This is a genomic window from Aminobacter sp. SR38, assembly GCF_014843375.1.
GTDB lineage: Bacteria > Pseudomonadota > Alphaproteobacteria > Rhizobiales > Rhizobiaceae > Aminobacter > Aminobacter ciceronei.
On the sequence record NZ_CP062113.1, the window covers coordinates 460,195 to 517,254 of the forward strand.

The window sequence follows — 57,060 nt, forward strand, 5'->3', positions numbered from 1 at the left end:
GGCCGACGGCACCCCTGACGTGGTCTATGTCCAGGACCTGCTCGACGAGTGGCTCGGCAAGGACGCAGCGCGCGTCATCCTGCCGATCACCGATCCTTATGTCGTCCATCACGGCGCGCTCGGCTCGTTTGCCACCGCCTACCTGCCCGAGGGTGCAGACCAGGCCGGCATCATGAAGCGCCTCGCCGCCATCGAAGGCATCGACGTCGTCATCGACAACGCCACGGCCTGCGAACGCTTCGAACTGCCATCCGACCGCATCGGCGACATCGTTCTGGTGTCCACCGAGAACAAGACGATCGGCACCAGCGAACATCGCCACGACCTCGCAGCCCTCAACGAGCCGCTGCGATCGCATGGCGGCCTGACCGAGCAGGCAGTGCCGTTCATCGTCAACCGCAAGCTTGAGACGCTGCCCAACGAGCCGGTTCTGCGCAACTTCGATGCGTTCTACTATGCCGCGCTTGCCGCAGCACAGGCCTGAGGGAGGACCAACAATGGTCAAGGCTGAAACGACGTTCAAGGTGCGCCACGAGCCGATGCGCATCGCCGGACGCAAGGTCGATGCCGATGGCGTCGTCAACGTCCACTATCCCTACACCGATGCGGTGATCGGCACGGTGCCGGCGGGGCGTGCCGAGCACGCCCGCCAGGCCTTCGAGATCGCGGCCAACTACAAGCCGAAGCTGACGCGCTACGAGCGTCAGCAGATCCTGTTCCGCACGGCGGAAGCCCTTGCCGCGCGCAAGGAAGAGATCTCCGACATCATCACGCTGGAGCTCGGCATCTCCAAGGCCGACTCCCTCTATGAAGTCGGCCGCGCCTATGACGTGTTCACGCTGTCGGCGCAGATGTGCATCCAGGACGACGGCCAGATCTTCTCCTGCGATCTCACTCCTCATGGCAAGGCGCGGAAAATCTTCACCACCCGTGAGCCGCTGAAGGCGATCTCGGCAATCACCCCGTTCAACCATCCGCTCAACATGGTGTCGCACAAGGTGGCGCCGGCGATCGCCACCAACAACTGCGTCGTGGTCAAGCCGACCGAACTCACCCCGATGACGGCGCTGATCCTCGCCGACATTCTCTATGAAGCCGGCCTGCCGCCAGAGATGCTGTCTGTCGTGACGGGCATGCCCGCCGACATCGGCGCCGAGATGATCACCAATGAGAATATCGAGCTGATCACCTTCACCGGCGGCGTGCCTGTGGGCAAGCTGATCGCTCGCACCGCTGGCTACAAGCGTCAGGTGCTGGAGCTCGGCGGCAACGATCCGCTGATCATCCTCAACGACCTCTCCGACGACGATCTCGCCAAGGCGGCCGATCTAGCGGTCGCTGGCGCCACCAAGAACTCGGGCCAGCGCTGCACCGCGGTCAAGCGCATCCTGTGCCAGGAAAGCGTCGCCGACCGTTTCGTGCCGATGGTGCTGGAGCGGGCCAAGAAGATCAGGTTCGGCGACCCGATGGACCGCTCGACCGATCTCGGCACCGTGGTGCACGAGAAGGCTGCCGCACTCTTTGAAAAGCGCGTCTACATGGCCGCCGAACAGGGTGCGGAAGTGCTCTACGACCCCGGCCGCAAGGGCGCACTGTTGCCGCCGATCGTCGTCGACCGCGTGCCGCACAAGTCGGAACTGGTGATGGAAGAGACCTTCGGGCCGATCATCCCGATCGTGCGCGCACCTGACAATGACGACGAGCTGATCGCGCTGTCCAACTCCACCGCCTTTGGCCTCTCGTCGGGCGTCTGCACCAACGACTTCCGGCGCATGCAGAAATACATCGCCGGCCTGCAGGTCGGCACGGTGAATATCTGGGAAGTCCCGGGATACCGCATCGAGATGTCGCCATTTGGCGGGATCAAGGACTCGGGCAACGGCTACAAGGAAGGCGTCATCGAAGCGATGAAGAGCTTCACCAACGTCAAGACCTTCTCTTTGCCGTGGTAGCCTGAAATGCGGCCGCCGGTGCAGCCACCGGCGGCCGCATGCAAGGATGGATGTTCGCCGTTTTGCCGGTCTACGAAGACCCGATCAGGTGCCCGGAATGATTGCCAGCCCCCGCCGCCGACATCTGTCGCGAACGCTGGCGCTGACGCAGCTTTCTTGCGGACTTGTCAGCGCCGCAACGAGCTTTGCCCTCTAGAGGCTTTGTCAACGCCGCCATCGCCAATCAGCACCTCACGGCTTTGACGCCATAAGGTGTACATTCTTGCCGCTACGCATCATAACGGCAACGTTGGTTGATGCTGGGTGCTGGCAGGAATGGTGGCGTTGTCGCCCGAACACTTCTCTGAAGGCGGCGCCGATGCGCGCATGGCGCAGGTCAGGCGCGTTCGCGCGCTGCGGCTGCTAGACGATGCCGGTGACCGGCGCCTTACACTGGTCGTTGCGCCGGCCGGTTTCGGCAAGTCCTCCCTGATGAACCAGCGCTACAAGGATCTACGCAAACAAGGCCATCAGGCGGCCTGGGCAGCGCTCGATGGCGACGATCGCGACGGCACCCATTTCCTGCTCGGACTGCTCGGAGTTCTCACTTCGGCCCACATTTTCCCAGCGGCTGCTCAGGATTATTCCAGCCTGTCGCAGCAGCATGTTCTGGGGGTCATCCTGACCCAGCTGCAACGACTGCGCCGTCCGCTCTACCTGTTCCTCGACGACTATCATTTCGCCCAGAGCGAGGAAAACGATGCGACGCTGGCGCGGCTGCTGTTTTCGCCACAGGCGCGAAACCTCAGACTGCTGATCATCTCGAGATCGGAGCCGAGACTGGCGATTTCGGCCATGCAGCTGAATGGTCAACTCACCTATCTGAAGGCCGCCGACCTGCGTTTCTCGGCCGGAGAGGCCCAAAACCTTCTGGCCATGGCCGGGGTCAAGCTCGACAAAGCGCAGGTCGAGGCACTGGTCCACAAGACAGAGGGCTGGGCCGTGGCACTGCAGCTGGCTCGTGTGCTTTTGCGCGACGGAGCCGTGACCGATAGCGACCTGCTGGAATTCAGCGGCACTCAGCTCGACATGGCGCGCTATCTGTCCGAACAGGTTTTTTCTTCGCTCTCGGTCGCCATGCAATCGGCGCTAGTCCGCGTCGCTGCCCTGCCCTATTTCAGTGCCGAGTTGGCGAGCGCAGTTGTCAGTCCATCGGCCGCCGCCGAACTGACCTCCGACATCGCCGTCGGCGGCCTGCCGATCGAGGCGTTGGACGATGGACACAAGCAGTTCAAGCTGCATCAGGTATTCCAGGAATACCTGATGCATGAAGCCCTCTTGCGCGGGCTCGATATCAACCAGATCAGGCGCACTGCCGCACACTGGTATGCGGCTCGCCGTGACTGGGCCAATGCCATTCGCCACGCCTTGCATGCCGAAGACTTCGGCCTTGCCGGGGAACTTTCCGAAAATGCCGGGGGGTGGCGGCAGGTCTATGCCGGTGCCCGCGGATTGCTGCAGCAGTTTCACGCACTGGCAGCGGTGTTGCCGGAGCCGGAAGCCGCCAAGTTCCCACGCAGCTTTCTCGGGCTGGCCGTCGCGGCCGCCAAAGGCGGCAACCTGACGCTGGCAACTCATTATTTTGAGCTTGTCAGTCGGAAAATCGACCGCACCGACAATGTCCTTGTCAACGAAATTCGCCTGATCGGCGCACTCATGGCGCTGTACCGGGACGACCGCATCGAAGCCCTCGACCTGTCACTACTCGAGCGCGACCTGACGCTGCTCGAGCTGACGGAACCGGTACAGCGTGCGCTGACCTATAACCTGCTGTGCTTCCAATACCTGGAACGCAGCGAATTCGAGCGTGCCGAGCGCCACGGCAACCTGGCGATCCAGTACTTTACCCAGGCGGGAGCGCATTTTGGAGCGATGCACCTCTACGCCCATGTGGGGCAGGCACAGTTCTTTCGCGGCGACATGGAAGGCGCGAGTGCGGCCTACGAGCGCCTGGCCAGCGACGCGCAAAACGCCATCGGCAAGGGTTGCGACCTCGACGCGATCGCCCAGGTCCTGCTGGCCGAGACCCTGTCGGAGCGTGCCCTGCATGATGGCGCCGAGCGCATCCTGGAATGGTCGTTGCCACATCTGGAAAAGAACGACTGCTGGTTCGACCTCCTGGCAGCAGCCTATCTGTCCCGCATTCGCGTACGGACGGTCCGCAACGATTTCGACGGCGTCGACGCCGTGCTGGAACAGGCAAGGCGCACCGCACAGCGCCGTGGTTTTCCTCGCCTGCAAAGGCTGGTCGCACGCGAGCAAATGCGTGCGATCATCCATTTCGGCGACATTCAGGGCGCCAAGCGTTTTGCCGACCGTTTCGATCTCAGCCCGGAATCGGCGTTCGACGTCGAGCGCAACCGGCTTTCATTCCGGCTGCGCGGCGAAGTGCCGGCAACGCTGTGGGTTCGCGTCTGGATACAGGAAGGACAGACAGAACGCGCGCTTGACATGCTGCAACGCCTGGAGGTGGCGCAGGAGCGTCCCTTCAGCGTGCCTCGAATGCTCCGGATGCGCCTGCTGGCGGTGCTGGCCGGCATGAAGGCCGGCAAGGCAGAGCGAGCAGCTTCGGTGCTTGACGAAATCCTGCTGACGCTGCCCAGCGCAACCTACCGCGCGGCCTTTTTCGAAGAGGGTCCCGAAATGCTCGCCTTGCTGCGGCGCCGCGCGCAGGAGGCCGGCCCTGACAGCCTGATCGCCCGGCGCGTCGGCCAGATATTTGCACCGGCAGATGCGTCCGCTCCTGGACAAGGCACATCCGAAACGGCGCCCGGTTCCGCAAGCGCACCGCATACGCTGACCCAGCAAGAACTGAAGGTAGTGTCATTGATATGCGGCGGCTTCTCCAACAAGGAGATAGCCCGGCACATGGACGTCAGCGAAAACACGGTGAAGTTTCACGTCCGAAATGTCTTCTCCAAGCTCAATGTCCATTCGCGCACCTCAGCCATTTCTGTCGCGCGCGAGCTAGGACTATTAGCCTAGCCGTCATTTTGGGTGGGGCCTTTACCAGGCAGCCCACCCGATTGGTCGGGTAGGCAAGCTTCTTCCACGATGCAACCTTTCCGCATGGGCAGCAGATAGGCGCTGCAGTCATAAAGGTGCGGAATGGAGCAGCAAGTGCGAGCCGTCGATCCCGTGACCCAGGAGATCATCCAGGGCAAGCTACTGTCGATGGTCGACGAGATGGGCATCGTGATGGCGCGGACCAGCATGAGTCCCGTCATCTATGAGGTTCTGGACTTCGCCTGCGGCATCTGCACCCGCGACTGCGACCTGATTGCCCAGACCAACGGCATCACACTGTTCACGGGCACATTCGCCACCCAAGTCCGCAGCCTGGTCGAGAGGTTCGCCGACGACATGGCGCCGGGCGACGTCCTGGTCACAAACGATCCCTATGCCGGAGGCACACATTCCTGCGATCTGGCCATCATGCGCCCGATCTTTGCCGAAGGCCGCATCATCGCATTTGCCATCAATGTCGCTCACTGGCTGGACGTCGGCGGCGCGGTGCCCGGCAGCCTGCCTCCGGACGCCAGTTCGGTGTTCCAGGAAGGCCTTCGCCTGCCTTGCGTGCGTATTGCGCGCGACGACAAGCTGTTGCCCGACATGGTCCGCATCATCAGCGAGAATGTCCGTCTGCCGGAAGTCGCGCTGGGCGACCTCAATGCGCAGCTTGCCACGGTGCGCATCGCCGAGCGCCGCATCCTGGAGATGGTCGAGAAATACGGTGCGGCTACCGTTCAGGACGCATTTGATCACCTCCTCGACGTCAGCGAGCGGCGCAGCCAAGACGTCATTGCGGCACTGCCGGATGGCACCTACGAGGCGACCGACATCATCGACGGCGATGGTATTTCCACCGATCCCATCGAGGTGAGGGTCGCCATCCGGATCGCGGGTGGCCGCATGGAAGTGGATTTCACCGGCTGCCCGCCTGCCGCGGCAGGGCCGATCAACTGCGCGCGTGGAGCGCTCAGTTCGGCCGTGAAGACCATCTTCAAGGCGCTGGTGGCACCGCAGGAGCCGTCCAACGAAGGATGGTTCCGGCCACTCTCGGTAATCGCTCCCGACGGAACGGTGTTCACGGCGCAGAAGCCCTCGCCGACAGGTTGGTACTACGAAGGCTCGGTCCATGCCTCCGAACTCGTGTGGAAGGCGCTCGCACCGCTGATGCCTGAACGTTTCTCGGCCGGCTCTTACTCCAGCCTCTGCGTCACCTACATCAATGGCCGGACCGCTGACGGCGAAGAATTCATCCACATCGAGCCACAGCATGGCGGTTGGGGCGGCGCGCCCGGTCGCGACGGCGCCAGCGCGGTCATCGCCCTGACCGACGGCGATACCTACAACTACTCGGTGGAGTTGATCGAAGCCAAGTTTCCGCTCCACGTCCGCCGCTACGCGCTTAATGTCGAAGGCGGGGCCGGCGCAGGCCAGTGGCGCGGGGGCTTCGGGGTCGTGCGTGAATACGAGATTCTATCCGGAGAGGCCGATATCCACAGCGGCTTCGGCCGCTCGCGAACGCCGCCCTGGGGCATGGACGGCGGCGGTTCCGGCAGTCTCAACCGGCTCGATGTCGTCGACCAGGAGACAGCGAACACCGTCACCTATGGCCGCCTGTCCCACCGCCGCGTCGTCAAGGGCGACCTGTTGCGCATCGCTACCGGCGGTGGCGGCGGCTGGGGCGATCCAGCCATGAGAAGCAGGGACGCGATCGCCGAGGACATCCGCTCGGGCTACATCAGCGCAGAGCGAGCGGCATCGGAATACAATCACCGGGACACGGCGACGAAATGATCAGACTTGCAACCGATGTCGGCGGCACCTTCACCGATCTCGTCGGATATGACGAGAAGACGGGCAAGGTCTTCACCTCAAAGAGCCTGACCACTCCGCAGGACCAGTCGATCGGCGTGCTCGACGTGATCGACCGCGCAGAGAGTGCCAGCGGCCTGGACACAGACAAGGTCCGGTTCTTCGCCCATGGCGGAACGACGGTGATCAACGCGATCACCGAACGCAAGGGCGTCAGGACCGCCCTCGTCACCACAGCCGGGTTCCGCGACGTGCTCGAGATCGGCCGAGGCAACCGCCCGGACCTCTACAATCTGCAGTTCCACAGCCCCGAACCGTTCATCCCCAGGAAGCTGCGGACCGAGGTCCGCGAACGGGTTGGCGCGGACGGACGGGTCATCGAACCGCTCAATGAAGACGACGTGCGCGAGGCTGCGCGCCTGTTCCTTGAAGAGGGAGTTGAGGCCGTAGCGGTCATCTTCCTGCACAGCTACGCCCATCCGGATCATGAGAAGCGCTGCGCCGAGTTGTTGCGCGACCTGCTGCCTGATGTCACCGTCTGCGCCAGCTACGAGATCTCGCGGCAATGGCGCGAGTATGAGCGCACCAACACGGTTGCCCTCAACGCTTATGTGCAGCCGATCATCCAGCGCTACTTCGCCAACCTCGAAAAGGCGCTTGCCGCCAAGGGCGTGTATTCGGCCTATTATGCCATGCTGTCGAATGGCGGGGTCGCAACGTTCTCGCAAGCCGTCGCCAGTCCGCTGACCCTCGTCGAATCAGGTCCTTCGGGCGGCGCGGCCGGCGCAGCAAGGATTGGTGCGATCCTCGGCGAAAGGGATGTGCTTTATCTCGACGTTGGCGGCACCACGGCAAAATGCACGCTCATCCGTGACGGCAAGCCCAATCTCGATGCTGAATACAAGCTCGAATGGGCCCGTACCTTCCCCGGCTACCCGGTCCAGGTGCCGGTGGTCGACATCGTCGAGATAGGCTCGGGCGGAGGCTCGATCGCCTGGATCGACGCTGCCGGCGGCCTGCGGGTTGGCCCGAAAAGTGCCGGCTCCGCGCCCGGACCTGCCTGCTACGGACTAGGCGGAACCGAGCCGACTGTCACTGATGCCAAGGTGGCCATCGGGCTGCTCGACCCTGCCGCATTCGCCGAAGGCGCCATGACCCTCGACGTCGAACTCGCACAGCAGGCAATCGCCGGGCTAGCCGGACCGCTCGGCCTGTCGGTGGACGACGTCGCCCAGGCCATCATCGACGTTGCCGAGTCCAACATGATCAATGCGCTGAAGCTGGTTACCGTCCAGCGCGGTCACGACCCACGCGATCTTGCTCTGGTCGTCAGCGGCGGCGCCGGGCCGATGTTGGGCGCTCGCCTTGGTCGCGAACTCAACGCCAAGTCGATCATCATCCCACCGCATTCGGGCATCTTCTCGGCCTGGGGCATGCTGGCCGCGCATCCACGCGCCGACATTCGCAAGACGTGGTTTTCGCCGCTCGTCGCCTCGTCGCTCGGCGAACTGGCCAAGCTCTTCACCGACATGGAAGGCGAGGCGCTTTCCTATTTCGACCGCGACAACACGGACGGCGTCACCTTCAGCTACACGGTCGAAATGCGCTATCACGGACAGGAGCACAGCGTATCGACCCGGTTCACACCGTCGATGCAACTGGTCGATTTCGCCGAGGCTTTCCACAGTGCTCACGAGACCGCCTATTCGTTCCGCCTGCCCGATGCACGCATCGAGGTGACGAACCTGCATCTTCAGGCCGAGATCGCCGGTAACGTCATCGACTGCCCGCCGATCGACAATGACGGCCGCACTGTCGCCAAGGCACGAAAGGGCGAACGCAAAGTCTATTTCGGCAACGATGGCGGCTGGAAATCATGCGCTGTCTATGATCGTAACGGCCTGCCCTGCGGTGAGCGTCTGAGTGGCCCGCTGCTTGTCGAGGAGCCCACCACGACAACGCTCGTGCATGCAGGGCAAGTCCTGGAGGTCACCGACCGGGGCATCATGGTAATCACCGAAGAGGTCCGCTAGTCCATGGCCATCTCGATTGGAATTGACGACGTAACCAGGACCTTTGGCACGGTCAAAGCCCTGGAGCGCGTGGGTCTCAAGATCGAGGCCGGCGAATTCTTCACATTGCTCGGCTCGTCGGGTTCGGGAAAAAGCACGCTGCTTAAACTGATCGGGGGGTTTGATCGCCCCACCACCGGCCGTGTCCTGTTTGATGGGCAGGACGTTACCGACCTGCCGGCCAACCGCCGCCCGTCAAATACCGTCTTCCAAGACCTCGCTTTGTTTCCCCACATGACCGTGGGCGACAACGTCGCCTACGGGCTGAAGGTGAAGGGTGTGGCTGCCGCTGAACGCAAGAAACGCGTGGACGGCACGCTTGCCCTGGTCGATCTGGCAGGATTTGCCGAACGCAACGTCAACCTGCTCTCTGGCGGGCAACGGCAGCGGGTCGCTCTGGCACGCGCGCTCGTCATGGAGCCGGGCATCCTGCTTCTCGACGAGCCCTTGACCGGACTCGACGAAAGACTGCGCCAGCAGATGCGCGACGAATTCGGCAGGCTGCACAAGCGGACCGGTTCGACCTTCGTGCTGGTCACCCACAATCAGGACGAAGCGCTGAGCCTCAGCGACCGTATGGCCATCATGCATAAGGGCAGGCTCGAGCAGGTCGGACGGCCGGCCGACTTCTTTGCCGCTCCCGCCAATGATTTCGTCGCACGCTTCGTCGGCATGGAACGCGTCCTCAAGCCTGAAAGGCTCGAACGCAGCGGCGGCGACACAGTCGCTGTCATAGCCGGTGAGCGACTGGTTCTGCCAGGCGCTCGCGACGTCGGGGAAATGGGACTCCTGGCGGTTCGTCCCGACCGCATTTCGCTCGCGAACGTGCATGCAGCGCCCGGAAGCTCACTTGCAGCGACCGTGGCCGGACGCCAGTTCCGCGGCCGGTTCTTCGACTTCTATCTTGAGCTCGGCGATGGCCAGAAGCTCGACGCCGAAATCCCGGTCGAGTTCGCCGACGCCTGGCCCGAACCGGGCAATCCGGTGCGGCTCGAATTCGCCGGAGGTGCCTTGGTGCCCGTGCCCGCATCCTGAACTGCGGCGAACCGTGACACCTGATCATCCTGAGAAGATTTTCATAAAAAGAAGGGGTAACGCGATGACAAACAGCATGAATTCCTTGAACGGCGCGATGGCGAGCAACATCAGCCGACGTCAATTGCTCAAGACGCTCGGGGCGGGAGGTGCGGCATTGGCGGCCGGATCCATGTTTCAGCCGATGTCGGCACTGGCCGCGGGCGATCTGGCATTCTGGGCGACCGGCACGCTTGATGTCGGCGACGCCTGGTCGCGGGCAGCTGACGATGCGGGCCTGAACGTTGCCTTCACAGACAATGGCAACGACCCCGGCCCTGCCGTCGCGCGACTTGTCGCCGGCAACGCAAACGACCTCTTCGATATGGGTGGCCTGCAGGGCGGCGCCGAGAAGGAACTCGCTGTCCAGGGCGCAATCGTTCCCTGGGACCTGTCGAAGATCCCCAACTACGAAAGCGTCTGGCAGTGGGCAAAAGACATCCCCTACCTGCACCATGACGGAAAGCAGTACGGCCTGCCTGCCGTCATCAACGCCGACTCGATCATCTATCGCCCCGACAAGCTGGGTAAGGTCGACAGCTACGGCGTCATCTTCGATCCGAAGCTGAAGGGCCAAGTGGCAATGGAAGACGCCTGGATCAACAGCGCCGTCTTTGCAGCCATGTACCTGAAAGAGACGGAAAACCAGAAGATCGGCAATCCGGGCAACCTGACCGCGGACGAGCTTGGCCTGGTGATGGAGTTCCTCATCAAGCACAAGAAGGATGGCCAGTTCCGCACCTTCTGGAGCGGCTGGGAGCAAGGCGTGCAGCTTGTCGGCGATGGCGAGGTGCTGGCCATGACCGGGTGGGAGCCCATCGTCTACGAAGGTCGCAAGCGCGGTCTGCAGGTCGAGTACGCCGCACCCGTCGAAGGCTACGAAGGCTGGGGCAACAACCTCGTTCTGCTGAAAGGCGCGGTCGACCGCGGCCTTGGCGACGACGCCCACAAGCTCGCCAATTGGCTGCTCGACGGCTTCTATGGCTGCACGCTTGGCGAACAGCGCGGCTACGTCGTGCCGAGCGATCGCAATGTTGCCTACGCCGAGGCAAATGCGAGCCAGTTCGACCCGTCAAAGGTCAAGGCACTGGCCGAGCACGTCAAAGCTAAGTTTAGCGGCAAGGTAGCCTGGCAGAACACGCGCCCGGACAATTTCCAGCTCTACGAAGAATGGTGGCAGAAGCTGCGTAACGCCTGATTGCGACCAACAGCGGCGGGAGCGGTTCGCGCTCCCCCGCCTTTTTCTGGAAACCAGATGAAATCGCCCGGCCTTCTACTCGCACTCCCCACCGCACTCATCGTGCTGCTGCTGGGCTTCGTGCCTCTGATCGTCATCCTCGTCTGGAGTTTCTGGACCTGGGATCCCGCGACCTACTGGATCAGGCCGGAGTTCAGCCTGGCCGGCTATGCAGCGATCCTCGAGGCCGGGCGCTGGAGCGTCATCGTCGGATCGCTGGGCAAGGCGTTTCTGACCGCCGCGATATGTGTCGTCATAGGCTATCCCGCCGCGATGGCAGTGCATTTTCTGGCAAGCAGGCGGACTGCACTGCTGCTGATGGCGCTGTTCACCATTCCGTTCTTCACCTCATACATGATCCGCGCCTTTTCCTGGCGGCTCGTGCTCGGCCGCAACGGCCTTATCAATGGCTGGCTGATGGATCTCGGGATCGTCGACCAGCCGCTGGACTGGCTGCTGTTCTCCAATTTTGCCGTCAATGTCGGCCTCGTCGCCTCATATCTGCCCTTCGTCATCTTTCCGCTGATCCTGTCGATGCAACGCGTCGAGCCATCGCTGCTCGCCGCCAGCCAGGATCTCGGCGCCGGCTTCTGGCGGACCTTCCGCTCCGTCCTGCTGCCACTGACCCAAGCCGGCATATTTGCCGGGTTCCTCTTCGTCTTCGTCATGGCGGCGGGCTCGGCCACAGAAGTGCAGATGCTCGGCGGTGCGGCCGCATCGATGATCTCGGTGATGATCAACGACGTCATGCGGGTTGTGAACTTCCCGCTGGCCTTCGCAATCTCGACCCTGGTGCTGATCATCCTGTTCGGACTGATTTTCATCGGCAACCGACTGTTCAAGCTGACCAGCCTGTTCGAGGGATTCACATGGTAGCCGGTTTCGAAAGCCGCCCGCTTAAGGCCGCCATCTGGCTGATGACTGCCATAGGGCTGGCGATCATCTATCTGCCGCCGCTCTACCTGGTGGCGGTGTCGTTCAATCCGGCGCTGCAGCCCGCTCTGCCGCCGCTGTCCGACATCAGCCTGACCTGGTATTTCGCGCTCGCCAAGGAACGCACCCTGATCAGCGCATTGCAGGAATCCCTTCTGGTCGCGACCATCACCGCGCTGGTGGCAACCGGTCTCGCGCTGTTGTCGGCTCTGGCCTATATGGATCTCGGCAAATGGCGCTCGCGCTGGTTCATGTTCGTGCTGTTGCCGATGTTCGTTCCAGGGATCATCCAGGGCCTGTCGCTTTCGGTGATCTTCGGGCGCATCGGACTGAAGCCGTTCTGGGGCACGGTGGCTGCGAGCCATCTGTTGTGGGCGCTGCCATTCGCCTTCACCGTCATCCTCACCAGCATGGCAGCCGTCAGGCGTTCTTACCTGCTTGCCGCGTCCGATCTCGGCGCTTCCTGGTGGCGGCAGCTGGTCGACGTGACATTGCCACTGATCAAGCCAGGCCTGGTGGCTGCCTTCATCTTCTCGTTCCTGCTGTCGCTGAACGAATTCGGCCGGGCCTTCTATCTGGTCGGACGGCAGAACACGCTGCCATTGGCGATGTTCGGCAAGATGAACTCAGGCGCCTCGCCGACGATCTATGCCCTGTCGGGCTCGATCTTCCTGGCTTCGATATTGGCGGTGTCGTTCGTGCTGCTGGCAGCGCAAGCCAAGGATCGCAAACTGCGGTAGAGCACGGTCGGCCCGCCGCTTTGCGGAGACTGGCTGTGTTGATGAACCGATCGATGCCGCCAGCCGACCCGCACTGCCGGCTACAGGTGCAAGGTGCAGGAACTCGGCGGTAACTACCACCGATCAGCCTCAACGAACTGTCCGATAACTATGTCGCCAAGGCGGCCGATTCGGCTGTCGCCGGCGCGACCAAGAACTCGGGCGACGAGCCGATCGCTGCACCACCTTCGGCCTCTGCTCAGGCGTCTGCACCAACGATTTCCGCCGCATACAGAAATACATCGCCGGCCTGCAGGTTGGCACGGTGAATATCTGGGAAGTCTCGGGATATCGCATCGACTTGTCGCCATTTGGCGGGATCAAGGACTCGGGCAACGGCTACAAGGAAGGCGTCATCGAAGCGATGAAAAGCTTCACCAACGTCAAGACCTTCTCTTTGCCCTGGGTCTGAGCCTTGTCTTGAGCCGGCAAATCAGATGAGTGTCGATGAGGGAGCCTGGTGCTCCCTCATGTGCTTGGAGGGGAAATGCTGTTGCCTAACGCCGGCTCGTACTCGACCGGGACACTACCCTTGCCTGCGACCTTCCTGAAAGCCTGAACGCATGTCCGGCTTTGCCCTTACCATCGTGCTGGTGGCAGCCTTGCTGCATGCGAGCTGGAACGCCGTCGTCAAGGCCGCAACCGACCGTGCCGTCGTCCTGGCAGCAGTGTCCGCCACCCATGCCACGCTCGGGCTCTTGTTGGTGTTCTTCGCCACGCCACCGTCGCAAGCGAGCTGGATCTACATCTTCCTGTCGACGGTCATCCACTACGGCTACTACGTCTTCCTGTTCCAGTCGTACCGGCTGGGTGATCTCAGCCAGGTCTATCCCATCGCCCGCGGACTGGCCCCGGCGCTTGTCGCTTTCGGTGCCTATGTGATGATCGGCGAGACTCTGCCGCCCTTAGGCTGGGTCGGGCTTGGCGCGATTACCTTCGGCATTGCCTTCCTCGCCTTCCAGCGCGGCGCAGCCCATGCCGATCCGCGCGCCGTCGGCGCTGCCGCCATCAACGGCGTGCTGATCGCCTCCTATTCGGTCATCGACGGCATCGGCGTGCGCCTGTCCGACAGCCCGTTCGGCTATATGGGCTGGCTGTTCCTGCTCGAATTTCCCGTCACGCTGTTCGTGCTGTTCCGACGCCGCGGCGCAACCCACACGATCGATCGCAAGACGGTCACGCTCGGCCTCGTCGGAGGCCTGGGCGCCGTCTCCGCCTACGGCCTCGTCATCTACGCCAAGACGATCGCGCCCCTGGGCGCGGTCTCGGCCGTGCGTGAATCGAGCGTCATCATCGCAGCCCTCATCGGCCTGTTCATATTCGGCGAGCGACCGTGGCAGGCCCGCATCTTTTCAGCCGTCATCGTTGCCGGCGGGGTGATCGCACTCGCCTTCTCAGGCTGACAGGCCGGCAAGCTTTTGCGTTTCGGTGCAAAAACCAACGCCCGTGCACAAGCATGCGGCAGCCTTGTCACATGCCTGTCGCAACCCTGTGCATCACATAAGCTCAGCCTACCAGATCATAAAAAGAATAGATTTTACTTATTGACCGCCCGTTCCCACTATCGACCATGGACGAGGCGCAAACGGGCACAGCCAAAACGCGGCCCGACAAAACCTCTCCCAATCAGAACGTGCCTAAGCGATTCAAATGGGAGCCACTTCAATGAACCAGAAGAAAACCTTCGCGCTTGCCGCCTTTGCGACGATGCTGATGTCATCGGCGGCCTGGGCGGAGACGGAGCTCACAGTCTACACGGCCATCGAGGCCGAAGACCTCAAGCGTTATGCCGAGACGTTCAACCAGGACCATCCCAACATCAAGCTGAACTTCATCCGCGACTCCACCGGCGTCATCACCGCCAAGCTGCTCGCTGAGAAGGACAATCCGCAGGCCGACGTGGTCTGGGGCCTCGCCGCCACCTCGCTTCTGGTTCTCAAGTCCGAGGGCATGCTGGAAGCCTACGCGCCCAAGGGAGCCGACCAGCTGAAGCCCAATTTCGTCGACAGCGACAATCCGCCGAGCTGGGTCGGCATGGACGCCTGGGCAGCCTCGATCTGCTTCAACACCATCGAAGGCCAGAAGCTTGGCCTGACCGCGCCGAAGAGCTGGAAGGACCTCACCAAGCCTGAATACAAAGGCCACGTGGTGATGCCAAACCCGGCGTCATCAGGCACCGGCTACCTCGACGTATCGAGCTGGCTGCAGCTGTTCGGCGACAAGGACGGCTGGACCTATATGGACGGCCTGCACCAGAACGTTGCCGCCTACACGCATTCGGGCTCCAAGCCGTGCAAGATGGCAGCCGCAGGCGAGACGGTAATCGGCATCTCCTTCGAGTTCCGCGCCGCCAAGTCGAAGGCAGAGGGTGCGCCCATCGATATCATCATCCCCGAAGAAGGCATCGGCTGGGACATGGAAGCGTCGGCAATCGTGGCCGGCACGTCCAAGGAAGAGGCTGCCAAGACCTTGCTCGACTGGTCGGTCTCGAAGAAGGCAAACGAGATGTACAATGTCGGCTATGCGGTCGTCGCCATGCCCGGCGTCGCCAAGCCGGTTGAGCACCTGCCGGCCGACATCGAAGCCAGGATGATCAAGAACGACTTCGAGTGGGCGGCCAACAACCGCAACGCCATCCTCGAGGAATGGACCAAGCGCTACGACTCGAAGTCCGAGCCGAAGAGCTGACCTCCATCAGCCACCCTCGACAAGCGGGCGTCGCCTCGGGCTGCGCCCGCCCCTTGCCCCCAAGCCGGATGGTTACGATGAGACACGAAACCCTCGCCGGGCAGCCGCGAATTCCGACTGAAGTGAGCGCCATGACCGCCGCCAGCCCGAACGTGAAGCCTGCCTATCTCAGAATCGCAAACGTCTGGAAAGCCTTCGGCGAATTCCATGCGCTGAAGGACATATCGCTCGACATCAGCGAGGGAGAGTTCGTCTGCTTCCTCGGCCCGTCGGGTTGCGGCAAGACCACGCTTTTGCGTGCCATCGCCGGCCTCGACCTGCAGACCCGCGGCTCGATCCAACAGGGCGGGCGCGACGTCTCGACCCTGCCGCCGTCGCAGCGCGATTACGGCATCGTCTTCCAGTCCTACGCGCTGTTCCCCAATCTGACGATCGCCAAGAATATCGCCTTCGGCCTCGAAAACACCAAGCGCCCGCGTGCCGAGATCGAGGCTCGCGTCACCGAGTTGCTCAAGCTTGTCGGCCTGCCCGACCAGGGCAACAAGTACCCGGCCCAGCTTTCCGGCGGCCAGCAGCAGCGCATCGCACTTGCCCGGGCGATTGCCATTTCGCCCGGCCTGCTGCTGCTCGACGAACCGCTGTCGGCACTCGACGCCAAGGTGCGCACCCATCTGCGCCATGAGATCAAGGAATTGCAGCGCAAGCTCGGCGTCACCACCATCATGGTCACCCATGACCAGGAGGAGGCGCTGTCGATGGCCGACCGCATCGTGGTGATGAACCACGGCGTCATCGAACAGATCGGCACGCCGACCGAGATCTACCGCCACCCGGCGACCCTCTTCGTCGCCGACTTCATCGGCGAGGCCAACAAGTTCGAGGCCAGGGCGTCGAAGGGCACAGTCGGCTTCGGTGCGGCGACTTTCAATTGCGCACAGAACGGCTTCGACGAGGGCGCGCCCGTCATCGCGGCGATCCGCCCCGAGGACGTCATTCCGCATGCCGCAGGCTCTCTTGCCAACGGTGCGACCGCCAACGCCATCGACGTCACCATCAGCGAGATGGAATTCCTGGGATCGTTCTGGCGCACACGGCTGCACGGCCACGCGCTCGGCAACGAAACCCTGATCGCCGATTTTTCGATCAATGCCGCGCGCCGCCTGTCGCTGACCGAAGGCGTGGCGCTGACGGTCGAACTGCCGGCCGAACGGCTGCTGATCTACCCCAGGGGTGCCTGACATGGCGATGGCTCTCGACTCTGCCCTTCCCGTCGGCCGCAGCCTCCGCCTCAGGCTCGACCGCGACGAGCTGATCAAGCGCGGCCTGATGGTCGTGATCGCGCTTTATCTGGTGGTGGGGCTGGCAGCCCCCCTTGCGATCATGCTGTCCAAATCGTTCTCGACCTACAGCTTCAACCTCGCCAATTTCGAGTTCCAGGTCAGCGACAAGGACGGCAACTGGGGCCAACCTGTCACCGCGGCAGCGCTGAACGAGAAACTCGATGCGGTACCGCCGGCCAAGCTCGCCACCAACTCCGACGGGCGGCTGCAGGCGACGAGCTTCTTCCCCGACTTCAGCTTCCGCAGCCCGGTGAAGTACAAGATTCGTGGCACGACGTCTGATGCAACCTATCTCGTCGGCCTCAAGCCGCAGACCGGAACGGAATGGCAGGAACTCACCTCCAACGACTTCCGCCGCGTGATGCTCAGGCCGTCACGGGCGCTCGGACTTGAGAACTACGCCGCCTACTTCTCGACGCCGACGCTGTTCCGCTCGATCGAGAACTCGGTGTTCATCGCACTCGTCAGCACCATCATCACCGTCGGACTGGCCTTCGGTTTCGCTTATGCGCTGAACCGCAGCTGCATGCGCTTCAAGGGTGTTTTCAAGCTTGTTGCCATGGTGCCGATCCTGGTGCCGTCGCTGCTTCCCGGCATTGCCCTGATCTACCTGTTCGGCAACCAGGGCATGCTCAAGGATCTGCTGATGGGGGCCTCGATCTACGGCCCGCTCGGCATCGTCGTCGGCTCGATCTTCTTCGCCTTCCCGCATGCGATGATCATCATCTCGACGGCGCTGGCGATCTCCGACCAGCGCCACTACGAAGCGGCCGCCTCGCTGCGCGCCAGTCGTTGGCGCACCTTCTGGACGGTGACCATTCCCGGCGCCCGCTACGGCCTGATCTCGGCAGCCTTCGTCGTCTTCACCCTTGTCATCACCGATTTCGGCCTGCCCAAGGTCATTGGCGGTCAGTACAATGTGCTTGCCGTCGACATCTACAAGCAGGTCATCGGCCAGCAAAACTTCGAGATGGGCGCGGTCGTCTCGGTCATCCTGCTCGTCCCTGCCATCGCCGCCTTTATCGTCGACCGCATGGTGACCAAGAAGCAGGTGGCGCTGCTGTCAGCGCGCTCGGTGCCCTACCAGCCCAAGCCGAACCGCGGCTTCGACACGCTTTGCCTCGCCTGGTGTTCGCTGATCGCCGTCTTCATCCTCGGCATCATGGCGACCAGCCAGTTCGCGGCACTGGTCAAGCTCTGGCCCTACGACCTCAGCCTCGGTCTCAAGCATTTCGCCTTCGACCGCATGGATGGCGGCGGCTGGGGTTCGTACTACAACTCGATCCGGCTGGCGGCGCTGACGGCGGTCATCGGAACGGTCATCATCTTCGTCGGCGCCTATATGGTCGAGAAGACCGACGGCTTCCGCGCCGGCCGCACGGCGTTCCAGTTCCTCGCCATGCTGCCGATGGCGGTGCCGGGCATGGTGCTCGGCCTCGCCTACATCTTCTTCTTCAACGATCCGGCCAACCCGCTGCATGCCATCTACGGCACCATGACCATTCTGGTGGTCTGTACAATCACCCACTTCTACACGGTGGGACACCTTACCGCGCTGACCGCGCTCAAGCAGATCGACCAGGAGTTCGAGCCGGTGGCGGCTTCGCTCAAGCAGCCCTTCTACAAGCTGTTTGCGCGCGTCACCGTGCCTGTCTGCCTGCCGGCCATCCTCGACATCTCGATCTACATATTCGTCAACGCCATGACGACCGTGTCGGCGGTGGTGTTCCTCTATTCCAAGGACACGACACTGGCTTCGGTGGCGGTGCTCAACATGGACGACGCCGGCGATGTGGCACCGGCGGCCGCGATGGCGATGATGATCTTCTACACCAATGCCGCCGCACGCCTGATCCACCTGTTCCTGTCGCGGGTTCTGATCAAGCGGACGCAGGCGTGGCGGATGCGCTGAGCCTCAGCCTTTGGCGCGATCCGGATGGGCTTTGGCGAAGGCCTCGAGGCCTTCGCAGCGGGCGGAAATCTCCAGCAGCCGCTTCAGGCCCGAAATGTCGACGTTCCAGCGCCGGGCATTGTAGACCTGCGGCACCAAGCAGATGTCAGCCATGGTTGGATTATCGCCATGGCAGAAGGCGCCAGTAGCCGGGTGGTCGAGCAGCCTTTCGAAGGCTGCCATACCATCGCCGATGAACTTCTGCATCCAGGCGTCGCGCGCCGCCTCGCCATTCGGGACCAGCCGCATCAGCTCGGCGATCACACCGGTGTTGCAGACAGCGTGGATTTCCATGGCGATGGCAAAGGACAGCTGGCGCACGCGCTGGCGGCCGAGCGGATCGGAGGGCAGGAAACCGGCATGGCGGGTCTCATCGAGATATTCGATGATCGCCAGCGACTGGGTGAAGGCGTGGCCATCGATGTCGAGCACCGGCACCAGCCCCTGCGGATTGCGTGCCAGATGCTCGGGCGACTTCTGCGCCTTGGCCAGCAGGTCGACCGATACCGGGCGATACGCCTGACCCAGCATGTTGAGCGCGATGCGTACCCGGTAGCTCGCCGACGAACGCCAATAGTCGAACAGGACGGTCTCGCTCATCAGACCTTCTCGTATTTCGTCACGGTCTGCTCGATGGCACCAAAGATCGAGTGACCTATCTTGTCGTTCATCTCGATGCGGACCTTGTCGCCGAACCTAAGGAACGGCGTCTTCGCCGCCCCCGTGTCGATGGTTTCGATGGTGCGGATCTCGGCGATGCAGGAATAACCCGCGCCGCCTTCGGCGACAGGCTTGCCCGGTCCGCTGTCGAGCTTGTTTGACACGGTGCCCGAACCGATGATGGTTCCCGCAACCAGAGGCCTGGTCTTGGCAGCATGCGCCACCAGCTGGCCGAAGTCGAAGGTCATGTCTGTGCCGGCATTGGCGCGGCCGAACGGCTGCCCGTTAATGCTGGTCAGCAGCGGCAGGTGCAGCTTGCCGTCGCGCCAGGCGTCGCCGAGTTCATCGGGCGAAACGGCGACCGGCGAGAACGCCGTTGACGGCTTGGACTGGAAGAAGCCGAAGCCCTTGGCGAGCTCGGCAGGGATCAGGCCGCGCAGCGACACGTCGTTGACCAGCATGACCAGGCGGATGGCATCGCGCGCCTCATCTGATGTTGCCCCCATCGCCACGTCGTCGACGATGACTGCGATTTCGCCCTCGAGGTCGATGCCCCAGGCTTCGTCGGCCATGACGATCGGGTCGCGTGGGCCGAGGAACGAGTCCGAGCCGCCCTGATACATCAGGGGATCGGTCCAGAAGCTCGCGGGCATCTCGGCGCCCCGCGCCTTCCTGACCAGCTCGACATGGTTCACATAGGCTGAGCCGTCGGCCCACTGATAGGCGCGCGGCAGCGGCGAGGTGGCATCGTGCTCATGAAAGCGCATGGTCGGCTGCGAGCCGGTCTCGATGCCCTCGGCGACATTGGCGAGGCGCGGACCGACATGGGCCCAGTCGTCAAGTGCCGCCTGCAAGGTGCGGGCGATGTGGCCGACTTCCGAACAGCGTGTCAGGTCGCGGGAGACCACGACAAGGCGGCCGTCGCGGGTGGAATCCTTCAGCGTGGCGAGCTTCATCTACGTCCTCACTTGATGCTTCACTTGATACCGGGCGTGCCGTCGAACTTGCGCTCGAGATCGTCCCAGCAGTCGATGTAATTGTCCTGCAGCGTCTCCAGTTCGGCGGCGAACTTGGTCAGCTGCTGGGGGAAACGCGTCTCGAACATGAAGGCCATGGTGTGGTCGAGCTTGACCGGCTTGAGCTCGCCGTTGGACGCCTTCTCGAAACCCATCGCATCAGGCCCATGCGGCAGCATCATGTTGTGCAGGCTCATGCCGCCGGGCACGAAGCCCTCCTCCTTGGCGTCGTACTGGCCATGAATGAGGCCCATGAACTCGCTCATGATGTTGCGGTGATACCAGGGCGGCCGGAAGCTGTGCTCGGCCACCAGCCAGCGCGGCGGGAAGATGACGAAGTCGACATTGGCGGTCCCTGCTTCTTCGGTCGGCGCCGTCAGCACTGTAAAGATTGACGGGTCCGGATGGTCGAACAGGATCGCGCCGACAGGCGAGAATGTCCTGAGGTCGTATTTGAACGGCGCATAGTTGCCGTGCCAGGCGACGACGTCGAGCGGCGAGTGGCCGATCTCGGTGATATAGAACTTGCCGCACCATTTGACGTGCACGCGGCAGGGCGTTTCCTTGTCCTCATAGGCGGCGACGGGCGTCTTGAAATCGCGCGGGTTGGCAAGGCAGTTGGCGCCGATCGGGCCGCGATCCGGCAGTGTGAACTTGGCGCCATAGTTTTCGCAGACATAGCCGCGGTGGAAAGCGGCATCGCCGAGGCGCGAAACCTTGAACATCATGCCGCGCGGCACGAGGCAGATCTCCGACGGCTCGACGTCGATGACGCCCATTTCGGTAAAGACGCGGATGGTGCCCACCTGCGGCACGATCATCAGCTCACCATCGGCGTTGAAGAAGTAGTCGTCGACCATGTCGCCGTTGAAGATGTAGGCATGCGCCGCCATGCCGACCTGGGTCATCGCATCACCCGCCGTCGTCATGGTGCGGATGCCTTCGATGAAGTTCAGCTTGTCCTTCGGCTCCGGCAATGGGTTCCAGCGCAGCTGGCCGAGCGGCAAGGAATGGTCGTCGAGGCAAGGTGCAGTCTTCCAGTGCGGATAGCTGGCATTGGAAAAGCGCTTGGTGTGCCGAACGCTCGGTCGGATGCGGTAAAGCCAGGAACGCTCGTTGGTGCCACGCGGGGCGGTGAAAGGCGAACCCGACAGCTGCTCAGCATAGAGGCCATAATTGCACTTCTGCGGACTGTTCTGGCCTTGCGGCAGCGCGCCCGGCAATGCCTCGGTCTCGAAATCATTGCCAAAGCCCGGCATATAGCCGGTGGCAGTCGCGAGTGACGCTTGTTTGGTGGCCTTGTCCAGCATGTCTTGCACCTCCCTGGCGGACGTGAGAACGTCGATATGGTTGCAAGTGTAACCGTCGATTTTGTAACTATCAAAGGATTGAGATGCCGGACGCATTCGATCTGGAGAGCTTTTTGCCCTATCGGCTGAACCGGGCGGCGGAGCTGATCAGCCTGAGCTTTTCCAGGGAATACAAGCAGCGTTTCCAGATGACGCGGCCCGAATGGCGAGCGCTCGCCGCCTTGGGCAGCGTCGGCAGCATGACCGCGACCGAGATCGGCACGCATTCCAACATGCACAAGACCAAGGTCAGCCGCGCCGTCGCCGCACTCGAGGAGCGCCGCTGGCTGAAGCGCCGGGAGAACGAGACCGACCGGCGGGTCGAACATCTGGAACTGACAGCAGCCGGCCAGAAAGCCTATCGCGAAATCGCTGACCTCGCCCACACCTATCAGGCTACCCTTGAAAAGGCGCTCGGCACGGGTGCCATCGAGCGCGTCGAAGCAGGACTGGCCGATGTCGAGCGGGCGCTGTTGGCCAAGCGGCGTTAGTCCGCTCCCCACAAGGGGGCGGGAGGGCGTCCGCGTCGCGCTTTGCGCGCCCTACCCGATCGGCAGCGGCCCGAACTGCTTCAGCGTGTTCAGCACGATCGCTGTCTTCACATGCTGTACGGAATCATGTGGCAACAGAACCTCGTTGACGAAGCGCGACAGGTCCGACAATCCCCGCACCACGACCTTGATGTGGTAGTCCATCTCGCCGGTCAGCGAATAGGCCTCGAGCACCTCTGGCAGGTCGTTGACCAGGCGGGCGAAACGCTGGGCGTTGTCGCGGTTGTGGGTGGCAAGCGTCACCGAGATCACCACCAGCAGATCGAGCCCCAGTCGCTCGCGGTCGAGCATGGCCTGATAGCCGCGGATGAAGCCTTCCGCCTCCAGCCGGGCACGCCGACGCGAGCACTGCGAAGCTGACAACGCGATCTTCTCCGACAGTTCGTTGTTGGTCAGCCGCCCGTCGAGCTGCAGCGCGCGCAGGATCTTGAGGTCGAATTGGTCAAGCACGTCATTCATTGCATACACCTCCACATCCATGCACGTTCCGCGCATAGATCGACCCATAGGAGGCCAGAATGCAAGCACATTGCATGGAATCGAGGGCACAATATGCACTACCGAGTTTTGAGGAGGAATTTCTATGGGTCCGTTCCCGCACGATGCGCCCCCGGCCAGGATCAGCGACGACAACCCGGCCGGCACCGACGGCTTCGAATTCGTCGAATTCGCCCATCCCGAACCCGAGAAGCTGGAAGAGCTTTTCGCCCGCATGGGCTACCAGCCTGTGGCTCGCCACAAGACGAAGAAGATCACCGTCTGGCGCCAGGGCGACATCAACTACATCATCAACGCCGAGCCTGGCAGCCACGCCATGCGCTTCGTCGATGAGCACGGCCCCTGCGCTGCCTCGATGGCTTGGCGCGTGGTCGATGCCAAGCACGCCTTCGACCACGCGGTGTCGAAGGGCGCTACCCCCTACACCGGCACGGACAAGGCGCTCGACGTGCCGGCCATCGTCGGCATCGGCGGCTCGCTGCTCTATTTCGTCGACAAATACGGCACCAAGGGCTCGGCCTATGAAGCTGAATTCGACTGGCTCGGCGAAGCCGATCCGAAGCCTGCGGGCGTCGGTTTCTATTTCCTCGACCACCTGACCCACAATGTCTATCGCGGCAACATGGACAAGTGGTGGGACTTCTACCGCGAGCTGTTCGGCTTCAAGCAGATCCATTTCTTCAACATCGACGGCCGCATCACCGGTCTCGTCAGCCGTGCCATCACCTCGCCCTGCGGCAAGATCCGCATTCCGCTGAACGAGTCGAAAGACGACACCAGCCAGATCGAGGAATATCTGAGGAAGTACAAGGGCGAAGGCATCCAGCACATCGCGGTCGGCACTGACGACATCTATGCCGCCACCGACCGGATCGCCGACAAGGGCCTGAAATTCATGCCCGGCCCGCCCGACACCTATTACGAGATGTCGCGCAACCGCGTGCATGGCCATGACGAGCCGCTCGACAAGATGAAGAAGCACGGCATCCTGATCGACGGCGAAGGCGTGGTCGACGGCGGCATGACCAAGATTCTGCTGCAGATCTTCTCGAAGACCGTGATCGGGCCGATCTTCTTCGAGTTCATCCAGCGCAAGGGCGACGAGGGCTTCGGCGAAGGCAACTTCCGCGCACTGTTCGAATCCATCGAGGAAGACCAGATTCGCCGCGGCGTGATCTCCCAATCTGCCGCCTGACCGGCAGATTCAAACAAGCCTCTGTTGGGGCGGGTTGCACGCAGGGCAACCCGCCTTCTTTTTTTGCCGCCAGCTTGATCCAGCGCAAGGAACGCTGCCGCCCCGCCTGCAACAGTTGCAAAGGGAGGGCGTCTCGTGAATGTGGGAGATAGCAGCAATGAATACGATACCGCAGTCGTACGAGCTCTGGCGATCAGTCGTGCTCCGCTTTAAGGACTGGCGCCAGCGGCGTGCCGCGGTGTGGGAGATCAGCCAACTCGGCAATGACGGCGAACGCATGCTGGCAGAGTGCGGGCTATCGCGGTCGGACTTCAGGCAGGCCATGCGTCTTGCCTTCGCCTCAAAGATCCTGCTGCCCGAGGCCATCAAGTCCAAGGGCATCGACGCAGAGACTTTCGAGAACCGCTACCCGGAATGGAACCGCGACATGCGCCGGACCTGCATGATGTGCCCGGCACGACGCGTCTGCAGCGACCGGCTGGAAACCAGAGATTTCGAGGCATCCTATCGGGATTTCTGCCCCAACGCCGACAATCTCGACGCCTTGGCCGGCGTGGCGATTGCAGGTTGGCGAGCAAGAAATTTCACCGTCTAAGCAATTCGCGAGAGTCTGTCCTGGTGCGTGCAAATACGCGAAAGAATGCAGTCCGGACGGCAACAAAGACTTCAATCAGCAGACTAGTGAACTGCGGCGAACTGTGAAAAACCGCAGCGAATTGCATAAAGCCTAACCGCGCGGTAACCGGAGGAAAAGGTCATACCTACCTCACTTGCGATGGGATGCTGCATATCTCAGCAAGAGCCGGGCGATATTTGTGAAGCGTCCACGATAAGTCAGGTTGATGATTGGAGCAACTCGGCGAATTCGCTTTCGAGGGCGACGAGGAAGCTCCGATGCGATCTCTTGGATGTCAGCCCAAGTGCGCTCCATGCGCGGCACATCCTCTAGGCGGGAGCCGCCAATGAAGTCTTGTATTGTTGAGCGGAAGAATCTAGGCGCAATATGATCCCTGAGCCAGTGCGTATGCAGGCGAGGTTCGTTCGGAAACATCCCTTTTAGCTTGCGATAATAAATCATTCGAGAGACGGCCATTTTCATGCTGTACGACGTAGAGGAGCCGTGAATACGCCACCTTGTCACTGGTTGATCAATGTAAGTGCTTCGGTAGCCTCCACGGAAAATCCTAAGAAAGAGGTCGTCGTCCTCATATCCCGACAATTGCTCGTCAAAACGGCCCGCTTCAAGGATAACCTTTCGATCGATAAGTGAAGCGCCGGGTAGGATAAACATGTCCTGCCCAATGCACTGTTCCAGTGTCGTTCTGGGATGTTTGGTTGAAAAGATATCCAGGCAACTGTGGGCAACCATTTGCCCAGTCACATCGACGTGGTCAAGATTCCCATACACCAGCGCGAGCCGATCCGCAGGGGATGCCCTCTCAAACGGCCGCTTGAGGATAGCAAGGTGCTCAGGATACCACGCATCGTCCTGGTCCAGAAGTGCGATATGGCTGCTCTGGCAGTTCTGAATTGCAAGGTTACGAGCGGACGATTGCCCTCCATTTGCTTTGCGCAGCAGGACCACTGGACGAGTTTTGGCTAGTTCCTCAACGACAGCGGCACCATTGTCTGTGGAGCCGTCATCCACGACAATGATCTCGTCTGGCGGCTCAGACTGAGCGAAAACGCTTTCCAGTGCTTCACGGATGAATGCCGCACCGTTGAATAGTGGGATTACCGCCGCAACTGTAATGACTGGCATGAGCCCCCCTTGACCGGCAATTCTTTATAATGGCGGCAGACGACTATCAAGCACTGCAAAACTGCGTACACGGCCTCGACAACTGGTACTGCATTCGGCCACATGCGAGCATTCGTATTAATAGCGATCTTGTGGGTGGTTGATGAACGCTCTCAGCTCGACCCCTGCCACGCAGGCGGTCCATATGGTTGATGCACTTTGGTGCGATGCGCATGGTGTCTTTGTTAAAGGCTGGGCCCACGCTTATGGCCGGGCCCCCACTGCGATCCATATTAGAAGCGGGGCATATCGCGCTACAACGAACGCACTCTTCGATCGACCGGATTTGCAGCCGTTTTTCCCCACGCTTGTCTCTACCCTCTGTGGATTCGCCGTTTATCTCCCCTGCAGCCCGTTTCGACCGGTAACACTCGAAGTCGAGACTATCGACGGCACCGTAGAGTTCGACGTTACTGAGCTGGGTCCAGAGCATCCAATCAACGCATATTATGCAGATGGTGAGTACCCAATCGACGCGTTCGCATCAGAAATGAAGAGGATTGGCGGCACGGTACTCGAAATCGGTGCTCGGGTCGTAGGTCCATCGTCAATTTTGAACGCAGGTAAATTTGAGCCAGAATGCAATTTCATCGGTTTGGACATTCACGAGGCTCCCGGTGTTGATATCGTTGAGGACGCTCATTTTCTGAGTGACTCGATTGCTCCCGGAACCATTGATGGCGTCTTCTCAGAGGCGGTAATCGAACACTTGGCCTGTCCCTGGCTGCTCGCGGTACAAATCAACAAGGTGCTCAAACTCGGTGGGCTGACGTTACACGCGGTACCGCACTCGTTCCCGATCCACGAGACGCCCAACGACTTCTGGCGGATGTCCAGTGAAGGTCTGAAGGTGCTCTTCTCGCCGGCGATGGGCTTCGAGGTAATCGAGGTGGGGATGGCCGATCCGGTCAGGATGTTCATTCACCCATCAAAGAGGGTTGGCCCAATGCTCGAGTTCCCTCTCCACAACGGAATGGCATCGTCATGGATATTAGCTCGAAAGACGTTTGATTTGCCGCACGGAACGGTCACGTGGCCACTTCAACGGGATGAATCACTGAGTCAAAGCAAAGCCTATCCATCTCATAAGCAGGATTGAGCGACTTGCCGGCCTGGCTCAACTACATTGTTTCGCGAGGGACTGAATTTTGAGTACCAACATTGTCGATTTTTGCGATGACCAAAGCCGGCAATCTTCATTTTTATGCCCGGTATGCGGAAGCTCCAACAATAAGTCATGCGTGCTCACGGCAAAGAATACGCAGCCGACATTTGACGCAAATTCGACGCTTTATCTTTATCGCTGCGATGCCTGCAGATCTCTAGTTTATCACCCCTACCCCAATATCGATTACACTCAGCATACATCTGCTGAACTCAGTATCCGCGACTATGTTGAGTTCAACGCTGCGATTGACCTCATTTCCAAAAATATCTTGAAAGTCATACCTGACGACGGCCGCCCAGGCAGACTTTTGGATATCGGATGCGGCTTTGGATTTGGTCTAGACTCTGTTCGAAGCATGCTGGATTGGCAAGTAAAAGGCTTCGAACCGTCGCGCTATGGAGAACAAGGCCGAGAACAATTAGGCCTCGATATCATCAATGATTTTGCAACTCCGAATCTCAACCAGGAACAACTTTTTGATATTGTGCACTGCTCAGAAGTTGTCGAGCATGTACACGACCCACATGAATTCATTACCATCCTCAAGTCCTATCTCACTGAAGACGGTGTCCTAATCCTGACGACTCCAGATGCAGACCGCATCAACAGCCGAACGAATCCCAGTTCCCTGCTGGCTCTGCTCTCGCCTGGCGCGCACACCATTATCTTTAGCGCCGAAGCGCTGATGGAGGCCCTAAAAAAGGCTGGGTTGCACCACGTCCAGGTAGATACAAGCGCACCAAGCATGTTGATGTATGCGTCAAGGTCGCCGCTGAAATTTCAAAGGCGTTCGGCCGACCATCTCGCAATGCTTGTCCACCGGTATTTACAGGAAGCTCTCGGAAAAGCGCGCCCCGGTTCTTCGCTCGAAATTGGGCTACGCTATCGTCTTTTCCGGAGCGCCATGGATTCCGGAGACTACGCGCTCGCTGAAAGAGCGTTTGCACCCATTTTGGCGGTTGCGGACCCCTCCCTAGGCGACATAGCGACGCTAGATGACTTTGCCACTCGCTGGCCGCTCTGCATCGCCGCCTCTACATACTATCGAGGAATGTTGCTGTTGATTCATACTGGCGACTACGTTGGCGCCGCAAGCTTCTTTCGTTCGGCGTTTCGCCTGTGTCGCAAGAAGATAGAACTGTCACCGGCGACCGCAGTCGTGGAGGCAGACTTAATCTGGCGGGCTGTTTACCACGAAGCGCTCGCGCTAAAGTACTTGGGGAACAACCTTCGTTCTCTCGCACTGTTAGCCAGTTTCGTCGATTTCCAGCACACTCTTCAACCGCCTGTACCGGAAGACTTGCAACAGGCTGTGACAGCATTGCGCGACGACCTTGGCGCTGAATTCCAGATGCTCTGAGCCCTTCGCTGCGGCTGCCGGGAGTTGCGGCTTACCGCCTAAACCCAAGGTCGACGGCGCACATATTGATAAGGCTTGGACTCGCTTAGCTACGGCCTAAAATCCACCCGTCATGATTGCTTGACGCCTGCCTTGTCGTCTTTTCTCAAACACGACGACACTATCATATATAGTCATGGAGTCAGTGGACCGCGCGAACTCACTGACCGGAATAACCCCGCGCGCATGCATCGCGTTGATGTCGTCTATACGCTCTTTTATCAATTCGATGAAGCTGCCCTGCCGTCGCAGGCCGCCGCCGTACTCTTCCCAGTAACAAGTGTGCAGATCTTCGACCAAGTACAATCCATTTACATCAATACGCGGATATAGATGCTCAAACGTCGCAATCATATCGCTCATGACGTGGCTTCCATCATCTAGGGCAATATCGATCTTTGAGTGGCGCATCAAAATTTCGTCGAGGATTGCTGTATCAGCTTGGCTGCCAATGATAATTTCGATCCCTTCGGCTTCGTGTTGCTTACACTGCGGATCAATGTCCAGTCCTATTATCGTAGTTCGAGGTCCGAAATAATCTCTCCACATTTGAAGAGAGCCACCACTGCCTATGCCAATTTCAAGAACTACTGCGTTCTGACCACGGAACCGCTGAAAATGGCGCTCGTAAATGTCGAAATAGTGCAGCCATTTGTGGGCCATTTTGTCGCCATTGTTTAAGAACCAACGATGCAGATGTCCCTCGCTCATCTTTGTGATCCACCTATTCACATGACAGCCCCATAGCTATTCTGGGACACGCCATTATTCAATACAGGACGACGACGCACGGAATCGGAACCAGCCAGCACTCGGCGATGCGACGGGAGGGGTAGACCCGCGTCGCTCGAGTTTCTCGGAAGGGCTGCTAGGTACCCACTTCTCCACGATGCGCTACGCTGCGCATATACGTCGCTTTTCCGCAACGGGGCAGCCACGCGGGCGCACGACCGTACCCGAAAACCTTTCCGCCACAAGACAAGAACGGTTGCGGCTATGCATGAAGCCCACTGATGCCTAAAATCGTCCATGATGATCACGGGGAGACATTGCCTCGAGATATCCTAGGCAAATCTCAATGACGCACTGAACCGGAGGCAAAGTCGCCTCTAGGTGCTTGGCTCACAACACCGGGTGGTTATCTAGGACCACGCTAAGACCCTAACGTTCCTCGTTACGGCTGACGTCATGCTTTGACCTCGATTCTTAATCGGGAGCGAATGCGTGCGCGTGGGCCGGCATTTGTTTGGCTCGATCGTATCGCGTCGCCCCTTGGCAGGAGCAGTACCGATGGAAACCAACTTTCAGATGCCCGGACCTCATCACGCGTCGGCGGAACGATTGCTCACGATACGCGAGGCCGCCGACGTTATCGGCACTCACTACTAGCAGCTTCAGCAAGCTGTGAAGCACCGTGACATCCCAGCTACACACCGTTCAACTCCCGGAAATTGGTCAAGCTTTCCGAAGTCGTGGCCTTTGTCGACGCCTCGCGAATGGAAGGCAACCTATTAGCACGCCATTCCGCCCCACTTCGAACTATGACGACCCTGTCGAATTTCTTGCCTCGCGGCCGGCGGATACCGTGCCTGCGCCAGCAGTCGCCGGACACGAACTGATCCACAAGAGCCGTTCGCGCGAGTGAGTTTGCTTCGGCGGCTCGATGGAAGAAGCGACGCTCTTATTGGATACCCATAAACAAGACGCGATGACGCTTCTGCGGCGCACCGTAGTCGGCCGCGTTCACCTTAACCACGATACCCTGTACGTGCCATCAGGCTCCTTCGCACGAAGGCGATCGAGTTGGTCCGCCGTGTCCTCACCCGCGTCCTGCACGAGATCAGGTTCAGCCAGAGACAATCTAACCCAGTCCAGGTGATCGGCGAATTTGGGGCGCAGTAGGCCGCGCACATTCTCGAAAAGGAAACCCATCGGGCCAATCTGGCGCACACCGCGCAAGGCTTCAGGCCACATGTCCCTGACATCTTCGTCGCCACGATGCAAACCGCCGATGGAGAAAGGCTGACATTGGCGGCCCGTCGGCAACGAACTCCGCCTTGCCCTTAAGCCTTGAACAGTCGACTACGCGGACGTCGTCCGAATGGACCTGCCAATGATCGAGATGCTCAATACGACGGGTCGATGTTGTGTCGTATGTTGTCAACTGAGTGCTTATCGCGTTCGACAAGGAGCAGATGCCCAACGCCTGCCCGAGCGAGGCCCAAGCCCCCCCCCCCCACAACCACTGAACATCTCGGCACTACGCATACTATTCCCCCTTCAATGCGAAGAGTCGCTAGGTCCCAACGATGAGGAATCAAGAACTGACAACGATAGGTTTCGCTGCTCTACGTGCGATACGGCAGTGCCCAGGGGTCAACGGGCAGCCGTCGTCACCGATGTTGGCGACTTGAACGCTTGGTCTGAAAGTAGCTCTTGGAATACCTCACGGAGGACGGCATCGAGCTTGCCGCAATAAAAGCCCGATTTACACGCGGGTCCGATCTAAATCTTGTAACCCGCCGGTAACTCGGACCTCGATATTCTCAATTGGGGCCAAGCTGCCCCCAGAAACGACGAAGGCCGCAGTGAACCGCGGCCTTTTTCGTGGGACATTTGGAGCGGGTTAAGCAATTCGAACGCTCGACTCCAACCTTGGCAAGCTGAAAGTCAGACCTTCGGAGCCATGAACCAGCGTATCCGCGCCCGTCGATAGGCATCCGGTATCGACAGCGCCCAGACGAACAGGCCGCCGGCATGGCGGCCAAGGAACGATGTTTCCGGCGTCGTAGTGACGTAGGACAGCACGGAAAACAAAACGACAAAAAAGGCGAAGGCGAGCCCGCGCGTCGCGTCGCGTACCGCGACGTGGCCGGCACCGGGCAGCACGACAGCCAAGGCCAGAACGACATAAGGATTGATCGTTTTTGTCATGGAACCCTCAAGCCGCTTGATAGACGGGAGCGACGATGTCGTCTTCGACCAGCAAGGCGCTCAGCGTTTCAGCTTCGTCAATGGCCAGTGCCACCAAGTCAGCGGGAATCGCCGTCAGCGGAAAACGCACCTGCCTCAGCACCTTGTGCGCACCAGGCTCGCCCTGCGCGGCCTGGCGGATGATACGGGTGCCACGCGGCGTGATGACGGCTTCCTTGACCTTCGGGTCGGCAAACAGGCTGCGGAACAGCGCCGAGACGCGCTCCACCTGCCATGCCGTTGCACGACCATCGCCGCGCATCAGCAGCGAGGCGTCAGTCTGCGCCGGTGATAGCCATTCCGGCATGTCATGGACCAGAGAGTAGTATTCCGCGCCTGTCGGCCGGGCGAGCGCGCCGATTGTCGGCCTGTTGCGCTCCCCGCTTTCGCTGAGCGTCACCCTGAGCCACAGCTGCGGCAGTCGCCGCGTGACCATCGTGTCGGCAATGAGTTCGATCTTGGCCCGGCGGCCATCTCTGGTCTCGCCGACCAGGACCGGGAACTGGTCGTGGCCGAAGGTAACCTTCGAATTCTGGAGCAGCCTGGCCGCGTCATCGAGCAGCCTCCTGCGTTCGGCGAGGGCGCCGCGATGCTCACGGACCGCGCGCGTGCCGATCCAGCCGCAGGAAACTGCGACGAAGGCAGAGAAGGCAAGCGTGGTGAGCATCGGCAACGCCTTGTTTTTTGGAAGATGGCGGCGCGGAGATCCGCGCCGCCATGCCTGGTCAGTAACCCTGCGGCTTCGGCCAGGGCATGGTGAACTGGTCGCCGCGGCGCACGAACTGGTAGCGCCGAAAATGGAACCAGAGCGACGCCACGATGTAGAAACACATCATCGCGCTGAGCTGCGTGCCATAGCCGAGGAACACCGCGAAGTAGGCCGTCGAGCACAGGATCAAGAGCACGATGGTCGGCAGCGGGTGGAACGGATGGACATAACCGCGCTTGATCGTGTCGAGCGGCCACTTGTTGCGGAACATCACCATGTTGAAGGTCATGAAGGTGTAGCCGAGCAGGCCCGACAGGATCGAGAAGGTCACGACCTGGTCGAGCGGTGCGCCGAGCGCGAAGATCAACGCGATCGGAACAAGGAAGACGATGGAACGGTAAGGCGTGCGGTAGACTGGGTGCACGGCACCGAACCAGCTCGGCAGGTAGCGGTCGCGGCCCATCGAGAACCAGGCGCGCGAGGCATCGTTGATGCAGCCGTTTGCCGATGCAAGCGTTGCAAAGGTGGTGCCGACAAACAGCAGGATCATCAGTGTAGTGCTGCCGGTGACGCGCGCTGCATCGAACAACGGCGTGCCGGCCTGTCCGAGATATTCCCACGGAATGAGGCCCGAGCAGACATACCAGGTCATGGTCGCGGCGATCAGCAGCGTCATGATGCCGGCCATGGTGCCGTAAGGCAGCGACCGCGCCGGCGAGCGCACTTCCTCTGCGGCCTGGCAGGTGCCTTCTATGCCGAGGTAGTACCAGAGGCCGAAATGCAGTGACGCGATGATGCCGACCCAACCGTAAGGCAGCGGATCGGAGGTCACGGCCGAGAAGTCGAGCGGCACACTGGAGGCGCCGAACTGTACCGAGATGAACAGCGTGATGATCGCAAGGAAGGCAATCGCCGTGATGATCAGGTTGAAGGTCAACGTCGCCAGCACGCCGCGATAGTTGAGCCATGCCAGAAACATGATAGCGAGGATGATGAAGGGTTGCTGGTTGAGGCCACTATGCCCCTGCATGCCGGCCACCGTGTCGAGCAGGAAGCCGACAGTGATCGCGTTGGCCGCTTCCAGCATGGTGTAGGCCATGACCAGGAACAGGCCTACATTGAAGGCCATCAGCGGGCCGACGATATGCTTGGCCTGCGCGTACTGGCCGCCGGCCGCGGCGACCGTCGAGGTCACCTCGGAGTCGATCATGGCGACGCAGGTATAGAGCAGGCCGGCCACCCAGCAGGCGATCAGGCCGGCGATCATGCCACCTTTGCCGACCGAGAAGTTCCAGCCCATATATTCGCCGACGAGAACGATGCCGACGCCCAGCGCCCAGATATGGGCGGGGCCGAGCACGCGCAGCAGCTGGAGCCGTTCGGGCTCGGCTGCGGTTGAAGTCACATTTGCCATCGTCGTCCCCTCAAATCTCGTGGCGTTCTGCGGTCGCCTCGATCTCGCCTTCGCGAGAGGAGATCAGCAGCTCGTTGTCATAGGTGCTGTCGATGCGGACGAGGTCGATGAGCATCAGGACGCCAAACAGCGCGGAGAGCGCCCAGGCCGCGTATTCCAGAATGTTCCAGATATCCATTGTGGCCTCCCCTAGCGCTTCTTGTCGCCGAAGCGCTCGTCGATGACTTCGCGGTATTCCTTGTCGGACAACCGCACGACCATGACGAAGTAACCGATGACCAGCACGACCATGACGATCAGCGCGCTCCAGCTGAAGCTGTAGTCGAAGCGGGCGGTGATGATGTCATTGGCGGCCGCCGGATCGGTGATGCCGAGGGCAGCCCATTGCTGCTGCTCGGCGGCGTTCTGGCCGAGCGCTTCCCAGGTCGGATTGGCGATCGGATTGGGCACTTTGACGGCGCCCGCCAGACCCAGATAGAGCGGAACGTAGAGCGCGCCGATGGTCAGGACGAGCAAGGTCACGACGTCGAAAATCTGGCCGGCGAGACTCTGTTTCGGAGGTTTGTAAGCCATTGAGCGCTCCTCAGCCGCGCCGACGACGCATCTCGTCGAGATGCTTGAGGTCGAGGCCATAGATGAAGTGTTTGTCTTCGACATAGTGGCGCAGCATGGCGACGATGGCCGCTGTGTTGAAGATCAGGACCAGCCCGCAGGCGATGGACAGGATGATGCGGATTTCCGGCAGCGCGATGTAGGACCACACACTGAACAGGGCAAACAACATGGTGCACCACAGCACCACGACAAATGCCACCAGGCCCGCTCGATCACGCCCGTGCATCTTGTCGATGCGCTGTTCGAGAGTCGCGTCCCCGCGTTGCTGACTTAAAGTCGCTTCCATTTTTCCTCCTGCACCACGGCCGTTTTCGGCTTCATTCTGGTTTGCTTCTGCGGGAAATTAATTTCCCCTGAGGAATGTCTGGCAAAGTTAATTTCCTGTCAAGTGACGACCGCGCGCACTTGTCGCACCACGACTTTCGACGAAACCCAATGTCATTGAATCGATTGGATTTTGTTGGCCCGACGCGGTGTCGGAAATTTTACGCCAGAGGTCGCTAACGGGCGGTCCGCATTGCCCAAACGGGCGGGAGCGTCCCTGCACGTTATGTTTTCGCAGAGTGAGCGGCAAAGAGAGTCGGCTGACGTTCGCGGCAACCTCAAACGCCAGCGGCGGCAGCCAGTATGTGAAGCCGGTTGCCGCCAATCACTATGGGAAGGTGGGGATCAGGCGCCTGATTTGACCGAGACCAGAACGAAGCTTGCAGGCCCTTCCTTCTTCGTCTTGTCTGTGACCAGCAGATAGAGATCGCCACCAAGGCCGGTCAGTCCTTCGAAGTTGTCAGTGAGCAACTGGCTGACCCCCGGGTCGAGATTTTCGACAGCGCAAACATTGGCCTCGCCGCATGTATTCGGATCGAAAACCCTGAGGCGGCCGATGCTTGGCGCGCCCTTCTGTTGGCGCGTCCGTTCAATCAGCAGCAGGCGACCTTCCGGCATCGGCTCGATTGCCTTGAGGTTGCTGCGCTTGGGCTGGAAGGTAGCGAAGCTCCAGCGCCTGCCGTCGAGGCCATGGATGGTGTGGGTGTCGCCCGGCTCGCTCAGCAACGCCTCCTCCGGTGCAGTGACCACACCAAGCGAACCCGCGATTGCCACCGCTTCGAGGCGGCTGTTGGCCTCGCTGTACTTTGCCGCATCGGCCAGTGCTTCCGGCAGTTGCAGCGCACCGAGCACGGTGCCGTCGGGCTTGACCCGATGGATAGCCGGCCCATCCTCGAAGGCGACGAGAAGTTGGGTGTCGCCCTGCTTGCCGTTGTTGCCATTGCTGACGGCCAGCCCCTCGGCATTGACGACCTGTGGGGCCACGCCTGCCCTCAACGGCACCGACTGGACGGGCTCCAGATTGGCGATCCTGCCGTCCGCGATCTCGAGCCGGAAGTGATGCAGCACGCCGTCGTCGGAGACGGCGTAAAGCAGCTTCTCGTCGGCATCCCAGGCAAGGCCGGACAGTTCGTTGATCGATTGGCCGTCCGGCGCGGTTGCCGGAGCAGGCCTGCTGTCCAGCACTGCAAGTTCGGACGAACCTGCCATGACGGGGGCCGCGAGCACGAGGGCTGAAGCGCCGAGCAGCGCGGCGGTAAAGTGCTTGATCATGTCTCTCACTCCTATTGGATGTTTGGCTGGTGCAGGGCTGGACGATCGGTCACGCTGCCAAGCTTGCGCAGCGCCGGCAGGAAGCGGTTGTGCTTGGTGCCGGGGTTCAGCAGCGCGGTGGCGACGCAATATTTCGAGCAGCGCTTGGTCGGGTGCTGGTGCAGCGCCCTGAGGATGCCGTCGGCAACGCCATTGCCATTTGCCGACTTGGTTTCGAGGATGAACAGGTTGGGGTCGACGGCACGACGCGCGCCGCCGGCAAAGAACTCGAGACCGGTGTCGATGGTCATGCGTTCGCCGCCCTGCCGGGCCACCAGCGTCATGCGGCGGTAGCGCATGTCGAGGACACGGGACAGCTGATGTGGGAAGGCCTGGCCGTATTGCGCGTGGTAGACCTTGTCGATGAAGGTCACTGCCTCGTCGTCGAGTTTGCCGAAGCTCTCGACGTCGAGGTCGAGGCGCTTCTTGACGGTCATGCCGCGCTTGTCCTTCAGCTTCACTTCCAGAAAGCATAGCCCCGCCTCGACATAGCGCCGGATGCGCACCTTGGCCCGCTGCCGCCGGCCCTGGTGGTGGTCGAAATAGCTGCGGCGCCCGGCGTCGTCGAAGTAGCAGGTCTCGTAAGTGAAGGCGCGCCGGCCTTCGATCTCCAACATGTCGAAGACCTCGGTGAAAGTGCCGGCGGCCTGCATCAGCACGGTGCCGTCGACAACATATTTGTTGTCCAGCCGCTCCAGCATGGCGGCCTTGCCGTTCAGAGCCTTCAGGCTGATCGGCGCGAAGCCGCCTGCGATCAGCACGTCAGTGCTTGCGATAATGGACATTGAGCTTCGCCATTTCCGTGATGTAGTCGAGCTGCAGCACCTGGTAGGACAGCACGTCGACGCCCAGCCGCTGGGACAGCTCGCAGCGCATGGCAGCGGGGTCCGACAGCAGCGCGACATTGATCTTGTCGAGCGACACCTTGGTACCGCTGACCGACTGCAGCATGCGGGGATGATCAACGACGAAGGCACCGACGAGCACCAAGGCAACCGTCACCGCCACGAAGGGCAAGGTCGTGCCCTGGACCGAGCAGATGACGGCAATCGCCACGCTGCCGAAGAAGTAGGTCATTTCGGTCTTCGACAGTGGCTCCGATCGGAGCGTGAACAGCGCCAGGATGGCGAACAGTCCGAAGCCGGCGGCGACGCCGAACTGGACAGTTGACAACACGGTCAGCACGGCAAAGACGAAGATGTTGAATAGCGCCGCGGCGGTGACCAGTTCCTTGTCGCGATAGCGACGGTAATACATGCCGAACAGCAGTGCCGACATGCCGGTCAGGTTGATGCAGAAGCGAGCGAGTTCGGCCGCGAAGGGCGTCTGTAGCAACTGCGCGATCATTGCCCTCTCCCCGTCGTGGAAGAAGGCCTTCGTAGTGCCTGACAAGGCGAGCAAGGGATTGGCATTTGCGGTTCTCCTGAATTGCGCCGCCGAGCGGCTACGTCAGGAAAAACGGGCGTTGCGAGAACCTATTCCATCGCCGGCAAACTATTTTCAATCTAGGCGCGGAACCTGCAAATCGGCATGAAAACAGTATGATACGAGACGCCTCTCGCGCGTCGCCTGCGGCTCAGCTCCGACAGATCGTTCGCGCATTGAGCAGGCCCCAGCCAAACACCGGATCCTTGCCGGGCTTGCCGAGATCCTCGGCACCCTGGCGCAAAAGCGTCTCGACCTCGCCGGCCTTGAGCTCAGGATTGGCGGCCTTGACCATCGCCACTGCCGCCGTGACAAAAGGTGCGGCAAAGGACGTGCCGGTCTTTGATGAGGCGCCCTTGACCGAGGCCGCCGTCCAGACCTGAACGCCGGGTGCTGCGATGTCGATATGATCGCCGGCTCCGGCCCGCCGGTAGGGATTCTTGCGCCGGTCGATCGCCGTTACGGCGATCACAGGCTCGTAGGCGCCGGGGTAGAGCGGGGCGGCGCGCGGGCCGCCATTGCCGGCGGCCGCGACCAGCACGATGTCGCGCATTGCCGCCGCTTCGACCGTTCGTTCCAGCAGAAGGTTAGCCGGACCCGTCAGGCTCATGTTGATGACGAGCACCCCCTTGCCCGCCAGCAGGTTGATCGCCCGCACAAGATCGTAGACGGCGGACCGGTCGTCATTGCCATTGCGCTGGAAAGCATCCACCGCAACGAGTTCGCCGCCGGGCACGAGGCCCGGCGTTCGGCTTTCCGCCGAGCCTACGAGAAGGGCTGCCACCGCGGTGCCGTGCTGGCGCCCGGACTCAGGCAGGTCACCAGCCGCCAGTCGGATCGTCTCGATCCGCCCGCCGGCAAAGGCGAGATGTTCCTCATTGATCGCCGTGTCGATGAGTCCGATCCGCGTCGATGCCGTGCAGCGATCCGGCATGTCAGATGCCTCCGGCCAGCCGACGACATGGCGCGCCAGGCATTGTTCCGCGCCACAAGCTTCGGCACGGTCCTGGTCGGGGCGGTAGAAATGGTTGAAGTCGACGACCGCATCGGGTGCCGTGGCCGCTACCTCGGCACGCGCCGCTTCGAGCGTCGTGCCGTTGGGAACAGTGAGCTTGACGATTTCGGCTCCAACGAGCGGAACATCGGCCCGGTCGCTGATGGCGTAGCCCGCGGCGGTCAGGCGCGTGATCGAGGCCTGATCGAGGCCGATTGCCACGATCTCCCGTGGCGCCTCGCGCACAAGCGCGGGCGCTGTACGGACTACCTTGCGTCGTGGCTCAGGCTTGCCGAAGAGATCGAAGAGATTACGCCCCTTCCCCGTTCCCGGCGAGCTGGAATCCCTGCTCTCCGAGCGGCTTCCGCCGCCATCATCATCGTCGTCATCGGCCAGCGCAATCCCGCCGCCGAAAACCTCTCCCCGCATGGGAGTGACCACGGACGCGCCAAAGGTCGCGCCGCCCAGCGCCACCGCGAACACAAGCGCAAGGGAACCTGACGGGCGCTTCAGCTTCATGGTTTGTCCTTTCCCCGGCGATATGGCGCGCTGATGGCAATTGTTAGCGATCCACATAAGCCTTTCGTCATCCCATATCATTTTGACTACATTTGTGCATTTTGAGCCCAACGGACGGGAGACCGGTTTATTCCATCACCTCGCCGATTTCCGCGGGAGAGACAGGATAGGACTGCATGAAGGGTGACGATGTTTCGGTCAGCGATCGGCTGATCGCTTTCCTACCCAATCTGCGTCGGTTCGCCATCTCGCTGTGCCGGTCGCGTGATCTAGCCGACGACCTCGTGCAGGCGGCATGCGAACGAGCGCTCGCCAGCCAGGACCGGTTCGAAGCGGGCACCCGCTTCGATGCCTGGATGTTCCGCATCCTGCGCAACCTGTGGATCGACCAGGTGCGCCGGACCAAGACGGCCGGGCCGCGCGAGGATATCGACAACCGCAACGACATCGTCGGCGTAAGCGGCGAGCATGACGCCGAAGCCCGGCTGACGCTGAAAAGCGTGGCTGTGGCAATCGACGAGCTTGTTGACGATCAGCGCGAGGTCTTGCTGCTCGTCTGCGTCGAAGACCTGTCCTACAAGGAGGCGGCCGAGGTGCTGGGCATCCCCATTGGTACAGTGATGAGCAGGCTTGCCCGGGCCCGCAAGAATCTTGCAGAGGCGGCTGGAATAAACGCCGCAACCGACCGTTCACCGGGTAAAGGTGGGAAGGCATGAACAGGCGCGATTTCGACGACGAAACACTGATGGCCTTCGCCGACGGCGAACTCGACGCCGAAACCACGGCGGCGATCGAGGAGGCTATGGGCAGCGACGATGCGCTCATTGTCCGCATCGCCACCTTCCTGGAAAGCCGCGCCAAAGCGTCAGCGGCGCTGAAGCCGCTGATCGACGAGCCGGTTCCCGAGGCGCTGACGCAGTCGGTGCAGAAGATGATCGATGAGGCGCGCATGCGCGAAAACGCAACTGCTGAACCAAGCCAGCAGCCTGCGACAGACAACGTCGTGACCTTCCAGCCGAAGGCAACACCAAGCAAGGTCGGCTCGAGCTGGACGCTGCCGCTTGCGGCATCGCTTGCCGCCGTCATCGTCGGCGCCGGCGGCTATCTCGCCGGCAAGGCAGGCATGCCAGTTGCGGACGGCCTTGCCATTGCTGGGATTACCGACCCGGCGATGATCAGAACGCTCAATGCAACGCCGTCAGGTAGCGATGTGACTGTCGGCGACACGACTGTACGGCTCGTTTCCAGTTTCCGTGATGGCGCCGGCGCGCTCTGCCGCGAGTTCGAGCTTCACCGCGCGTCAGGCTCGTCCCTCGTTTCGGTCGTTTGCCGCGCCGGCCAGCAGTGGGACGTAAGGCTTGCCGTGGCGGCACCGGCTGCCGGACAGGACTATGCTCCGGCCGGGGCTTCGGAAACTGTCGATGCCTATCTGTCCACGACCCAGGCCGGGGCGCCGCTCTCGGAGGCTGAAGAAAAACAGGCCCTCGGCTTGCCCTGAACGGCTCTATCGGGTGCCCGTCTGCGGGCCGCGCTTGCGTTCGCTGGCATAAAGCGCGACTGCCATGGCGCGGTTGCGCACGCCCAGCTTGTCGTAGAGATTCTTCAGGTGATACTTGACCGTGTTCTCGGAGATTCCGGTCCGCGTCGCGATCTGCAGGTTGGTCCAGCCGTCGGCTAGCACGCCGAGCAGCTCGAGTTCGCGCGTCGTCAGTCGCGACAGCGGCGTCTCGTTGATCTTGGCGACATCGATGTAGGGGATACAGATGCGGCCATTGGCGACCGCAAGCAGCGTGTCGAACAGGATGCAGGGATCGTCGAACTGATAGCAGAAACCCTGCACGCCCAGGCGCACACATTGCTTCAGGATGCCGACGTCGTGGTCGTTGGAAAAGATCACCATGCGCGCGGTGAGCTGTCGCCGCTGCAACTCGGTGAGAACCTCGCTGGCATCCATGTCGGACAGCTTCCAGGCAACGATCGCGACATCGAATGCCGGCTCGGCCGAGGCCACCGCCCTGATGAAGGCATCGCCGCTCTGCACCCCCTCGACGAAGGCGAAGCGCTCGTCGCGGCTGATCATGTCGCGCAAAGCCGAAATCACCAGCGGGTTGCGCTCGGCGATCAGGACTTTGAGCTTCTTGTGTTGCGCCATCAGCCAGCCATCGACATCGTACCTTGGCGCATTCCAATCGAATTCGCCAAGGTGCGCCCGCTCTGCAGCGACAGATTTCAGTCGTAGATTCGGAATCGGCTGACCAAATCGTGCGTTTCCTCACGAACGGCAGCTTCGATCTTGGCGTTGCCTTCCTCGCCATTGGCCGCAAGCCCGTCGATGACAGCCATCGTCATGCGGCCGACCTGGCGGAACTCCTCATTGAGGAAGCCGCGCGTCGTGCATGCCGGTGTGCCCAGGCGAACGCCTGACGTGACCATCGGCCCCTGCGGATCAAACGGGATGCCGTTCTTGTTGCAGGTGATGTGGGCACGGCCAAGGGCCGCTTCCACCGCTTTGCCGGTCAGATTCTTGCGCCTGAGATCGACGAGCATCAGATGCGTGTCGGTGCCACCGGAGACGATGTCGACGCCACCGTCCTGGAGCGTTTCGGCCAGCGCCTTGGCGTTCGAGACGACATTGGCGGCATAGACCTTGAAATCAGGCGTCAGCGCTTCGCCGAAGGCGACCGCCTTGGCAGCGATGACATGCATCAGCGGACCGCCCTGGAGACCCGGGAACACCGCCGAATTGATCTTCTTGCCGATCTCTTCGTCATTGGACAGCACCATGCCGCCGCGCGGACCGCGCAGCGTCTTGTGCGTGGTCGTCGTCACGACATGGGCGTGTTCGAGCGGGTTGGGATGCACGCCACCGGCCACCAGGCCGGCGAAATGCGCCATGTCGACGAACAGCTTGGCGCCGACCTCGTCAGCGATCTCGCGGAATGCCTTGAAGTCGATGATGCGCGGATAGGCAGAACCGCCGGCGAGGATCACCTTGGGCTGATGCTTCTTGGCGAGGTCGCGGACCTCATCCATGTCGATGCGGTGGGTGTCGGTCTTGACGCCATAGGAGACGACATTGAACCACTTGCCCGACTGGTTGACCGGCGCGCCGTGGGTCAGGTGACCGCCCGCGGCGAGATTCAAACCGAGGAACGTATCGCCCGGCTGCATCAGCGCCATGAACACCGACTGGTTTGCCTGGCTGCCGGAGTTGGGCTGTACGTTGGCGAAGCTGCAGTTGAACATCGCCTTGGCGCGTTCCCGCGCCAGATCCTCGACCTCGTCGACATACTGGCAGCCGCCATAATAGCGGCGGCCCGGATAGCCCTCGGCATATTTGTTTGTCAACACCGAGCCTTGTGCTTCGAGCACCGCCCTGGAGACGATGTTCTCCGAGGCGATCAGTTCGATCTCGTCGCGCTGGCGCTGAAGCTCGCGCCCCATCGCATCGCTGACTGCGGGGTCTGCCTGGGCGACGCCCGTGCGGAAGAAGTTGCGGGCACTGCCGATGCCGGGTCTTGTCGGGATATTCATGGGCTCCTCCTAGCGGCGCCTGAGACGCCTGAAATCTGGGTCATCCGGTCCAGCCGAGACCGGCGGAAATACAGTTGATCGAAAGCAGAAGCGCATTGACGGCCCGCTTCGGGTTGACGGTCGCGTCGTCCTGGGCGCGCACCTCGCGCAGCAGTTGCACCTGCAGCCGGTGGATCGAGTCCATCTGCGGGCGGATGCGGTCGAAATGGCGCTTGAAGGCCGGAAAGCGCTCGGACAATTTCAGGCCGCCATTGACCTCGGAGATCATCCGCCTGGTCAGCGCATACTCAGCCGAGATCTTGGCGTAGATGCGCTCGCCGACCTCGCGGTCCTGGACCAGCCCGGCATAGAGCTTTCCGATGTCCATGTCGGATTGGTAGAGACCCTTGTCGACCTCGTCGATGACCAGCCGGAAGAAGCGTGAGCGCTCGAACATCTGCCTGAGCAGATCCAGGCCGGCATCGCCGCGGACATTGACGAAGGAGTTCAGCGCACTGCCGATGCCGTACCAGTTGGTCAGCAGGTGGCGGTTCTGGCTCCAGGCGAACACCCAAGGGATGGCGCGAAGATCGGAGATGTCGCGGGCGCCGAAGCGGCGGGCTGGACGCGAGCCGATCTTGAGCAGCGCCAGCTCCTCGACGGGGCTCGCCTGATTGAAGTAGTCGATGAAGCCCGGCTCGTTGATCAGCCCCGAATAGGACGCCTGGGACATGCCGGTGAGCGCTTCCAGAGCCTCGCTGAACTCCGGAATGTCCTTGAGTTCGGCCTCGTTCTGCGACTTGACGCTGTGGGCGAAGACGCTCGCAGCAAGGATCTCGAGCTGATAGAGCCCGGTGCCGCGATTGGCGAACTTGGACGACACCACCTCGCCCTGCTCGGTGACGCGCATCGCGCCGCCAATGGTCCCCGCCGGCTGGGCGGCGATCGCCCTGCCCGTCGGCGCACCGCCGCGGCTGACCGAACCGCCGCGGCCATGGAAGAAGCTGATCTTGACCTTGCGCTTGGTGCCAAGTGCCGTGATGCGCCGCTGTGCCTTGTTGAGCTCCCAGTTGGAAGCGAGGAACCCGCCGTCCTTGTTTGAGTCGGAATAGCCGAGCATCACCTCCTGGCGGTTGCCGAAGTCACGAACCGACCGGCGAACGATCGAGACGCCGAACAGCTGATCGAGAATGTCTGGCGCGGCACGCAGATCGGCGATGGTTTCGAACAGCGGAACGACACGCAGCGCGATGGTGCCACTGCCATCCATGGCCGTTGCAAGGCCGGAATATTGTGCCAGCAGATAGACGGCGAGCAGATCGTCGCTCGACCGGGTCATCGACAGGATGAAGGCACCGACAGCGCCACCATTCAAGCCGGCCGAAGCCTTGCGGATGACGTCGAACAGATCGAGCAGCTCCTGCGCTTCCTCCGACAGCGCCAGCCTGTCAACCTCCAGCTGCTCGCCGGAGTTGAGCGCCGCCCTGATACGCTGCGTCCATTGCGGCGTGTCGGGTGCCGGTGCCGCGGCCGGGTCGGCGAGCTTGAACAGCTCTGCCAGCACACGGTTCACCACCGTCGAATTCTGGCGGATGTCGAGCGAAACGGTACGGAAGCCGAAAGTCTCCACCTGCTGGCGCAGCGGCCGGACGAAGCGTCTGGCAATCAGCTTGCCGCCAAGCTGGGTCAGCACGTTTTCAAGCTCATGCAGGTCGGTCTTGAAGCCCTCCGAGCGTGTGTAAGGCTTGGCAGAGGCTGCGCCGCGCATTGCCTCCAGCCGGTCGAGCATGGCACCGGCGAACTGGCGCAGCGGCTCGTCGGGATTGCGCGCCACGATCTCCGAGGCATTGCCGGAGCGATGCAGCGCATGCCCAAGCGCCTTGATGAAGGTATCGGGAATGTCGACGACATTGGCGCTGATGCTGAGCACGGTGACCAGCTTGCGCACCTGGCCGATGTACCAGCCGACGATCGCCTGGCGGCACTCGTTGAGCGCATAGGCCGTGATCTTTGCCGTGACGTTCGGATTGCCGTCGCGGTCGCCACCGATCCACGAGGCGTACCGCATGAAGGACGGCACCTTGATATCGTATTCGGGATAGTGACGGGCCAGCGCCTCTTCGACGCTGTCATAGAGCTTGGGCGTCGCTTCGAAGATCACTTCGCGGAAGAAGTGCAGGCCCCAGGCGATCTCGCGCTCGACCGACGGGCGCTCGAGCCGCAGCTCGCCCGACATCCACAACAGCTCGATCTCACTCTTGAGATCGTCGATCAGCTGTTCGCGTTCACGCGGCGCCCAACGTTGCTGCTCGAGCTCGGTCAGCTTGCGGTAGATGCGGCGGTGGATTTCGAGAACCGTGACGCGCTTGGCCTCGGTCGGATGCGCCGTCATCGTCGGGCCGACGCAGAGCTCTTCGAGGGTAGTCTGGATCTGCTCGGCCGGGTAGCCGCCGGCTGCTATTTCGCCCATCACATTGGCAAAAGAGCCGATGACCTCGTCGGCCCCGCCCATCTGTTCGAGTTCGCGACGCGAGCGCATCGCCAGAAGTTCATTGGCGATGGCAACAAGCTGGAACCAGATGCCGGTGGCCTGCAGCGCGGCAATGCGTTGCCCGCTTTCGAGCGCATCAAGGCTCACGCGGCCGGTAAGAACCTCCGCCATATCGGGCTCGCGTTCGCTGACGACAGAAAGCAGCACCCTGAACAGCAGGCTGCGCACGTCTTCGCGAAAGCTGAGTGGTCTGCTCTCCTCCAAGCGACACCCATTCATCTCGAGTTGTTTCCCCGTGCCGTTTCGTTGAGCCGGCTGTCGGGAAAGATGCAGTTTTCCTAACTGACAGCAGACAGTTTTTGTGCCGGCTTGAAAACGCCCCGGACGGGTAGATTTCCCATTCGTTCGGGTGGTGCCGAAACTGGCCGAACGATGATCTCCAAGCCCAAATTGGACTATCGCCGCAAGCACACGATCAGGATGTTGGCGTGGATTGGTCCAGCGCGTTTTGCAGTGGACGCGATTTAACTCATGTGCAAATATGTTGCATATAAGGCAAGTACGGGAGGCGCGTGAAAGTGAGGTCCACTACCCTGATCCGCATCGCCGCAGCACGATCCAAACGAGATTGAAGAGGAACATGCACATGCAGAAAGTGCTGCCGGAACTGTATGAAGGCCACGCGCCCATCACCCTCCACAACGCGTTCCATGACGCGCTCGAAGCGCTTGAGGAATGGAAGGAAGGCAATGAAGAGCCTCTCGTAGCCGTCGACGGCTACAACGTCCCCATCAGCCACATCTTCGCGCGCATGAGCGCGTGCACCGACCTGTTGCCGCTGCGCACCCGCGACGTGCTCGAAACCATCGTCGACAAGGGTTCGTTCCGCGCTTCGGGAGGCTCGCTTTATGCCGATGGCGCCAAGCTGGTGATGCCGATCTGCGTCGAGCGGCTGACACTGTCGCTGCTGCGTCCGACAGCCTCGTTGATCGAGCTGCGCAAGGCCTGCGAGGCCTGATCCAATCCTCTCCGAACGACCTTTTGCCGCGAACGCTCCAGCGTTTGCGGCAACATCATTTTTTGCGACTGAGTTACAGCCTGCCCTCGCGAACCAGCGAGCCAAGCGAAAAAAGCCCCGCTCGCTGGAACAGGGCTTTGTATCTCCTGGAACGTTTGGCGCCTCAGGCCGCCCGGGCGCTCGCCGCCTCGACGCCATATTCCAGCGACGAGTCCACGATGGTGTGCCACAGGCTGTCGGCAAAGCTGGTGAACACCAGCATGTTGTAGACAGGATGCCCGTCAGCGCCATTTGCGTCGCGCCACAAGTTGACTGCCGTGTGGTCGACCGACGTGTTCGCCGCTGCGCCGACCGGAAAGGCCAGGTCATGCAGATCGAGCGACGAGAATTTGGCGATGGCGTCGCGGCCGCGTGGGCCTGAAACCCGAATCAAGCAGCGGCCATCCGACTGGTCGGACAAAGATGCTGATCCGGCAAAGACCTGCACCATGGCCGCAAGCTGCGACGCCTCGTCGGTCCGGGGCGCAATGACCGTGAACTGATCGGGGCCCGACCAGATCAGCGTCGCCGTCTTACCGGTGACAGCCTTGGGCGTAGCCGGCGCCTCGATGCCGAACAGCTTCTTGGCGGCTTTGGCCGTCTCTGCTGCCTTGCCGCGCCGGGCCATGACCTGCACCAGCACGATATCGCGCACTTCATTGAGCGTCACGCCGGCATGTGCGCCGGCGGCGCCATGGCGGCCGGGAACAAGCGCCTTCTGCAACGGCGATTGGGTGTTCCAGAGATAATCAACCACGCTGGCGCGCTCCTTCTGGATCGTAGAAGACTGGGTTGCAGATTTCGGCTTCGTAGTCTTCGCTGCGCAACGGGTCGTGGATGCGCACGACTTCGCCGAAGCGCTCGCGACCGCGTTCGACCAGGCCAAGGCCGATCCACTGTTCCAGCATCGGCGAATAGCAGACCGAGGTGACGTAGCCCTGGTCGGTCTCGGGACCCGGGATTGCGCCCTTGGGAACGACATGTGCACCGGAGCGCAGGCGACGCTTCTGGTCAAGCGGCTTGATGCCGACGACGACCTGGCGGTCGGGTGCCGTCAGTGCTTCACGGCCAGCCATGACGCGGCCGATGAAGTCCTTCTTCTTCGACATCATCTTGCCGAGGCCGAGATCGTCGGCGGTCGTGGTGCCGTTGAGCTCGGGACCGGCGACGTGGCCCTTCTCGATGCGCATCACACCCAGGGCTTCGGTACCGTAGGGCGTGACGCCAAGATCGCGGCCGGCGATCATCAGGTTCTGCGCCATGGCAGCGCCATAACGAGCCGGGACCGAGATTTCGAAGGCGATTTCACCTGAGAACGAGATGCGGAACAGGCGAGCGGTGACGCCGCCACGCAGCTTGACCTCGCGAGCGCCCATGAAGGGGAAGCCTTCGTTGGACATGTCCTCGGACGGATCGACAAGTTCCTGGAGCAGCTTGCGGGTGTTGGGTCCAGCAATCGAGAACTGCGCCCACTGGTCCGAAGCCGACGACAGTTGCACGTCGAGTTCAGGCCAGAGCACCTGGCGGCAGAATTCGAGATGCGCCATCACAGGGCCGGCCTTGGCCGTGGTCGTGGTCAGGAAGTAGTGGTCTTCGGCGATACGCGAGGTCGTGCCGTCGTCCATGACAATGCCGTCCTCGCGGAGCATCAGGCCGTAACGCGCCTTGCCCACGGCAAGCGACGAAAAGGCATTGATATAGACGCGGTCGAGGAAGGTGCCGGCGTCCGCACCGCGGACATCGACCTTGCCGAGGGTGGAGACGTCGCAGAAGCCGACGCCGTTGCGCACGGCCAGCACTTCGCGGGTCACCGACTCCAGCCAGTCCTTTTCGCCCGGCTGCGGATACCACTGCGCGCGCTTCCACAGGCCGGTGTCGACGAAAACAGCGCCCCGGGCAGCAGCCCAGTGATGCGACGGCGTCAGGCGCCAGGCATGGAAGTTCTCGTCACGATGATGACCGGCGAGCGCACCGATCGCCACCGGCGCATAGGGCGGACGGTAGATCGTCGTGCCGGTCTGCGGGATGGTGCGGCCGGTGGCTTCGGCCATGATGGCGAGGCCGGTGATGTTCGACGTCTTGCCCTGGTCGGTCGCCATGCCAAGCGTGGTGTAGCGCTTGAGATGCTCGACGCTTTCAAACCCTTCGCGCTGCGCCAGCGTCACGTCGGACGCGGTGACGTCGTGCTGGAAGTCGACGAAGGCCTTGCCCTTGGCCTTGACCTGCCAGAGCGGCGAGATCGCATAGACCTCGTCGCCGGCTTCCGACGCTTCGCCGGCATTGCCGGATGCGCCGCATTCGGCGGCGGCCGCAGCACCTGCCGCATGGCCATCGCGCAGGCAGGCACCGAGCGAGAACTCGCCATTGGCGGCACCGGCAGTGGTCATGCCCTTCGGCGAATCGCCGGGAACGAAGGCGGCGATGTCGTCGCGCCAGACCGGCCGGCCACGATGGAAGCAGGACAGCCCGACATTCGGGTTCCAGCCGCCGGAGACGGCGAGGCAGTCGGCGTCGATCTGCTGCGTACGGCCATTACCGTCGGTGACGACAACACCGCGCACGCCGTCGACGCCACCCTTGACGTCGGAGACACCGCCCGAAAGCACGCGCAGGTCGGAAAGCTCGGCAAGCGCCTGGTATTCCGCCGGCACCTTGCCGCGCGGATCGATCACGGCAGCGATGTCGCCGCCGGCCTGCTGGATCGCCTCGACAGTGCGCCAGCCGTCGTCATTGTTGGTGAACAGTGCCACCTTGCGGCCCGGCATCGCCGCGAAGCGGTGGACATAGGTGCGCACGGCGGATGCCATCATCACGCCCGGACGGTCGTTGCCCGGGAAAACGATCGGCCGCTCGATGGCGCCTGCCGTCACCACAGAACGCTTGGCGACGATGCGCCAGACACGCTGGCGGACCTGATGCGGACCCGGCACCGGAACATGGTCGTTGACACGCTCGAGCGCGGCATAGACGCCGCCATCATAGACACCGAACAGCGCCGTGCGGACCATGATGCGGACATTCGGAAGGGCGGTGAGTTCGTCGGTCGTACGACGCACCCACTCCTCGGCATGCATGCCGTCGATCTCGCCACCGTCGCTGAGCAGACGACCGCCGAGACGGCTGTCTTCCTCGACGAGGATCACGCGCGAACCGGCGCGGCCAGCCGCCAGGGCAGCCGAAAGACCAGCGGCACCACCACCGATGACGAGCACGTCACAATGCACCCAGGCCTTGTCGTAATGGTCTGGATCGGGCAGCTCGGCGCTCTTGCCGAGACCAGCCGCACGGCGGATCAGCGGCTCGTAGACCTTCTCCCAGAACTTCGCCGGCCACATGAAGGTCTTGTAGTAGAAGCCGGCAACGAAGATCGGCGCGGCCAGCTGGTTGATCGACATGAAGTCGCGGCGCAGCGACGGCCAGCGGTTCTGGCTCTGGGCAACCAGCCCGTCATAGAGCTCCTGCGTGGTGGCGCGGGTGTTCGGCTCCTTGCGGGCGCCGCTGCGCATCTCGACCAGCGCGCTCGGCTCTTCGGAGCCTGCGGTGATGATGCCGCGCGGGCGATGATACTTGAACGAGCGTGCGACCAGCTTGACGCCGTTGGCAACGAGCGCCGAGGCCAGCGTGTCGCCGGCAAAGCCCGACATGACCTTGCCATCGAACGAAAACTGCAGCGGCTGCTGGCGGTCGATCAGGCCGCCGCTGCGCAGGCGATGCGACTGGCTGGCTGAAGCTGCCTGACTGCGGGCGCTGGTCGGCGCGCCCTCGAGTGCGGCCGTCCTGCCGAGCGGTTCGGATCCGGAATAGCCCGACATCTTTATTCTCCTGCCTGCACCGGCTTGGCCGCGCCAACGCCTGGGGCTGCGGTCACCGACCTGAATTCATGCGTCACCGTGTTGCGCTCGGCGATCAGCCACGAGCGACAGCCACCACCGTGGTACCAGTACTCGCGCATGTAGCCGGCGACGTTGTCGCGCAGATAGACGTAGTCGTAGAAGGCGTCCTCGACGCCCTCGGGGCTTTCGCCGCTATCGACTGCGAAGTTGGGCCGCTTGGGCGAAGCGTCGCCGAGATAGGTGAACTCGCCGTTCTCGCGTTCGCCGCAGAAAGGACATGCAATACGCATTCCGCCAGTCTCGCTTTCAGTGCAGGTTGGGTTGGGCGCCCTGGCCCTTTTCATCGATCATCGCGCCGCGGCGGAACCGGTCGAGCCGGAAGCGTGCCGCTTCCGGATGCGGTTCGTCGCGCGCCAAGAGGTGGGCGAAGACGAGGCCCGAAGCCGGCGTCGCCTTGAAGCCGCCATAGCACCAGCCGGCATTGAGGTAGAGGCCATCGATAGGCGTCTTGTCGATGATCGGCGTGCCGTCCATCGACATGTCCATGATGCCGCCCCACTGGCGCAGCATGCGGACGCGGCCGATCATTGGCATGACCGCCATGCCACCTTCGCAAACGTCTTCGATGACGGGCATGTTGCCGCGCTGGGCGTAGGAGTTGTAGCCGTCGAGGTCGCCGCCGAAGACAAGGCCGCCCTTGTCGGACTGGCTGATATAGAAGTGGCCGGCGCCGAAGGTGATGACACCTGGGATAAGCGGCTTGATCGCTTCGGAGACGAAGGCCTGCAGCACGTGGCTTTCGATCGGCAGCTTCATGCCGGCCATCGCCGCAACGCGGGAGGTGTTGCCGGCGACCGCCATGCCGACCTTGCCGGCGCTGATCTTGCCGCGCGACGTCTCGACGCCGGTGATCTTGCCGTTGTGGTCGCGCACGAAGCCGGTGACTTCGCAGTTCTGGATGATGTCGACGCCGCGCTGGTCGGCGGCGCGGGCGTAGCCCCAGACAACCGCGTCATGGCGGGCGGTGCCGCCGCGGCGCTGCATCAGGCCGCCCATGATCGGGAAGCGCGGGCTGTCATAATTGAGGAACGGCAGTTCCTTGCGGATCTGCACCGCGTCGAGCAGTTCGGCGTCGATGCCGTTGATCCGCATGGTGTTGCCGCGACGGGCGAAAGCATCGCGCTGGGCATCGGAGTGGTAGAGGTTGATGATGCCGCGCTGGGAAACCATCGCGTTGTAATTGAGATCCTGCTCCATGCGCTCCCACAGCTTCATCGACATCTCGTAGAAGCCGGTATTGCCGGGAAGACCGTAGTTGGAGCGGATGATGGTGGTGTTTCGGCCGGCATTGCCGGAGCCGATCCAGCCCTTTTCCAGCACCGCAACGTTGCGGATGCCGTATTCGTTGGCGAGGAAATACGCCGTCGCCAAACCATGGCCGCCACCGCCGATGATGATCACGTCGTAGTGGCTCTTGGGCGCCGGATCGCGCCAGGCCCGGGTCCAGCCCTTGTGGCCCGACAATGCAGCCTTGGCGAGTGAGAAGATCGAATATTTCATCGCATGTGTTCCGGCGAAATGTGAGGTGTATCCGAGGCCCGCGCCCGGCCTTCAAGACCGGGCGCGGTACCTGTTTGGGTGCCTCAGACGTCCAGCGTGTGGTCGCGTTCCCACTGGGTGAAGTGCGACGCGTAGGAGTTCCACTCCTGGTGCTTGAGCTTGATGTAGGCGGCGGAGAACTCCTCGCCCATCGCAGCCTTCAGCTCGCTGTCTTCGTCATAGGCGCGCAGTGCGTCGAGCAGGTTGAGCGGCAGCTTGGCACCGTGGGTGACGGTGTGGCCCTCGCGGTACATGTCGACATCGCTGCGCGGGCCGGGATCGGCCTTGGTGCGAATGCCGCTGAGGCCGGCGGCGATGATGATCGCCTGCATCAGGTACGGGTTGGCCGCGCCGTCGGGCAGACGCAGTTCGAAGCGGCCGGGGCCGGGCACACGCACCATGTGGGTGCGGTTGTTGCCGGTCCAGGTCACCGTGTTCGGCGCCCAGGTGGCACCGGAGACTGTGCGCGGTGCGTTGATGCGCTTGTAGGAGTTGACGGTCGGGTTGCAGATCGCGGCAAGTGCGGAGGCATGCTTCATGATGCCGCCGAGGAAGTAGCGGCCCTTTTCCGACAGGCCCAGTTCCATGTTCTTGTCGGCGAAGGCATTGGACTTGCCGGCAAGGTCCCACACCGAGATGTGGGCGTGACAGCCCGAGCCGGTCAGGCCCTGGAACGGCTTCGGCATGAAGGTTGCCCGCAGGCCGTGCTTTTCGGCGATCGAGCGAACCATGAACTTGAAGAAGGAGTGCTTGTCGGCGGTCTGCAGGACGTCGTCATACTCCCAGTTCATCTCGAACTGGCCGTTCGCGTCCTCATGGTCGTTCTGGTAGGGCTTCCAGCCGAGGTCGAGCATGGCATCGCAGATTTCGGCGATGACGTCGAAGCGGCGCATCACGGCCTGCTGGTCGTAGCAGGATTTTGCAGCCGTGTCGTACTCGTCGGCGATCTGGTTGCCGTCCGGCGTCGTCAGGAAGAATTCCGGCTCGACGCCGGTCTTGACGCGCATGCCTTCCTTGGCGGCTTCGGCGACAAGGCGCTTCAGCGTGTTGCGCGGTGCCTGGGCAACGCCCTTGCCTTCCATCAGGCAGTCCGATGCGAGCCAGGCCACTTCCGGCCGCCAGGGCAGCTGGATGACCGAGAGCGGATCCGGCACGGCAAGCATGTCGGGGTGCGCCGGCGTGAGGTCCAGCCAAGTCGCGAAGCCGGCAAAGCCGGCTCCGTCCTTCTGCATGTCCGAAATGGCCTGGGCCGGTACCAGCTTGGCGCGCTGGCCGCCGAACAGGTCCGTATACGAGACCATGAAGTATCTGATGTTGCGAGCCCTTGCGAACTCTTTGAGATCGGTCACCTCTGACTGATCGATTTTGGCTTCGAAGGCCGTACCCATGAATTGCTCCTCCCAATCCTCGTGGTTTTAAAAGGGACCCTTACCAGGTACCCAGCTTGTCCCCGCAAGCGGCACGCCAGCCATGGCGGCAGCTTCGATCGAAAGAGCGCAGAGATCTTCAGGCTCGAGATTGTGCAGGTGATTTTTGCCGCAGGCACGGGCGATCGTCTGTGCCTCAAGCGTCATGACCTTCAGATAATTCGCCAGACGGCGACCAGCCGCGATCGGATCGACGCGCTTCATCAGCTCGACGTCCTGCGTGGTGATGCCGGCCGGGTCCTTGCCCTCGTGCCAATCGTCGTAGGCACCGGCGGTGGTGCCAAGCTTCTGGTATTCATCCTCCCAACGCGGGTCGTTGTCGCCGAGTGCGATAAGTGCCGCGGTACCGACCGATACTGCATCGGCACCGAGCGCCAGCGCTTTGGCCACATCCGCACCATTGCGTATGCCACCGGAGACGATGAGCTGAACCTTGCGGTGCATGCCGAGATCCTGCAGCGCCTTCACTGCCGGGCGGATGCAGGCAAGCGTCGGCTGGCCGACATGCTCGATGAACACTTCCTGGGTTGCTGCCGTGCCGCCCTGCATGCCGTCGAGCACGACGACGTCGGCACCGGCCTTCACGGCAAGGGCCGTGTCATAATAGGGGCGTGCGCCACCGACCTTGACGTAGATCGGCTTTTCCCAGTCGGTGATCTCGCGGATTTCGAGGATCTTGATCTCGAGATCGTCCGGACCGGTCCAGTCGGGGTGGCGGCAGGCCGAGCGCTGGTCGATGCCCTTGGGCAGCGTGCGCATCTCGGCGACGCGGTCGGAAATCTTCTGACCCAGGAGCATGCCGCCGCCGCCTGGCTTTGCGCCCTGGCCGACAACGATTTCGATGGCGTCGGCGCGACGCAGGTCACGCGGGTTCATGCCGTAGCGCGACGGCAGGTATTGGTAGACGAGCTGCTTGGAGTGGCCGCGCTCTTCCTCGGTCATGCCGCCGTCGCCGGTCGTGGTCGAGGTGCCGGAGAGCGTTGCGCCACGGCCCAGCGCTTCCTTGGCCGGGCCCGACAGCGAGCCGAAGCTCATGCCGGCAACCGTGATCGGGATCTTCAGCTCGATCGGCTTCTTGGCGAAACGCGTGCCCAGAACGACCGTGGTGTCGCACTTTTCACGGTAGCCTTCGAGCGGATAGCGCGAGATCGAGGCGCCGAGGAACAGAAGGTCGTCGAAATGCGGGACCTTGCGCTTGGCGCCGGAGCCGCGGATGTCATAGATGCCCGTCGCTGCGGCGCGACGGATTTCGGACATCGCGTATTCATCGAACGTGGCCGACTTGCGTGGCGTCGTCGGAGGATTGTGATAGCTCATAGTGTTCCTCAGTAAGCGTCGGCGTTGTCGATGTTGAAGTTGTAGAGCGTGCGCGCCGAACCGTAGCGCGAGAACTCTTCCGGCTTGACGTCGGTGATGCCGGCGCGATCAAGCAGGTCCTTCAGGATGGCAATGTGCTCGGGGCGCATTTCCTTCTTGATGCAGTCGGCGCCGAGGCTCTTCACCGAGCCGCGCACGAACAGGCGGGCTTCGTAGATCGAGTCGCCCAGCGCATCGCCGGCATCGCCGAGGACGACGAGGTTGCCCGATTGCGCCATGAAGGCCGACATGTGGCCGATATTGCCACGGACAACGATGTTGATGCCCTTCATCGAGATGCCGCAGCGCGACGAGGCGTTGCCTTCGATGACGAGCAGGCCGCCGCGGCCGGTGGCGCCGGCGTACTGGCTGGCGTCGCCCTTCACGATGATCGTGCCCGACATCATGTTTTCACCGACGCCGGGGCCGGCCGAACCATGCACGGTAATCGTGCTGTTCTGGTTCATGCCGCCGCAATAGTAGCCAACGGAACCCTGCACATCGATCGAGATCGCGTGTTCGGCGCCGACGGCAACGGCGTGGCTGCCCTTGGGGTTGAGAACCTCCCAGTTCGATTCACCGGCGGCATCCTTCACATTGTGAAGAGCTTGGTTGAACTCGCGCAAAGTGATCTTGGACAGATCGAAGGTCTTCGGCGCGTAGTTGGCCTGGTGCAGAGGCGCGGTCGCAAGATTTGTTGAATGCATAATCTCAGTGCTCCCAGAAATAGACGGTGGACGGCTCGGGCTCCCAGACCTTGGCGTCTTCGATGCCTGGCAAATTGGCGAGGGCGCGATACTCGGAGCCGAAGGCGACGTACTGGTCGGTTTCGGCCATGACGGCGGGCTTGCAGGAGATCGGGTCGCGGACGACGCCGAAGCCGTTCTTGGTGCCGACGACGAAGGTGAAGAAGCCGTCGAGGTCGTTCAGGCTGCTCTCCAGCGCCTCACCGAGGTTCTGGCCGTGCGCGATCTTCGAGGACAGATAGGCTGCGGCAACTTCGGTGTCGTTTTCCGTCTCGAAGCGCATGCCGTCGCGGATCAGTTCGCGGCGCAGGTTGTTGTGGTTCGACAGCGAGCCGTTGTGCACCAGGCACTGATCGGGGCCGGTCGAGAAGGGGTGCGCGCCGAGCGTGGTGACGGCGGATTCGGTGGCCATGCGGGTATGGCCGATGCCGTGGCTGCCGCTCATCTTGGTGACGTCGAAGCGCTTCACGACTTCGACCGGCAGGCCGACTTCCTTGTAGATTTCGATCGCTTCGCCGGCGCCCATGACACGGACGCTGGGGCGCAGTTCGGCAAGTGCTGCACGGGCTTCGGCGACCTTTTCGGTCGGCACGTCGAGCACGGCATGGGTCGACTTGATCGTCGACGAAACCTTGGCGCCGATCTTCTTGCCGAGCTCGGCGTCCAGACCCTTGAAGTCCACGTCCGGATTGGCCGACTGGATGGTGACCTTGGCATGACCCTTGGTGCCGCCGCCGTAGATGGCGATGCCCGCGCTATCGGGGCCACGATCGGTCATGGTTACGAGCATTTCGGACAGCAATGCGCCCAATTGGGGCTCCAGCGACTTGTCCTTCAAAAAGAGTCCTACAATTCCGCACATCCCGGTTTCCTCACCTGATTGGCTGCCTGTGACAAAAGCTAGCAGGTTCCGGATGCCAATTCAACTGTGATGAATTTTTTATTCCTGTAGAAAAACAAAGAGCGGCAGACAAATGGCGTTGCCGCCAACGCTGACCGACCCGGGCGGGGCACTCCGCCTCAACCTTGCTGCGAGTCGTGAGGGAGGCGTAGATTGCCAGTGAGCCCGCAGCACTGTGCGCTGGATCAGGAGACAGGATGGGACCATTGCCGCCATTGGCCTTGAGGCTGGCCCATGTTGCCGTGGCTGCATCGGCCGGCGGCGTCAACCTGCGGCGGGTGTTGTGTAAAGCCGCGACCGTTATGATGCACCGAGGCCGCTCGACATGGCTCGTCTGCGCGAACTTGTATTCGAAAGCCACACTGCTTTCCTCTGCGGTCGCAGCGGCCGCGAAATACGACTTCGTCGAATAGTTCCCCAGCTACGAGATGGTGACGCTCTCAGCACCTGCAGATATTTAGGAGAGCGATGGCATCCATGTAAAGCCGGCGATTAGTGAGAAGGTCCTGAACCGATTTACCGAGGCCTACGTCAATTGACGAGCGCCTTATTGCAGGTTTGGCATCAGACGCCCGTCTAGCTCTAGCAGATTCCGTCGAGCGAGCGTCTGGTAGTATCCACTGGTGGGTGTTCAAGTTTGTGATGCACGCCGTTTTTGGTAAGAAAGGCGGCATAGCGATCATACAGCCGCGTGTATCGCGTTTCGAAAGCGTCAAAATCGGCCGACATGAACAAGTCATTTACGTCAAAACGGTCGATCTGATCGACCCGTCGGTGCGGGATCCGCATAAGTTCGGCCATTTCGGTCGTTCTAGAGTCATGAGTAACGACAAATGCCGGCACGCCGTTCGTCAAAGAGATCAGATTCCCGTGAAACCGCGAGCCAATCGAAGCATCGACAGTCTTTATATATGCGTCCCATGAATTCAGATCGAAAAACGTTCTGAACCTTGTGCGGATATGGGCCGCATATTCTTGCGGGCTCAACCCGAGATCAAACCGCTTGACGAGCACCCCCAGAGTCGCAAGGTCGTCAGTTGTCGGGTCAGCGTTGTGCTGAACCGTCATCTCAGGGGTTTCATTTTGGAGTACGTAGTTGAAACCCTTCTCCAAGGAGAGCCGCAACAGGGCGCTTTCCACCATCTTAGCGGCTTCGACCGAAACCGAGTGCTGCACCACGTTGCTCGATCCGTTCAAGGATAGCTTCAAGTCGCTAGCGACATGGCTGCGTTTGACCTTCAACTCACGCTTCAGCGTTCGATACAGACTGGGACAACCGAGCGGTTCCACGTTTTTGTAGCCAAGGTCATTCAAAACCTGCGCAGTGAAG

The 57,060-nt window shown here is 61.8% G+C and carries 53 protein-coding genes and 1 pseudogene (2 of these 54 cut by a window edge); 23 read left to right on the forward strand and 31 right to left on the reverse strand.

What is annotated here, in order from left to right; all coding sequences use genetic code 11:
* Positions 1-484: the end of a phosphonoacetate hydrolase gene (gene phnA, locus IG197_RS29965; protein WP_192320229.1), read on the forward strand. 773 nt of this gene lie to the left of the window's left edge; only the last 484 of its 1,257 coding nucleotides appear in the window; the start codon falls outside the window, past its left edge; its stop codon occupies positions 482-484.
* Between the two features lie 13 nt (positions 485-497).
* On the forward strand, positions 498-1,952 hold the full coding sequence (phnY, locus tag IG197_RS29970) for a phosphonoacetaldehyde dehydrogenase (RefSeq protein ID WP_192320231.1): 1,455 nt from the start codon (positions 498-500) through the stop codon (positions 1,950-1,952).
* 492 nt (positions 1,953-2,444) lie between these two features.
* Here the strand turns inward: phnY and IG197_RS29975 are convergent, their stop codons facing one another.
* A complete protein-coding gene (locus IG197_RS29975; protein ID WP_192320233.1) occupies positions 2,445-2,804 on the reverse strand; it encodes a hypothetical protein in 360 nt (119 codons plus the stop codon).
* Between the two features lie 63 nt (positions 2,805-2,867).
* On the opposite strand from IG197_RS29975, the gene IG197_RS29980 reads away from it, so the two are divergent.
* The 12 genes and pseudogenes from IG197_RS29980 (at position 2,868) to IG197_RS30035 (ending at position 18,847) form a co-directional block, all read left to right on the forward strand.
* Positions 2,868-4,976: a LuxR C-terminal-related transcriptional regulator gene (locus tag IG197_RS29980; RefSeq protein WP_192320235.1), complete on the forward strand. Its 2,109-nt coding sequence runs from the start codon at positions 2,868-2,870 to the stop codon at positions 4,974-4,976.
* A 123-nt stretch (positions 4,977-5,099) separates the two neighbouring features.
* Positions 5,100-6,794, forward strand: a complete 1,695-nt coding sequence (locus tag IG197_RS29985; RefSeq protein WP_192320236.1) for a hydantoinase B/oxoprolinase family protein — start codon at positions 5,100-5,102, stop codon at positions 6,792-6,794.
* Positions 6,791-8,845 (forward strand): hydantoinase/oxoprolinase family protein, encoded by a 2,055-nt coding sequence (locus tag IG197_RS29990; protein WP_182575080.1) that lies wholly within the window; start codon positions 6,791-6,793, stop codon positions 8,843-8,845. Before IG197_RS29985 ends, IG197_RS29990 begins: the two co-directional genes overlap by 4 nt.
* Before the next feature lie 3 nt (positions 8,846-8,848).
* Entirely contained in the window at positions 8,849-9,919 is a 1,071-nt protein-coding gene (locus tag IG197_RS29995; protein ID WP_067968013.1) for an ABC transporter ATP-binding protein, read from the forward strand.
* A 76-nt stretch (positions 9,920-9,995) separates the two neighbouring features.
* Positions 9,996-11,156 carry a PotD/PotF family extracellular solute-binding protein gene (locus tag IG197_RS30000; protein WP_246340893.1) on the forward strand — a complete coding sequence of 387 codons (1,161 nt, stop codon included), beginning with the start codon at positions 9,996-9,998 and terminating at the stop codon, positions 11,154-11,156.
* A gap of 57 nt (positions 11,157-11,213) precedes the next feature.
* Complete coding sequence (locus IG197_RS30005) at positions 11,214-12,071, forward strand: ABC transporter permease (RefSeq protein WP_067968007.1); 858 nt, start codon at positions 11,214-11,216, stop codon at positions 12,069-12,071.
* Positions 12,065-12,868, forward strand: coding sequence for an ABC transporter permease (locus tag IG197_RS30010; protein WP_067968004.1), 804 nt, complete (start codon positions 12,065-12,067; stop codon positions 12,866-12,868). The genes IG197_RS30005 and IG197_RS30010 overlap by 7 nt, the downstream gene beginning before the upstream one ends.
* Before the next feature lie 220 nt (positions 12,869-13,088).
* Positions 13,089-13,319: pseudogene (locus IG197_RS30015) on the forward strand (aldehyde dehydrogenase family protein); the annotation flags it as partial.
* A 151-nt stretch (positions 13,320-13,470) separates the two neighbouring features.
* The gene (locus tag IG197_RS30020; protein WP_192320238.1) at positions 13,471-14,310 is read left to right on the forward strand and encodes a DMT family transporter; all 840 of its coding nucleotides are present in this window, start codon (positions 13,471-13,473) and stop codon (positions 14,308-14,310) included.
* A 262-nt stretch (positions 14,311-14,572) separates the two neighbouring features.
* Complete coding sequence (locus tag IG197_RS30025) at positions 14,573-15,595, forward strand: putative 2-aminoethylphosphonate ABC transporter substrate-binding protein (protein ID WP_192320240.1); 1,023 nt, start codon at positions 14,573-14,575, stop codon at positions 15,593-15,595.
* 77 nt (positions 15,596-15,672) lie between these two features.
* Complete coding sequence (locus tag IG197_RS30030; protein ID WP_192320242.1) at positions 15,673-16,833, forward strand: putative 2-aminoethylphosphonate ABC transporter ATP-binding protein; 1,161 nt, start codon at positions 15,673-15,675, stop codon at positions 16,831-16,833.
* A 1-nt stretch (position 16,834) separates the two neighbouring features.
* Positions 16,835-18,847: a putative 2-aminoethylphosphonate ABC transporter permease subunit gene (locus IG197_RS30035; protein ID WP_067967991.1), complete on the forward strand. Its 2,013-nt coding sequence runs from the start codon at positions 16,835-16,837 to the stop codon at positions 18,845-18,847.
* Between the two features lie 3 nt (positions 18,848-18,850).
* On the opposite strand, the gene maiA is transcribed toward IG197_RS30035, so the two are convergent.
* The 3 genes from maiA to hmgA are packed head-to-tail and all read right to left on the reverse strand — an operon-like array spanning position 18,851 to position 21,872.
* Positions 18,851-19,486, reverse strand: a complete 636-nt coding sequence (maiA, locus tag IG197_RS30040; protein ID WP_246765449.1) for a maleylacetoacetate isomerase — start codon at positions 19,484-19,486, stop codon at positions 18,851-18,853.
* Positions 19,486-20,502, reverse strand: a complete 1,017-nt coding sequence (locus IG197_RS30045; protein ID WP_192320244.1) for a fumarylacetoacetate hydrolase family protein — start codon at positions 20,500-20,502, stop codon at positions 19,486-19,488. The genes maiA and IG197_RS30045 overlap by 1 nt, the downstream gene beginning before the upstream one ends.
* A gap of 20 nt (positions 20,503-20,522) precedes the next feature.
* The gene (hmgA, locus tag IG197_RS30050; RefSeq protein WP_192320245.1) at positions 20,523-21,872 is read right to left on the reverse strand and encodes a homogentisate 1,2-dioxygenase; all 1,350 of its coding nucleotides are present in this window, start codon (positions 21,870-21,872) and stop codon (positions 20,523-20,525) included.
* Positions 21,873-21,955: 83 nt separating this feature from the next.
* Between hmgA and IG197_RS30055 the strand changes: the two genes are divergently transcribed.
* Positions 21,956-22,402, forward strand: coding sequence for a MarR family winged helix-turn-helix transcriptional regulator (locus IG197_RS30055; protein ID WP_192320247.1), 447 nt, complete (start codon positions 21,956-21,958; stop codon positions 22,400-22,402).
* Between the two features lie 51 nt (positions 22,403-22,453).
* Here IG197_RS30055 and IG197_RS30060 read toward each other — a convergent pair whose 3' ends face one another.
* The gene (locus tag IG197_RS30060) at positions 22,454-22,921 is read right to left on the reverse strand and encodes an Lrp/AsnC family transcriptional regulator (protein WP_192320249.1); all 468 of its coding nucleotides are present in this window, start codon (positions 22,919-22,921) and stop codon (positions 22,454-22,456) included.
* A gap of 124 nt (positions 22,922-23,045) precedes the next feature.
* Between IG197_RS30060 and hppD the strand changes: the two genes are divergently transcribed.
* Both hppD and IG197_RS30070 read left to right on the forward strand, forming a co-directional pair.
* Positions 23,046-24,155 (forward strand): 4-hydroxyphenylpyruvate dioxygenase, encoded by a 1,110-nt coding sequence (gene hppD / locus IG197_RS30065; RefSeq protein WP_067967978.1) that lies wholly within the window; start codon positions 23,046-23,048, stop codon positions 24,153-24,155.
* A gap of 157 nt (positions 24,156-24,312) precedes the next feature.
* Positions 24,313-24,750, forward strand: a complete 438-nt coding sequence (locus tag IG197_RS30070; protein ID WP_192320251.1) for a hypothetical protein — start codon at positions 24,313-24,315, stop codon at positions 24,748-24,750.
* A gap of 171 nt (positions 24,751-24,921) precedes the next feature.
* Here the strand turns inward: IG197_RS30070 and IG197_RS30075 are convergent, their stop codons facing one another.
* On the reverse strand, positions 24,922-25,917 hold the full coding sequence (locus IG197_RS30075) for a glycosyltransferase (protein ID WP_192320252.1): 996 nt from the start codon (positions 25,915-25,917) through the stop codon (positions 24,922-24,924).
* A 184-nt stretch (positions 25,918-26,101) separates the two neighbouring features.
* Between IG197_RS30075 and IG197_RS30080 the strand changes: the two genes are divergently transcribed.
* Together IG197_RS30080 and IG197_RS30085 are read left to right on the forward strand one after the other, a co-directional pair.
* On the forward strand, positions 26,102-27,055 hold the full coding sequence (locus tag IG197_RS30080; RefSeq protein ID WP_192320254.1) for a class I SAM-dependent methyltransferase: 954 nt from the start codon (positions 26,102-26,104) through the stop codon (positions 27,053-27,055).
* 49 nt (positions 27,056-27,104) lie between these two features.
* Positions 27,105-28,484 carry a class I SAM-dependent methyltransferase gene (locus IG197_RS30085; protein ID WP_192320256.1) on the forward strand — a complete coding sequence of 460 codons (1,380 nt, stop codon included), beginning with the start codon at positions 27,105-27,107 and terminating at the stop codon, positions 28,482-28,484.
* Positions 28,485-28,580: 96 nt separating this feature from the next.
* Here IG197_RS30085 and IG197_RS30090 read toward each other — a convergent pair whose 3' ends face one another.
* The 13 genes from IG197_RS30090 to IG197_RS30150 form a co-directional block, all read right to left on the reverse strand.
* Positions 28,581-29,234: a class I SAM-dependent methyltransferase gene (locus IG197_RS30090; RefSeq protein ID WP_192320258.1), complete on the reverse strand. Its 654-nt coding sequence runs from the start codon at positions 29,232-29,234 to the stop codon at positions 28,581-28,583.
* A gap of 970 nt (positions 29,235-30,204) precedes the next feature.
* On the reverse strand, positions 30,205-30,279 hold the full coding sequence (locus tag IG197_RS36930; protein ID WP_371746588.1) for a DNA cytosine methyltransferase: 75 nt from the start codon (positions 30,277-30,279) through the stop codon (positions 30,205-30,207).
* A complete protein-coding gene (locus IG197_RS36935; RefSeq protein ID WP_192320260.1) occupies positions 30,267-30,569 on the reverse strand; it encodes a DNA cytosine methyltransferase in 303 nt (100 codons plus the stop codon). Before IG197_RS36935 ends, IG197_RS36930 begins: the two co-directional genes overlap by 13 nt.
* A gap of 624 nt (positions 30,570-31,193) precedes the next feature.
* Positions 31,194-31,457 (reverse strand): hypothetical protein, encoded by a 264-nt coding sequence (locus tag IG197_RS30105; RefSeq protein ID WP_067967972.1) that lies wholly within the window; start codon positions 31,455-31,457, stop codon positions 31,194-31,196.
* A gap of 7 nt (positions 31,458-31,464) precedes the next feature.
* A complete protein-coding gene (locus tag IG197_RS30110; protein ID WP_192320262.1) occupies positions 31,465-32,163 on the reverse strand; it encodes a hypothetical protein in 699 nt (232 codons plus the stop codon).
* Positions 32,164-32,221: 58 nt separating this feature from the next.
* Positions 32,222-33,619, reverse strand: coding sequence for an APC family permease (locus IG197_RS30115; protein WP_192320264.1), 1,398 nt, complete (start codon positions 33,617-33,619; stop codon positions 32,222-32,224).
* Between the two features lie 10 nt (positions 33,620-33,629).
* Positions 33,630-33,797, reverse strand: a complete 168-nt coding sequence (locus tag IG197_RS30120) for a hypothetical protein (RefSeq protein ID WP_154384350.1) — start codon at positions 33,795-33,797, stop codon at positions 33,630-33,632.
* Between the two features lie 11 nt (positions 33,798-33,808).
* On the reverse strand, positions 33,809-34,192 hold the full coding sequence (locus IG197_RS30125) for a hypothetical protein (RefSeq protein ID WP_067967963.1): 384 nt from the start codon (positions 34,190-34,192) through the stop codon (positions 33,809-33,811).
* Positions 34,193-34,202: 10 nt separating this feature from the next.
* The gene (locus IG197_RS30130) at positions 34,203-34,520 is read right to left on the reverse strand and encodes a hypothetical protein (RefSeq protein WP_067967959.1); all 318 of its coding nucleotides are present in this window, start codon (positions 34,518-34,520) and stop codon (positions 34,203-34,205) included.
* Between the two features lie 383 nt (positions 34,521-34,903).
* Entirely contained in the window at positions 34,904-35,830 is a 927-nt protein-coding gene (locus IG197_RS30135; protein ID WP_182575088.1) for an esterase-like activity of phytase family protein, read from the reverse strand.
* 11 nt (positions 35,831-35,841) lie between these two features.
* Positions 35,842-36,654, reverse strand: coding sequence for a polyphosphate polymerase domain-containing protein (locus IG197_RS30140; protein ID WP_192320266.1), 813 nt, complete (start codon positions 36,652-36,654; stop codon positions 35,842-35,844).
* Complete coding sequence (locus IG197_RS30145; protein WP_154384349.1) at positions 36,632-37,216, reverse strand: DUF4956 domain-containing protein; 585 nt, start codon at positions 37,214-37,216, stop codon at positions 36,632-36,634. Before IG197_RS30145 ends, IG197_RS30140 begins: the two co-directional genes overlap by 23 nt.
* A gap of 229 nt (positions 37,217-37,445) precedes the next feature.
* Positions 37,446-38,807, reverse strand: a complete 1,362-nt coding sequence (locus tag IG197_RS30150; RefSeq protein WP_192320268.1) for a S8 family serine peptidase — start codon at positions 38,805-38,807, stop codon at positions 37,446-37,448.
* A gap of 176 nt (positions 38,808-38,983) precedes the next feature.
* Between IG197_RS30150 and IG197_RS30155 the strand changes: the two genes are divergently transcribed.
* Positions 38,984-39,523 (forward strand): RNA polymerase sigma factor, encoded by a 540-nt coding sequence (locus IG197_RS30155; protein WP_192320270.1) that lies wholly within the window; start codon positions 38,984-38,986, stop codon positions 39,521-39,523.
* The gene (locus IG197_RS30160; RefSeq protein ID WP_192320272.1) at positions 39,520-40,305 is read left to right on the forward strand and encodes an anti-sigma factor; all 786 of its coding nucleotides are present in this window, start codon (positions 39,520-39,522) and stop codon (positions 40,303-40,305) included. The genes IG197_RS30155 and IG197_RS30160 overlap by 4 nt, the downstream gene beginning before the upstream one ends.
* Positions 40,306-40,311: 6 nt before the next feature.
* On the opposite strand, the gene IG197_RS30165 is transcribed toward IG197_RS30160, so the two are convergent.
* From IG197_RS30165 to IG197_RS30175, 3 genes are all read right to left on the reverse strand, one after another.
* The gene (locus IG197_RS30165; protein WP_154384348.1) at positions 40,312-40,959 is read right to left on the reverse strand and encodes a response regulator transcription factor; all 648 of its coding nucleotides are present in this window, start codon (positions 40,957-40,959) and stop codon (positions 40,312-40,314) included.
* A 77-nt stretch (positions 40,960-41,036) separates the two neighbouring features.
* The gene (gene glyA, locus IG197_RS30170) at positions 41,037-42,341 is read right to left on the reverse strand and encodes a serine hydroxymethyltransferase (RefSeq protein WP_154384347.1); all 1,305 of its coding nucleotides are present in this window, start codon (positions 42,339-42,341) and stop codon (positions 41,037-41,039) included.
* A gap of 40 nt (positions 42,342-42,381) precedes the next feature.
* Entirely contained in the window at positions 42,382-45,075 is a 2,694-nt protein-coding gene (locus IG197_RS30175; protein WP_192320273.1) for a phosphoenolpyruvate carboxylase, read from the reverse strand.
* Between the two features lie 382 nt (positions 45,076-45,457).
* Here IG197_RS30175 and IG197_RS30180 point away from each other — a divergent pair, with 382 nt between their 5' ends.
* On the forward strand, positions 45,458-45,829 hold the full coding sequence (locus IG197_RS30180) for a hypothetical protein (RefSeq protein WP_067967937.1): 372 nt from the start codon (positions 45,458-45,460) through the stop codon (positions 45,827-45,829).
* A gap of 163 nt (positions 45,830-45,992) precedes the next feature.
* Here the strand turns inward: IG197_RS30180 and IG197_RS30185 are convergent, their stop codons facing one another.
* The 8 genes from IG197_RS30185 to IG197_RS30220 form a co-directional block, all read right to left on the reverse strand.
* Complete coding sequence (locus tag IG197_RS30185) at positions 45,993-46,625, reverse strand: sarcosine oxidase subunit gamma (protein ID WP_067967934.1); 633 nt, start codon at positions 46,623-46,625, stop codon at positions 45,993-45,995.
* Positions 46,618-49,680 (reverse strand): sarcosine oxidase subunit alpha family protein, encoded by a 3,063-nt coding sequence (locus IG197_RS30190; protein WP_246765450.1) that lies wholly within the window; start codon positions 49,678-49,680, stop codon positions 46,618-46,620. The genes IG197_RS30185 and IG197_RS30190 overlap by 8 nt, the downstream gene beginning before the upstream one ends.
* A gap of 2 nt (positions 49,681-49,682) precedes the next feature.
* Entirely contained in the window at positions 49,683-49,991 is a 309-nt protein-coding gene (locus tag IG197_RS30195) for a sarcosine oxidase subunit delta (RefSeq protein WP_067967931.1), read from the reverse strand.
* Positions 49,992-50,007: 16 nt separating this feature from the next.
* Positions 50,008-51,261: a sarcosine oxidase subunit beta family protein gene (locus IG197_RS30200; protein ID WP_192320275.1), complete on the reverse strand. Its 1,254-nt coding sequence runs from the start codon at positions 51,259-51,261 to the stop codon at positions 50,008-50,010.
* Between the two features lie 83 nt (positions 51,262-51,344).
* Entirely contained in the window at positions 51,345-52,688 is a 1,344-nt protein-coding gene (gene glnT, locus IG197_RS30205) for a type III glutamate--ammonia ligase (RefSeq protein WP_067967923.1), read from the reverse strand.
* Positions 52,689-52,715: 27 nt separating this feature from the next.
* The gene (locus IG197_RS30210; protein ID WP_067967920.1) at positions 52,716-54,044 is read right to left on the reverse strand and encodes an FMN-binding glutamate synthase family protein; all 1,329 of its coding nucleotides are present in this window, start codon (positions 54,042-54,044) and stop codon (positions 52,716-52,718) included.
* Between the two features lie 8 nt (positions 54,045-54,052).
* Positions 54,053-54,790, reverse strand: coding sequence for a GXGXG domain-containing protein (locus IG197_RS30215; protein ID WP_067967917.1), 738 nt, complete (start codon positions 54,788-54,790; stop codon positions 54,053-54,055).
* Between the two features lie 4 nt (positions 54,791-54,794).
* Positions 54,795-55,691: a glutamine amidotransferase family protein gene (locus IG197_RS30220; protein WP_154384345.1), complete on the reverse strand. Its 897-nt coding sequence runs from the start codon at positions 55,689-55,691 to the stop codon at positions 54,795-54,797.
* Positions 55,692-55,927: 236 nt separating this feature from the next.
* Here IG197_RS30220 and IG197_RS30225 point away from each other — a divergent pair, with 236 nt between their 5' ends.
* Positions 55,928-56,143 carry a hypothetical protein gene (locus IG197_RS30225; protein ID WP_192320710.1) on the forward strand — a complete coding sequence of 72 codons (216 nt, stop codon included), beginning with the start codon at positions 55,928-55,930 and terminating at the stop codon, positions 56,141-56,143.
* Between the two features lie 169 nt (positions 56,144-56,312).
* Here the strand turns inward: IG197_RS30225 and IG197_RS30230 are convergent, their stop codons facing one another.
* Positions 56,313-57,060, reverse strand: the 3' portion of a protein-coding gene (locus tag IG197_RS30230) for a polysaccharide pyruvyl transferase family protein (RefSeq protein ID WP_192320277.1). The gene runs 413 nt beyond the window's last position; the window shows 748 of its 1,161 coding nt (coding positions 414-1,161); its start codon lies beyond the right edge, outside the window — the gene reads right to left on this strand; it ends in the stop codon at positions 56,313-56,315.

Excerpts from the sequence above, each read along its gene's own strand:
- IG197_RS30190 (WP_246765450.1), bottom strand. The coding sequence starts at position 49,680 with ATGTCGGGCTATTCCGGATCCGAACCGCTCGGCAGGACGGCCGCACTC.
- maiA (WP_246765449.1), bottom strand. The coding sequence starts at position 19,486 with ATGAGCGAGACCGTCCTGTTCGACTATTGGCGTTCGTCGGCGAGCTAC.
- IG197_RS30020 (WP_192320238.1), top strand. The coding sequence starts at position 13,471 with ATGTCCGGCTTTGCCCTTACCATCGTGCTGGTGGCAGCCTTGCTGCAT.
- IG197_RS30160 (WP_192320272.1), top strand. The coding sequence starts at position 39,520 with ATGAACAGGCGCGATTTCGACGACGAAACACTGATGGCCTTCGCCGAC.
- IG197_RS30075 (WP_192320252.1), bottom strand. The coding sequence starts at position 25,917 with ATGCCAGTCATTACAGTTGCGGCGGTAATCCCACTATTCAACGGTGCG.
- IG197_RS30000 (WP_246340893.1), top strand. The coding sequence starts at position 9,996 with ATGAATTCCTTGAACGGCGCGATGGCGAGCAACATCAGCCGACGTCAA.
- glnT (WP_067967923.1), bottom strand. The coding sequence starts at position 52,688 with ATGGGTACGGCCTTCGAAGCCAAAATCGATCAGTCAGAGGTGACCGAT.
- glyA (WP_154384347.1), bottom strand. The coding sequence starts at position 42,341 with ATGAATATCCCGACAAGACCCGGCATCGGCAGTGCCCGCAACTTCTTC.
- IG197_RS30180 (WP_067967937.1), top strand. The coding sequence starts at position 45,458 with ATGCAGAAAGTGCTGCCGGAACTGTATGAAGGCCACGCGCCCATCACC.
- IG197_RS30025 (WP_192320240.1), top strand. The coding sequence starts at position 14,573 with ATGAACCAGAAGAAAACCTTCGCGCTTGCCGCCTTTGCGACGATGCTG.
- phnY (WP_192320231.1), top strand. The coding sequence starts at position 498 with ATGGTCAAGGCTGAAACGACGTTCAAGGTGCGCCACGAGCCGATGCGC.
- IG197_RS30120 (WP_154384350.1), bottom strand. The coding sequence starts at position 33,797 with ATGGATATCTGGAACATTCTGGAATACGCGGCCTGGGCGCTCTCCGCG.
- IG197_RS30220 (WP_154384345.1), bottom strand. The coding sequence starts at position 55,691 with ATGTGCGGAATTGTAGGACTCTTTTTGAAGGACAAGTCGCTGGAGCCC.
- IG197_RS30165 (WP_154384348.1), bottom strand. The coding sequence starts at position 40,959 with ATGGCGCAACACAAGAAGCTCAAAGTCCTGATCGCCGAGCGCAACCCG.
- IG197_RS30155 (WP_192320270.1), top strand. The coding sequence starts at position 38,984 with ATGAAGGGTGACGATGTTTCGGTCAGCGATCGGCTGATCGCTTTCCTA.
- hppD (WP_067967978.1), top strand. The coding sequence starts at position 23,046 with ATGGGTCCGTTCCCGCACGATGCGCCCCCGGCCAGGATCAGCGACGAC.
- hmgA (WP_192320245.1), bottom strand. The coding sequence starts at position 21,872 with ATGCTGGACAAGGCCACCAAACAAGCGTCACTCGCGACTGCCACCGGC.
- IG197_RS30115 (WP_192320264.1), bottom strand. The coding sequence starts at position 33,619 with ATGGCAAATGTGACTTCAACCGCAGCCGAGCCCGAACGGCTCCAGCTG.
- IG197_RS30140 (WP_192320266.1), bottom strand. The coding sequence starts at position 36,654 with ATGTCCATTATCGCAAGCACTGACGTGCTGATCGCAGGCGGCTTCGCG.
- IG197_RS30010 (WP_067968004.1), top strand. The coding sequence starts at position 12,065 with ATGGTAGCCGGTTTCGAAAGCCGCCCGCTTAAGGCCGCCATCTGGCTG.
- IG197_RS30225 (WP_192320710.1), top strand. The coding sequence starts at position 55,928 with ATGGGACCATTGCCGCCATTGGCCTTGAGGCTGGCCCATGTTGCCGTG.
- IG197_RS30070 (WP_192320251.1), top strand. The coding sequence starts at position 24,313 with ATGAATACGATACCGCAGTCGTACGAGCTCTGGCGATCAGTCGTGCTC.
- IG197_RS29980 (WP_192320235.1), top strand. The coding sequence starts at position 2,868 with ATGGCCGGGGTCAAGCTCGACAAAGCGCAGGTCGAGGCACTGGTCCAC.
- IG197_RS30030 (WP_192320242.1), top strand. The coding sequence starts at position 15,673 with ATGAGACACGAAACCCTCGCCGGGCAGCCGCGAATTCCGACTGAAGTG.
- IG197_RS29995 (WP_067968013.1), top strand. The coding sequence starts at position 8,849 with ATGGCCATCTCGATTGGAATTGACGACGTAACCAGGACCTTTGGCACG.
- IG197_RS30150 (WP_192320268.1), bottom strand. The coding sequence starts at position 38,807 with ATGAAGCTGAAGCGCCCGTCAGGTTCCCTTGCGCTTGTGTTCGCGGTG.
- IG197_RS30060 (WP_192320249.1), bottom strand. The coding sequence starts at position 22,921 with ATGAATGACGTGCTTGACCAATTCGACCTCAAGATCCTGCGCGCGCTG.
- IG197_RS29990 (WP_182575080.1), top strand. The coding sequence starts at position 6,791 with ATGATCAGACTTGCAACCGATGTCGGCGGCACCTTCACCGATCTCGTC.
- IG197_RS30005 (WP_067968007.1), top strand. The coding sequence starts at position 11,214 with ATGAAATCGCCCGGCCTTCTACTCGCACTCCCCACCGCACTCATCGTG.
- IG197_RS30200 (WP_192320275.1), bottom strand. The coding sequence starts at position 51,261 with ATGAAATATTCGATCTTCTCACTCGCCAAGGCTGCATTGTCGGGCCAC.
- IG197_RS30035 (WP_067967991.1), top strand. The coding sequence starts at position 16,835 with ATGGCGATGGCTCTCGACTCTGCCCTTCCCGTCGGCCGCAGCCTCCGC.
- IG197_RS30080 (WP_192320254.1), top strand. The coding sequence starts at position 26,102 with ATGGTTGATGCACTTTGGTGCGATGCGCATGGTGTCTTTGTTAAAGGC.
- IG197_RS30110 (WP_192320262.1), bottom strand. The coding sequence starts at position 32,163 with ATGCTCACCACGCTTGCCTTCTCTGCCTTCGTCGCAGTTTCCTGCGGC.
- IG197_RS30045 (WP_192320244.1), bottom strand. The coding sequence starts at position 20,502 with ATGAAGCTCGCCACGCTGAAGGATTCCACCCGCGACGGCCGCCTTGTC.
- IG197_RS30135 (WP_182575088.1), bottom strand. The coding sequence starts at position 35,830 with ATGATCAAGCACTTTACCGCCGCGCTGCTCGGCGCTTCAGCCCTCGTG.
- IG197_RS30210 (WP_067967920.1), bottom strand. The coding sequence starts at position 54,044 with ATGAGCTATCACAATCCTCCGACGACGCCACGCAAGTCGGCCACGTTC.
- IG197_RS29985 (WP_192320236.1), top strand. The coding sequence starts at position 5,100 with ATGGAGCAGCAAGTGCGAGCCGTCGATCCCGTGACCCAGGAGATCATC.
- IG197_RS30105 (WP_067967972.1), bottom strand. The coding sequence starts at position 31,457 with ATGACAAAAACGATCAATCCTTATGTCGTTCTGGCCTTGGCTGTCGTG.
- IG197_RS30125 (WP_067967963.1), bottom strand. The coding sequence starts at position 34,192 with ATGGCTTACAAACCTCCGAAACAGAGTCTCGCCGGCCAGATTTTCGAC.
- IG197_RS30195 (WP_067967931.1), bottom strand. The coding sequence starts at position 49,991 with ATGCGTATTGCATGTCCTTTCTGCGGCGAACGCGAGAACGGCGAGTTC.
- IG197_RS30145 (WP_154384349.1), bottom strand. The coding sequence starts at position 37,216 with ATGATCGCGCAGTTGCTACAGACGCCCTTCGCGGCCGAACTCGCTCGC.
- IG197_RS30215 (WP_067967917.1), bottom strand. The coding sequence starts at position 54,790 with ATGCATTCAACAAATCTTGCGACCGCGCCTCTGCACCAGGCCAACTAC.
- IG197_RS30130 (WP_067967959.1), bottom strand. The coding sequence starts at position 34,520 with ATGGAAGCGACTTTAAGTCAGCAACGCGGGGACGCGACTCTCGAACAG.
- IG197_RS30090 (WP_192320258.1), bottom strand. The coding sequence starts at position 29,234 with ATGAGCGAGGGACATCTGCATCGTTGGTTCTTAAACAATGGCGACAAA.
- IG197_RS30055 (WP_192320247.1), top strand. The coding sequence starts at position 21,956 with ATGCCGGACGCATTCGATCTGGAGAGCTTTTTGCCCTATCGGCTGAAC.